This window comes from Agromyces sp. NPDC055520 (genome assembly GCF_053619715.1).
Genome location: NZ_JBSHJY010000006.1, coordinates 1 through 56,856, shown reverse-complemented (window position 1 = coordinate 56,856; position 56,856 = coordinate 1). Strand labels below are relative to the sequence as shown.

The window sequence follows — 56,856 nt, the reverse complement described above, 5'->3', positions numbered from 1 at the left end:
GGCATCCGCCGGCGGTACGACCACCGTGCCGCCCGGAACCGAGCTGGCGCCGCTGCTCTACAGCTTCGCCTCGTCGGTCGGCTACGTGTTCCCGGTGCTGCTCGGCGCGCTCGCCGTCACCGGCGAGTTCCGGCACAAGACGCTCACGCCGACGTTCCTCGCCGAGCCGCACCGCACGGTCGTGCTGAGCGCCAAGTTCGTCTCGCAGCTCGTCGTAGGCGCGGGTCTCGGCGTCATCGCCTTCGCCGTCTCGGTCGGGGCGGGGGCGGCGGCCCTCGCCGGCTTCGGTCTCGACACCGGCCTCGACTCGAGCGACACCTGGGCACTCGTCGGCCGCGGCGTGCTCGCCATGGCCCTCTGGGGCGCGATCGGCGTCGGGCTCGGCGTGCTCGTCGTCAACCAGGTGGCCGCGATCGTCATCGTCATCGCGTTCACCCAGTTCGTCGAACCGATCTTGCGGGTCGTGGCCTCGCTCAGCGACGTCACGGCCTCGATCGGCCGGTTCCTGCCGGGAGCCGCGAGCGACGCGCTCGTCGGGGCGTCGTTCTACAACCTGGCGTCGCTCGGCTCGACCGAGACGCTCGAGTGGTGGCAGGGCGGGCTCGTGCTGCTCGGCATCGCGGTCGTCGCGACCGTGATCGGCGGTGCGACGACCTGGCGACGGGACGTGTCGTAGGGGTGGACCTCGCCGACCTCCGTCGTGTGCGCCTGCACGTGCAGGGGCTGAGCGAGGCGCGTGCCACCTCGGCGGCAGACGTGGTGCGCGGATTCGTCGCCGTGCAGTCGCAGGAGTTCACGCCAGCCCAATGGGGGCTCGCCATGCGAGTGTCCGGCCCCGAGCGACCCTCGCTCGCCGAGGTCTCCGCTGCGCTCGATCGCGGTGAGATCCTGCGCACGCACGTGCTGCGCCCGACCTGGCACTTCGTCGACCCGGCCGACGCCCGGTGGCTGCTGGAGCTCTCGGCCGAGCGCGTGCACCGCGCGAACGCGACGTACTACCGCCGCACGGGCGTCGACGGGGCTGACGCGGCGCGCGCACTCGACGTCGTCGCTGCCTCGCTCGCGGTCGGCCATCGCACTCGCGCCGAGCTCGCGGCAGCCCTCGCCGCGGCGGGGCAGCCGTCGACCGGGCTCGGCTTCACCTATGTGCTCATGCTCGCCGAGCTCGAACGAGTGGCGATCAGCGGCGCGAATGTCGGCAGGCAGCGCAGCTACGCGGCCTTCGACGAGCGCGTGCCCGCGTCGACCCCGAAACCACGTGAGGCGGCGCTCGTCGAACTCGCGGCACGATTCATCCGCTCACGCGGGCCGGTGACCGACCGCGACTTCGCAGCGTGGTCGGGCTTCACCCTCGGCGACACCCGGCTGGCGTTCGCGGCCGTGGTCGCGGGCGACGAACCCGACGGCGGCGGCAGCAGCAGTGGCAGCGGCAGTGGCAGTGGCAGTGGCAGCGGCAGCGTCGAGACGCTCGAGGTCGACGGCGCGACGCACTGGCACGACCCCCAGAAGACCGGGGCGGCGCTCGACGCCCCGCGCCCGCCGACCGGCACGGTCGACCTGCTGCAGGCGTACGACGAGTACATCATGGGCTACGCCGTGCCCCGCACGTTCCTGCAGCCGCCGGGGCGCAGCGACCCCGTGCGAGCCGAGTTCCCGCTGCACGCGCTCATGATCGACGGGGTGATGGCGGGCCGCTGGGCACCCGTCACCTCGACGCGGAACGCGGTCGTCAAGCTCGTGCCCTGGCGAGCGCCGTCGCCTCGCGAGGAGCGTGCGCTCGCGGCATCCGTCGCCGACCTCGAACGCTTTCTCGGCACGCCCGTCACCGTCGACCGCGACCCGCCACCCCCCTCGTGACGTTGCTCGTTCAGGGGATTCGCGCGACACGCCGATGTTGCGACGCGCGTATCGGCGTGTCGCCCCAAATCCCCTGATCGGGCAACAGACGATCGTACGATCGCGGCATGGCCGTCATCGCAAGCGTCTTCGTCGCCCTCGCCGCGCTGCTGCACGGCTACATCTTCCTCATGGAGAGCGTCTGGTGGACGCGTCCCTCGACGTGGAAGCGCTTCGGCGTCGCCGACCAGGCCGCCGCCGACGTGACGAAGCCCATGGCCTACAACCAGGGCTTCTACAACCTGTTCCTCGGCATCGGGGCGGCGCTCGGTCTGGTGCTCTACTGGGCCGGCACGGCGCTCGTCGGCACGACACTCGTGCTCTTCACGACGGCGTGCATGGTGCTCGCCGCCGCGGTGCTGACGACCACGGGCCGCGGCTACCTGAAGCCGGCGCTCATCCAGGGCACGCTGCCGCTCATCGGTTTCGTGCTCTTCGCGCTCGCCTGAAGCGGGGCGCTCAGGGCGGTCAAGGCGCTCGGGTCGCTCAGGCGAACAGTCCGCCGAACACGGCGACGGCGATCGCGGCGAGGCCCGCGACGGCGATGAGGCACGCCGCGCCGACGGCCGCGATCGAGACGATCGCGCCGCGCCGCGAACGTCGCTCGACCGAGGGCAGCGAGGCGGCGAGGTCGCGTGTCGGGGCTGGTCCGGGGTCGAGCGCGGGCGGTTCGCTGACTCGGGATGCCGCGAGCTCGCGCACCTCGTAGCGGTCGAGCAGTCCGGGGCCGGCCCCGACCTCGGCGGAGCGCAGCACTTCGTCGGAGACGGGCGCCGGGGCGGGGCGGCGGCGATCGCGGCGCCGAGGCGTGTTCATGACTGGCGCGCTGCGGTGCGTGACCCGGGTCTCGCCCTGGCCCCTGCGCCCGCCGCGCTGCACGGCCCTCGTCGCCTCGGCGTCGGCGGCCGGCCCGCGGCCGACGACGACCGTCGCGTCGGCGTCGTCGTCTGCAGCGGCACGGTCACTGTTCTCGACGGGCACGCCCGACCCCTCGCGCACGGTCGTGCGTTCGGCGACGACGACCGTCGCGTCGTCGGCCGGAACACCATCGACCGGTACGTCGTCGACGGTGACATCTCGACTGGCGGCGGCGCTGCCGGCCGGGCGCACGACCACGACGGTCGCCTCGTCGTGCAGCTCGGCGTCGGCCTCGACGAGCCCGTTCCATCCGTCGTTCATGACCGCCCCCGCACCGGAATCGTGGTCTCTTCATCGACGTCGGGCGTCTCGGGCGCCCAGCGCGAGTCATCGGTCGAGACATCCGTCTGCTCGTCGAGACCGCCGGCGACGACGTCGATGACGACGACCGTGATGTTGTCGCGGCCGCCCGCCTCACGGGCGCGCTGCACGAGCGCCGCGGCGGCCGATTCAGGTCGCCCGCCCATCGCGAGCGTCGCACGAATCGCCTCGTCGCCGACCTCGGAGGTGAGACCGTCGCTGCAGACGAGCAGCCGCTCGCCGTTCACGACGGGCAGCAGCCAGCTGTCGGCGGTGCTGTCGGAGGCGCCGATCGCCCGGGTGATGACGTTGCGACGCTCGAACGTCGCCAGGTCTTCTGGCCGCAGCTCGCCGCGGTCGACGAGCTCTTGGCCGAGCGAGTGGTCGATCGTGAGCTGCTCGAGCACGGTGCCGTGCTGGCGGTACACGCGCGAGTCGCCGACGTTGAAGACGAGCCAGGCCGGCGCACCCTCGTCGTCGACGAGCGCGAGGCCCGCGACCGTGCTGCCCGCACCGCGGGAGGTGTCTGCGGCGACGTCGGCGACCCCCGCCCCGGCACCCGTGAGCGCCGCGCGCACGCTCGCCACGGTCGCCAGCGGCCGGCCGACGACGTGCTGCTCGAATGCGGCGACGACCGCGGCGCTCGCCCGGTCGCCGGCCTCGTAACCGCCCATGCCGTCGGCCACGAGATACACCGGCCACGACGCGAGCGCGGAGTCCTCGTTGACGCGCCGGACGAGTCCGACGTCGCTCGCCTCGGCGACCGTGAGCTGCACACGGGGTTCGGTCATGGTTGCTCCGGCGCGGTGCGCTCAAGGCCGGCCACGAGCGTGCCGAGCACGAGTCGTTCGGCCAGCGGGGTGGGAACGCCCGGGTCGATCAGGCGGTCGACGCCGAAGCCGTCGGGCACCATGACGCCGTTCGTCGAATCGAGGTCGGTCACGGTCCACTGCTCGCCGTCGAGACGCAGCACGGCGTGGGTCTTCGAGAGCGTGCGGCTCGGATCGGGCACGACGAGCCGCTGCTCGCCCGAGAGAGCGGCGCGCGGGCTGCGGCCGAGCACGACCACGGGAGCCGCGAGCGCGAGCGCGGTGCCGTCTTCGAGCACGAGCCGCCATTCGACGGGCGGGCGGCGGGACACGACGACGGTGCGGTCGAACGGGTCGTCGATGGGGTCGCCCGTCACGATCGTCGCGGCCTCGTCGGGCTCGTACCCGTCGACGGCGGCGGCCGTCACGAGCGCCGCCGGAGCGATCGGCTGAGCGGGCGCGGTCGGCGGAGCCGGCGCGACGACTGGCGGCGGCCCCGCCGGGGCGAGCGGCGCCGCGAGTGCGACGGGCGCGTATGCCGCAGTGGCGACGGGCGCGGCACCGGGCATGGGCGGCAGCGGTTCGATGCGGCCCGGGATGCGCGGAGCCGCGTCGGACTCGGTCAGCCCAGCGGCCTGCGGTGCGACAGGCGGCGGCACGACCGGTGCGGCGCCGGGAGGGGCGAAGGGCGACACCGCTGGGGCGGCCGTCGGTGCGGGCATGTGCGGGGCAGCGGGCACGGCCGCTTGCGGAGCGACGGCCGGAACGGGCGCGACAGGCGCGAGGGGCACGACGGGCGCTGCGAGCACGGGCGACGCGGTCGCCGTGACGGGCGCCACCGCGTTCGGCGCGAACGGAGCCATCGGCGCCATCGGCGCGCCCGGTGCCCCCGAGTGCTCGGGAACCGCCCACGCGAGCTCACCAACACCAGCACCGGCACCGGCACCGGCACCGGCACCGGCACCGGCCATCGTCATGCGCCCATGCTCGGGGCCGGGGCCGAGCGCGAGCACCGTGGCCCACACCGGCGGCAGCAGCACGCCGAGCACCGTGGTGCCCACGCCGCGCCCGCTCTGCACGCTGATGCGGTGGAGGGCGAACACCTTGAACACGAGCCCGACGATCTGCACGACCGGCACGTACATCATCACCGCGTACGGCGCCGGCTGCCGGCCGATCTTGAAGAGCTGCATCTCGTTGTACACCGGCACCCACGCCGCCCATCCGGGCCGGCCGAACCGCACGAGCACCTTCGCGAACATCACGGCGTACCAGACGTAGAGTCCGATGCCGATCAGCAGGCTGAGCCCGATGGTCAACAGGCTGGCGGCGACGAGCTGCTGGGGGTCGACAGGGGTCATCGTGCTGGCTCCTCGAGTGATGCGCGAACGGTGCTGACGGCGCGAGCGGAACGGGTGGGACGAACGGAACGGGCGGAACGAACGATGCGCAGGTGGCGCGCGAACGAGGCGAACGAGAGGCGCGCAACGAGGCGACGACGTGACCTCGCCTCGGCACGGAGCTCGGTGCGTTCGCCGTCGACGATCGACCACGCGGCATCCGCGTCTGCACCGCCCGGCGGGTCGCCGGCGAACACGGCCCGGTCGACCAGCGTCACGAGGCGCGCGGCCGCGGCGCGACCGCTCGCGCGGGCGGTCGCGGCGCGATCGGCGCGTTCGCCGTCGAGCACGCCGTGGTCGACGTAGAGGTCGACGAGTTCGTGCCACGCGCCGACGATGCGCACCTCGGGCGCGGGGTCGCGTCGCCGTCGCCGCGATCGTGTGCGCTTGGCGATCAGCAGCACGATGAACGGCAGCAGCAGCAACAGCACGGCGAGCGCACCGAGGCCGACGAGGCGCAGCACGGCCAGCAGGGCGGATGCCGCGACCGCCGGGTCGTCTTCGGCCGCCGCGGCGGCATCGCTCGACTCGCTCTGCGCCGAGGGCGGATCGACCGTTGCCGTGTCGGGGCGGTCGGGCGTGGTCGGGTGCTGCGGCAGTTGCTCGCCCTCTTGGATGAGGCTCGGGGCGATCTCGTACTGCGGCGTCGCGTCGATCGGCGTCCACGCGTCGCCGTCGCTCGAGACCTCGGTCCACACCGTCAGCGCGGCGCCCGTGCAGACCGCGTCGCACGACTCGACGCCGGGCAGCGGCTGGGCGCCCGCGAGCCGGAATCCGAGCACGACCCGCGATTGGTAGCCCGTCGCGCGGGCGAGCAGCGCGATCGCGGTCGCGAACTGCTCGTCGTCGCCGACGGCCGAGACGAGGGCGGCATCGGATGCCTCGGGGCCCGCGAGGCGCTGTTGGGTGACGAGTTCGCCGAAGAGCGCCTCGATGCGCGCCTTCGAGTGCCCCGAGTAGCTCGGCAGAAACGTGTAGCCGCCGCCGAGACGGCCGATCCAGCCTGCGGCGTCGGGGCCGTCGGAGATGGCGTGGCTGAGGTAGCCGCGCGCGCGCACGCGGTCGACGAGGTCGGTGAACCCGGCCGCCGAGGCCGGCTGCTGCTGCAGTTCGAGCCACGCGCCGAGCTCGGGGTACTCCTCGACGTCGAGCAGCGGGGTGGCCGCCGGCTCGCCGAGCGCGGCGGGGTCGTCGGGCGCCGAGACGACCGAGTAGCCGTCGCCCGGAACCAGCCCGCGTTCGGCCCCGAGAGGTGTCGACGCGGCATCCGGAACCTGGGCGATGTCGATGGCGGTCGCGCCGCCCTCCGAACGGTGGAAGCCGTCGTCGAGGGCGGCCCGGCGCGGTCCCTCGAAATCGGGCGCTGAGCGCAGCCCGATCGGCGCCGGCACCCAGATGCCCGTGTAGCCGTCGTCGACGGCGATCGTGAAGGCGACGTCGCCCGGCATCCGCACGGCGGCGCGCGGCAGACGGCTGAACCGCGACGCAGCCGAGTCGCGGGCCGCGGAGACGTGGAAGGTCTCGCCGTCGTAGGAGTCGAGGGTCGCGAGGCGCAGCCGGTCGACCCCGCCCGTGTCGCCCTCGACCGCGAGCCACGGTTCGTCGATGCGCTCGGCGGAGAAGGCCGCACGGTAGTTCGCGAGCGGCGTCGCGGTCTTGCGCACCACGACCTCGGGCTCGACCCGGTCGCGCAGCGCCGAGCGATCGGCGAGCTCGGCCGCCGCGGGTGTCACGGCCGCACCGACGATGAGCGCCGCGGCGACGAGCGCGGCGGCCGACCCGCGCCGCCGCACCGCGGGCCAGCCGGTGAGCCCGGCCCGCTGCACCGTGCCGGCCGTCGCCCGTCGCAGTGCGACCGAGCGGATCGAACGCGACCGCAGCAGCAGCCACACGAGCGCCGCGACGAGCCCGCCGACCGAGACCAGGAGTTCGCGGGGCGCGGGCACGACGACGCCCGCGACGACGAGCGACGCGCTCAGTGCGCTCGACCCGAAGGCGAGGCCGAACCCCGACATCGCGAAGCCGACGACGACCGCGAGCGGTGAGACCTTGCGGTCGGGGGCCACGAGCAGTGCGGCCACGAGCGTGCCGACGAGCATCACGACGAGGAGCGGCACGAGCACCGCCTGGTACTCGCCGAGCGGCAACGAGAGCGTCAGCAACTGCTTCCAGCCCACGACGACGCCGACGAAGCCGTCGCGGATGCCGCGCAGCCACGACGGCGGGTCGCCGAGCGCCGACGGGATCGCGGCCGGCACCACGACGAGAGCGAACGCGACGGCGGCGGCCGGCACGACGACGAGTGCGGCGAGCGGTCCGCGCAGCGGCAGGGCCCGGGCGAGCGCGGCGAGGCCGAGGCCGACGAGCACGCCGACCGCGGCGACGAGCAGCATCCGCGGCGACGCGTACACCGGCCACGCGGCGACCGTCGCGAGCACTCCGGCGACGACGACGTAGCCGAGGCCGAGCGCGGCGCGCGCCCGCTCGCTGCCCCTCGAGACGCCCTGGGCGGCCGTGGCGCGACGGCGCGGCGCGCTCACTGCACCGCTCCTCTTGCGAGCAGCTGCCCGAGATCGCCGAGTTCGCCGAGCGTGAGCACCGTGATCTCCTTCGAGCGGCGCGCGCCCGGTTCGGCGCCCGGTTCGCACCGCACCGCGACGACGGCGATGCCGGGCGGCAGTGCGATGGCTGCGCGCCGCAGGCGCTTCAGCGGCACCTGCGACCCGGTGACGAGGTAGGCGATCGAGAGGTCGCCGAACGACTGCGCGACGAGCGCTGCGAGCGATTCGAGACGGATGACCCGTGCCCCCGGCCCCGACGCAGCGCCGCCGTCGAGCCCCGAGACGCCGTCGAGCAGCACGCGCGGCGTGACCGTCGGCAGGGCGCGGATCGACTGCACGACACCGCGGTCGGCGGCGTCGAGTTCGGCGCTCACGCCGACGAGCACGTCGCGGCCCTCGCGCACGCCCTGCACACCGAGCGAGGCGGCGGCGCTCACGGCGGTCTCGAACTCGTCGTCGCTCGAGTAGCCGTCGAGGTCGAGGTCGAGCAGCACCGCGATGCGGGCGTGACGCGACTCCTCGTACTGGCGCACCATGAGGCGGCCGGTGCGCGCCGTCGACTTCCAGTGCACGTGGCGTTGCGAGTCGCCGACGACGTACTCGCGCACGGCGTGGAACGAGAGATCCGCGTCGACCAGGCGGTTCGACGGCGCACCCTCGAGGTCGCGGATGAGTCCGGCACTCGACGGCGGCAGCACGACCGTGACGGGGTGCACGTGCACGCGCTGCACGTCGGGCCAGCTCATCTCGCGGCGCAGCACCCGCAGGGGGTCGCCGCGCGAGACCGTCATCGGGCCGACGTCGATGATGCCGCGGCGCTGCGCGGCGATGACGAGCTCTTCGCGGTGGTGCCCGCCACCGCGAAGCATGGGGATGTGCGCCTCGACGAGACCACGGCCCACGGGGATGTCGACGACGCCCGGCAGCGCGGGGCGCGTGCCCCGGTTCACGAAATCGAGTGCGCCGCGGATCTCGGAACCGGCGATCACGCGATCGCGGTCGAGCTCGAGCCTCACCTCGTAGTCGTGCGCGCCGAGCAGGAACGGCACGCACACGAGCAGCAGCGTCGCCGCCATGGCGGCGACCACCCACGCCTCGAACCAGCCGAACGCCGCCCCTGCCGTGACACCGACGACCACGAGGCCGAACAGCAGCAGGCCCGCGGGCGAGACCGTCTCGCGCAGCCACACGGCCGCGCTCGCGAACCCGGCGCCGAGCGATCGCACGCCGCGGCGCAGCCGCACCGCACCCGAGGCGAGGGGGCCACGGCGCGTGCGAGCGAGCCGCGTGACCGTCGAACCACGCGTCGACGTGGCGGTGGTGCCATGGGTCGACGTGATCGTGTCGGTCGGCGCGGGTGCGCGGAGGAGGTCTGCCGGTCGGGTCACGCCACGCCGTTCTCCCGCGGAGCGGCGACGTCGAGCAGGATCTGGTTGATCACGGCGACCGCCGTCACGCCGTCGAACTCGGCCTCGGGCTCGAGCACGAGACGGTGCGAGAGTGCCGCGACGGCCAGTGCGCGCACGTCGTCGGGGGTCGCGTAGGTGCGACCGGCGGCCACGGCCCACGTCATCGCGAGACGCGAGAGCGCGATCGCGCCGCGCACGCTCACCCCGAGCCGCACCTCGCTCGCACGGCGCGTGGCGTCGACGATGCGCATGATGTAGTCGGAGACGAGCGGGTTGACGTACGCGCCGCGCGACAGCTCGGTCATCGCGACGATCGTGTCGGTGCCGACGATCGCCTCGAGCTTCGGCTTGGGTGCGCCGACCGCCTGCAGGATCCGCATCGTCGAGGCCTCGTCGGGGTAGCCGATCGACGTCTTGATCGAGAACCGGTCGAGCTGCGCCTCGGGCAGGCGGTAGGTGCCGCCCTGCTCGATCGGGTTCTGCGTCGCGATGACGAGGAACGGGTTGCCGACCGGGCGGGTGACGCCGTCGATCGTGACGTTGCCCTCCTCCATCACCTCGAGCAGCGCCGACTGCGTCTTCGGGCTCGCCCGGTTGATCTCGTCGGCGAGCACGATGTTGGCGAACACCGGCCCCGCGTGGAACTCGAACTGCCCCGCCTTCTGGTCGTACACCGTGATGCCCGTGATGTCGCCGGGCAGCAGGTCGGGCGTGAACTGGATGCGCGAGCTCGTGCCGTGGATCGTCTCGCCGAGGGCGCGGGCCAGCGCCGTCTTGCCGGTTCCGGGCGCGTCCTCGAGCAGCACGTGGCCGCCGCTGATCGCCGTCGCGAGCACGAGCTCGAGGATGTGGCGCTTGCCGAGCACCGCCTGTTCGACATTGTCGGCGATGAGCGAGAACGTCTCGGCGAACCAGGCGGACTGCTCTGGGGCGATCGTCACGGTGGTCTTCCTCTCGAAGGGTGGTCTGGATGTCTCGGTGTCGCAGTGCGAGCGTCAGGGCGCGGGTTTCGGCGGAGCCTTGCAGAGCGTCGCCGTGCGCGAGATCGGCGCGAGCTCGGCATAGGCGCCGGTGAACGCGAGGTCGAAGGCGACCGCGGTCGGCACCGTCGGGTCGGGCACCGTCCAGTTGCGCACCACGGCCGAGCCGCGAGCACCCTCGGAGACCGTGACGAGCACCTCGTCGTGCGTCGGCTTCGCCGTGTCGGCGGGGGCCGCGAGGCATCCGCCGGCGAAATCGACCGTGACGGTGGTCGGCGCGGTGACCGCGACCACGGCGACCTCGCCCGAGCAGCGGTTGTTGCCCCAGATCGACTTGCAGGTCTTGACCGTCACGTTGCCGGGCGACGCCGAGCTCTGCAGCGCGAAGTCGGTGCGCCAGTCGCCGTACATGAAGAATCGCGGGGTGAACCCGTCGGTCGCGTTCACGACCGGCCCCTGCTCGAGCCCGTACGCGTAGCTGCTGCCGGTGGCCTTCGGCGTGGTCGCCACCGTGTAGCTCAGGGTGCCGCTCGGCAGGTCGACGTCGTGGGCCGTGTCGACGGCCGCGGTCGCGGACTCGACCGTGCCGTACCCGTTCGACGCGCACACCTTGACGTAGTACTCCTCGTTGGGGTCGAGGCCCGTGATCGTCGACGTCGTCGAGGTGACCTCGGCACCCGAGGTCTGCAGCGCACCGTCGCGGTCGGCCCAGCAGCTCGCGTCGCCGTGGCGCCAGGCGAGGTAGACCACTTCGGAGGCGCGGGCGCTGTGGTTCGGGTCGAATCCGACGCCGGAGACGAGCACCGAGGTGTTCGACTCCGACGCCGCCGAGATCGCGTTGGGGTTCAGGATCGGCGAGCCCGCCGCGGTGACCGGCACCGACACCATGCCGCCCTCGTTGCCGCCGCGCCCCGTGGGCGGCTCGAACACGCTCATCGGCACGAGCGTCAGCATCTGCGGGCCGGGCACGAGCCCCAGCTCGACGACCGTCGGCTGACCGCCCGAGAAGCCCTGGCGCTCGATGACCTGCCCCGTCTCTTGAATGCGGAACGCCCGTGCGTCGCGGTCGGCGGTGACGCGCAACTCGACGATGCCCGTGCCGGGACCCGTCGCGCCCTCGCGGTAGACCGGCTGAGCGGCGGCCGAGGTGATCACCGGGGCCGCGTAGCTCCAGGTCGTCACGGGGCTCGTCGCCGACGACGTGCCGACGCTGTTCACGGCGCGCGCGGCGTAGTCGTGGCGTTCACCGGCGGTGAGCCCGTCGACCCGGCACCACCAGGCACCGGGTGCCCCGGTCGAGCAGGAGGCGGCGACCGGTCGGCCGCCCTCGAGGATCTCGAGTCCCGTCACGTCGGGGTGGGCGCGCAGCGCCTCGCCCATCGAGACCTCGAGGGTCACGCTCGTGGCGGTGTAGTCGGCCGTCGAGACCGAGGCCGGCGGCTGCGGCAGGCCGAGCAGGTCGACCGTCAACCGGCCCTCGCCCGGGCGGTTCTGGGCGTCGGTGACGATGTACGGGATCACGCACTCGCCGCCGAAGGCGTTCTGGCCGCTCGGCCAGGTGACCGTGATCGAGCGCTCGTCGCTCGCGCGCACGCTCGCGACCTGGCAGCTGTTCGCCCCGGCGCCGAGACCCTCGAGCTTCAGCCCCGCGCCGTCCTTGCCCGCGAAGGGGTCGTACTCGCCGGCGACGCCGACCACCTGCACGGTGCACGACGACCCCTGGCCGACCGAGCACTGCTGGGTGAACACCCCGCCGCGCGGCGCGTCGGCGGGCGCCTGCCCGACGACGAGCGTGATGGCCGAGGTGAGGCCGCCCGACGCGCTCACGCTGACGGTCGCGGTCTCACGGGTGCCGGGCACCGCGTCGACGCGCGCCTCGAACGACACGACGCCGCCGGCCTGCTCGACCCTGAACGCGCTGCCCGAGTACGACACCGCGTAGTCGAGCGTGGCGGGGTCGCCCTGACGCCCGCCCTCCCACGTCGTCATCTCCTCATAGAGCTTCACGGTCTCGGCCGCGCCCGGGGCGACCGTGCGACTCACCGCCGAGAGGATCGCCTGCGGGTCGGTCGGCAGGATCGAGATCGGCACGCCCACCCACGACCAGCTCTTCTGTCCGCCGAGACGCACGGGGATGAGGCAGCGGTCGCTCCACGGGGCATCCGTGCCGGCTGAGTACTCGGCCCGACCGCCCGAAGCCGGCGCGCACGACGCGGCCGCGCGCTGCACGGTGTAACCGCCCTCGGTGCCGATCTCGACGTCATCGCCCGGTGCGAGGTCGAGCAGCTCCGTCACGTCGAAGGCGACCTTCTGCTTCTCTTCGACCTCGATGTCGTCGACGTCGGCGCGCAACTGCACCCGGAAGTCGTCGTTCGCGGGGATCAGCAGGAACCCGAACGCCTCGGCCTCGCGGCCGGCCCGGTCGCTGCCCGACAGACGGAACGGCACGAGTGCGCCGGTCTCGGGCAACGGGCCGACGATGCTGTGCCGGGCGACGCGGTAGTCGGCGTCGGCCGCGCCCCAGATCTCGAGCTTCAGTGCGCTCAAGTCGCCCGACGCCCACACCACGTGGCCGGCGACGACGTCGAGGCCCTTCTCGGGCAGGTCGGCACGCGACCTCGCCGTGACGATCGTGTCCGAGACGATGGGGGCGTCGGGCGACTCGCCCTCGGTCACGTTGACGACGACGAGGCCCTCTGCGGTGCTCGAGCTGCGCGCCGACTGCACGGTGTAGCGGTAGGAGTTGGAGCCGACCACGTCACCCGGGTGCACCACGACGCGTCCGTCGGCGAGCGACGTCGACGGGTCGATGAGGCCCTCGAGCCTTGCGTACTCGGCGCTGCCCTCCGGTGCGTTCGGCACGAGCCCGACGAGCTCGAGCTCGCCCTGCGCGGGGTCGAGGTCGTTGCCCGCCGGCTCGACGGTGACGGGCGAGGCCGACGACCGCTGCACGCGGATGTAGTCGCTGAAGGTCACGGGCGCGGCGTCGATGACGGCGGCGGTGAGCACGCCGACCCGCACCCGGCCGGTGCCCTCGGCGCCCGAGGCGTCGCGCACCGTGTACTCGAAGACCGGCTGGGCGTCGCCCGTGCCCGTGTCGGGGGCGCTGTAGACGATCGCGTCGCCCTCGGCCGAGATCGTCGCGATGCCGAGACCGGTCTGCGGCTGGGTCAGGGAGGAGAGCACGGTGCGGTCGCCATCGGGGTCCATGCCGGTCGCCGAGACCGGGATGCGCACGCTCTGGCCGCTCAGCACGCGAGCCACGAGCGCGCGCGGCTCGGGCGCGCGGTTCGCACCCGCCGGCAGCACCGTGACCGTGACGGTCGAGTGGTCGAGTCGTTCGGGCGCCTGCTCGAGACCGACGGCGTAGCCGAGCTCGTAGGTGCCCGGCGTCTTCGGCGCCAGATAGCGCACGTCGCTGCCCGAGGCGAAGGCGAGCTCGCCGTCGGCACCAGAGGCGGTCACCTCGGGGTGCACGACGAGTCGTTCGGCACGGGGGCTCACGTCGTTGTCGGTGACGGGGATCGAGATGAGCTCGCCGACGCGCATCGTCACCGTGTCGGGCATCGCGATGGGGCTGAGCCCCGCCGACGGCGCGACGAGGAAGACACTGAGGTCGCCGACCGCGGTCGCGCCCGCACCGTCGGAGACGGTGACCGCCGCACGGCCGACCAGGCCGGGGCGCCCGTCGCGGGTCACGCCCGTGGCGCGCACCTGCGACTGCGCGACGACGCCGACGCCGAGCTCGGGCGACGACGAGACGGCGCCGGCGACGACGAGCACGCGGCCGCTCGTGTTCTGCACGGCGCCGAGCACGTCGACCATGGCGTCTTCGCCCGCGCGCACGAACGCCTTCATCGGCGCGAGGGCGAGCGGCGCACCGGGCGCGGCGACCGTGACCCTGATGTTCGCGCTCTGCTCGGCGCGCGTCACGACGTCTTGCACCGTGAAGTTGGCGAAATACGCGCCCGGGTTCGCGGCCGAGAGCTCGATCTCGCCCGTCGCGGCGTTCGGCGCGACCGAGAGGCCGTCGGTGGCCGCGGCCGCGCTCGGCACGGCGTCGAGCAGCCGCAGCGAGCCCGAGCCGCCGGTGACGTGCTTGGCGACCTCGACGATCGCGGTCTCGCCCGCCCCCGTCGTCACGGCGACCGGCGCGACCTCGAGCGCGGCGGTCGAGGTGACGCGCAGGTCGAGGGTGGCCTCGGTCTGGGCGCCGTGCACGTCGGCGACGGTGATGCGCACCTGCAGCTTCTCGGCGGCCGCGTTGGGGTCGGTGTGACGGATCGCCACCCGGCCGTCGGACATGGGCACGACCGAGATCGGCGCGGCCGGGTCGATCGGCTGTGCATCGGCGAGCATGAACGCGTCGCCCTCTGGGTCGACCCAGCCCGGCAGCACCGGCACGAGCGCCGTGCCGCCCGGCACGAGCTGCGCCTCGGGCCAGCGCTGCACGCAGTCGGCGACCCCGCACCAGACCGGTGCGCTGTTGACGTCGTCGGGCACCACGGTGAGCGTCACGGTCACGGGCGGCGAGCTCGCGGCGCCGTCGGTGACGGCGTAGCCGAACGTCGTCGACCCCTCGCCCGCACGCACGCGCACGGTCGGCGTCTGGTCGTTCGAGGTGAGCGCGAGTTCGCCGAACCCGGCGTCGGCGAAGCCGCCCGCGATCGAGGCGGGGTCGACCGTCAGCACGTCGCTTCGGTTCGGGTCGTGGTCGTTCAACAGCACGGGCAGTTCGACCTGCTGGCCGGCGCGCACGCCGAAGCTGTCGGCGACCGCCACGGGCGGCTCCTGCCGGGCAAGGTCCTCGACCTGCTGGGTGCCGACCCGGTCTTCGATGTCGTCGTCGATCTCCCACTGCTCGAGCGGCACCATGCGGCCGTCGGGCACCGTCCAGACCAGTCCCGACGAGGTCTCGTTGAGCACGGCACGGTCGCCGTTGCCGCGCAGTTCGGGCGTGATCGACTGCGGTCCCTCCGCGCTGCGGGAACCCTCCGGCAGTTCGAGCGGCACCGTGTCGCCGCCGTCGCTCGTCCAGACGGCGCCGCCGTCGGTGCCGAGCCAGGCCGCCGCGAGTTCGCCGTCCACGACGATCGGCGCGGCCGGCGTGCCGGCCTCGTCGACGATGCGCTCGGGTGCGCCGCCGTCGAGCGGCACCTCCACGAGTCCCGCGGAATCGGCGACGTGAACGGATGCCGCGGGGCCCGAGCCCTGCTGCAGGCGGGCGTCGGCCTCGACGTCGACGGTCACCGGTTCGCTGCGACCCGAGACCCAGGCGCGACCGCCAGCGGCGTCGAGCAGCACCCAGCGCGCACCCACGACCGTCAGCTCGAGCCGGGCATCGGCGGCCGGCGGCTCGGCGATCGACGTCTCGCCGCCGTCGAACTCGCCCGTCGCCGCGTCGAAGAGGCGCACGGCCTCTTCGCGCGCCGAGTACATCGCGACGAGGCCGTCGGGCGAGACGCCCACCGCGGCCGCCGCGTAGGTCTCTTCCTCTTCGCCCTCGGTGGTGCGCTCGGCATACGGATCGACCGGGAACGCCTCGGGCCCGTCGACCCGGCCCGCGAACACCGTGCCGGTGTCGGTGCGGTAGACGAGCCACCCGCCCGCGGACGCGACGTCGCGCGTGCCGACCGGCGTCGGCACCGAGCCGCCGCCGTCTTCGGCGACGAGATCGAGCGGTTCGGCCGGGTCGATCGGCCACCGCTGGCGAAGCCCCTGACTGTAGACGGATGCCGCGGCGCCCGCCTGCACCACCGTGCTCGGATCCTCGACGTCGCGCACGAGGTCGATCTCGGCGAGATCGGTGTTCACGCGGGCGTACTGCCCCGTGTCGCGCGTGACCCACACCGAGGTCTCGAGCCGAGGCACCTGCTGCGCCTCGTACCCGTTCGCGGTCACCGCGAGCGTGACGACCGTCGCGACGGCGGCGACACCCGCGACCGCGGCGACGATCGTGCCGCGCCGCCCGGTGCGCCGCCCGGTACGCCCCCCGCGTCCCGCCATCAGATGCCCCCCATGAGCACGAAGCCCACCGCGGCGAGCGCGATCACGACGACCGCGGAACCCGCACCGATGAGCACGGGTTTCACCCAGCCGCCGCGCGCCCGGGCCGAACCGAGACCGCCGGCGTCGACCACGGGCCCGTTGGGCCGGGCCGCAGCCGTGGCGGCCGCACGACCGGCTCGTCGCGAGTCGGGGTTCACGGTCGTCACGATCGGGCCGCGCTGCGAGGCATCCGTGAAATCGAGCGCTGCGGCACCCGCCCACTCGGGCGACGCGACCTCGAGGTTCGTGGGCGCGATGCCGAGCTCGTATTGCGCCCAGCGCAACGCCTCGCCGAACTCGGCCATCGAGCCGTAGCGGCGCGCAGGGTCGCGCTGCATCGCCGTCGACAGCACGAGATCGACCCGCTGCGGGATGCCGCGGGGCGCGAGCGGCGTGACCTTCGCCCCCATCGCGCGACGCGAGAGCTGGTCGACGGTGTTGCGACCGCGCTCGGGCAGCTCGAACGGGCTGTGCCCCGCGAGCAGCGTGTAGAGCGTCGCGCCGAGGCTCCACACCTCGGTCGCGACGGTGCCGGTCGTGCGTTCGCCGAGCACCTCGGGGGCGCTCCACGGAATCGACATCGCGAAGGTGTCGCCCGCGCCGCTGTCACTGATCGCGCCGGCGATGCCGAAGTCGGCGAGCACGGGGGCGCCGAGCGAGTTCACGAGCAGGTTCGACGGCTTGATGTCGCGGTGCAGCAGGCCCGATCGGTGTGCGGTCTCGAGGGCAGCCGCCATGCGCACGCCGATGTCGAGCACTTCGCCCACGGGCATCGGGCCGCGCTTGGAGCGCGCGCCGAGCGTCTCCGGGCAGTACTCCATCACGAGGTAGGGGCGGCCGTCGGCCGAGATCGACGCCTGGTGGATCGTCACGATCGAGGGGTGCGCGCTGACCCTCGCCATCGCGTCGGCCTCGGTCGTGAACGCGCGCCGGGCGTCGGGGTCGATGACGTCGACGAGCAGCACCTTCACCGCCGTGACGCGCCGCGGCAGGTCTTGCTCGTAGAGGAACACGTCGGCGAAGCCGCCGGTGCCGAGCGGGCGCACATAGCTGTAGCCGGAGAGCACCGGCGGTGCCGACGGCAGACGTTTCGCCACGCGCTCGGGCCTCCTGCCGGCAGTCGATCACCGGCGGGACCGGAATTGTTCGGGTGGAGGGCGCTTGCCGAAACCGTCGGGAGACCTGCCCGGCCCCCGCCGGCGGCACGACCGAGGTCGCAGCGCCCTGGGCCATCCTAGGGGAGCCGGTTCTCGCTGCCGAATCGTTTCGGATTGTGTCGCGGCACGCGATGCGCTCCTCGCGGCGGCGCTCCTCGCGTCGGCACTATTCGGCAGCGGCGCCGCGCGAGGCGTCTCCCGGTTCGTCGACCGGGGTGAGGCGCAGACGGTCGATGAGTTCGCCGGCGTGGTTCGTGCTCAGGATGATGCGGGTGAACTCGCCGGCGGCGAGCTCGAGCACGACCGCGGGCCGCTTGCCCTTGATGATCACGAAGTCGGTGCCGCCGTGGTACTTCCACACGCCGACGGCGACGACGAGCGGTACCTCGGTGCCGCGACGACGGATGCCTCGGATCCAGATCCACGGGTCGTCGGTGATCGTGGCCGAGCGGATGTCGGCGCGTTGCACCACGAGGTCGGCGCTGCGGAGCGCGAGCGACTTCTCGGGCGTGGTGAGGTGCACCTCGATCCGGTCGGTATGCACGCGCAGCTTCGCCATACCCCCATCCTGCCCCATCGAGACGACCCTTTTCAGGAAGGAGTGCGGGCACGGCGGGTGATTTCGACGGCATGCGGCGCGAAACGGCCCCGCGTCGCCACACCCCCTCCTGAACAGTGAACACAGATCAGGGGGCGGATGCCGCGGCTCTCGCTGCGGCGGGAAGCGCGTCGAACACCCGGGCGATCGCCGCGTCGTCGTGGGCGGCGGTGACGAACCAGGCCTCGAAGACCGACGGCGGCAGCGAGACGCCCTGCTCGAGCATCGCGTGGAAGAACGGGGCGTAGCGCCGCGACTCCTGGCGTTGCACGGTCGCGTAATCGCGCACCGGGGCCGCCGCGGCCTCGTCGCCGAACACGAAGCTGAAGAGGTTGCCGGCGTGCTGCACGCGGTGCGCGACCCCCTCGGCGTCGAGCGCAGCCGAGACCGCATCGCTGATCGCCTCGGCGGTGGCGTCGAGCTTCGCGTACACGCCGGCGTCGGCCGCATTCAGGGTCGCGATGCCCGCCGCGACCGCAACGGGGTTGCCCGAGAGCGTGCCCGCCTGGTAGACGGGACCGAGCGGCGCGAGCTGCTCCATGATCTCGGCGCGGCCGCCGAGCGCGGCGACCGGCATGCCGCCGCCGATGACCTTGCCGAACGTCATGAGGTCGGGCGTGTACCCCGTCGCCTCGCTCGCGTTCGTCGCCGCGTTCTCGAGCCCCCACCAGCCGGCGGCCGAGACACGGAAGCCCGTGAGCACCTCGTCGGAGATGACGAGTGCGCCGTGCGCGTGCGCGAGCTCGACGACGGCCCGGTTGAACCCGTCGACGGGCGGCACGACGCCCATGTTCGCCGCCGCCGCCTCGGTGATCACGGCCGCGATGCGGTCGCCGTGCTCGGTGAAGACCGCGGCGAGCGCGTCGAGGTCGTTGTAGGGCACCACGAGGGTGAGCGCCGCGATGCCGGCCGGCACGCCCGCGGAGCCCGGCAGGGCGAAGGTCGCGAGGCCCGAGCCGGCCTCGGCGAGGAGCCCGTCGGAATGGCCGTGATAGTGCCCGGCGAACTTCACGAGCAGGTCGCGGCCCGTGAATCCGCGGGCGAGACGGATGGCGCTCATCGTCGCCTCGGTGCCCGTCGAGACGAGCCGCAGCTTCTCGACCGGGCCGACGCGCTGCTCGACGATCTCGGCGAGCTCGGTCTCGGCCGGGGTCGAGGCGCCGAACGAGAGGCCTCGCGCCGCGGCATCCTGAACCGCCTCGACGACCCGCGGGTCGGCGTGCCCCAGGATCGCGGGGCCCCAGCCGGCGACGAGGTCGACGTACTCGCGGCCCTCGGCGTCGGTGACGTACGGGCCGCGGGCGCTCACGAGGAAGCGCGGCGTGCCGCCGACCGAGCGGAACGCGCGCACGGGCGAGTTGACCCCGCCCGGGATCGCGGCCTGCGCACGGGCGAAGAGCTCGTCGTTCGTCATCGGTGATCGAGTCGGCCGCGAAGCAGCCGTATCGAGATAGCTCATGCCGCGTCTCCGTTCCGGATCCACTCGGCCAGTTCGACGGCCCAGTACGTGAGCACCGCGTCGGCGCCGGCGCGGCGGATGCCGCGCACCGACTCGATGACGGCGCGCTTGCGGTCGATCCAGCCGTGGGCGGCGGCGGCCTCGATCATCGCGTACTCCCCCGACACCTGGTAGGCCCACACGGGCACGTCGCTGGCCGCCGCGACGTCGGCGAGCACGTCGAGGTAGCTGCCGGCGGGCTTGACCATGACGACGTCGGCGCCCTCGTCGATGTCGATCATCGCCTCGCGCAACCCCTCTCGCCGGTTACCCGGATCGAGCTGGTACGAACGGCGGTCGCCCTCGAGGGTCGACTCGACGGCCTCGCGGAACGGCCCGTAGTAGGCGCTCGCGTACTTCGCCGAGTAGGCGAGGATCGCCGTGTCGTGGTGCCCGGCGTCGTCGAGTGCCTCGCGCACGGCGGCGACCTGGCCGTCCATCATGCCCGAGAGGCCGAGCAGCTCGGAGCCCGCGCGCGCCTGCGCGAGCGCCATCGAGGTGTACCGCTCGAGCGTCGCGTCGTTGTCGACGCGGCCGCGCTCGTCGAGCACCCCGCAGTGCCCGTGGTCGGTGAACTCGTCGAGGCACAGGTCGGTCTGCACGACGAGACGGCGAGCGGATGCCTCGGCCGCAACCCTCGTCGCGACATTCAGGATGCCGTCGGGGTCGGTGGCACCCGAGCCGCGCGCGTCGCGCTCCTCGGGAACGCCGAACAGCATGACGCCGCCGACGCCCGCGGCCACGGCCTGCTCGACGGCGTCGGGCAGGCTCGCGAGCGAGTGCTGCACGACGCCCGGCATCGAGCTGATCGGCACCGGGGCAGTCACCCCCTCGCGCACGAAGATCGGGAGCACGAGCTCGGCGGGGTGCAACCGGGTCTCTGAGACGAGACGGCGCAGTGCCGGGGTCTCACGCAGTCGGCGCGGGCGGATCCTGGGGGTGGGGGCGGGGCTCACCCGTCAAGCCTACGTCGCCCGATCGAGGAGCCGCCGGGAGTCCGTGATGGGTTCGTCGCGCGACCCGCGCCACCGACGCCGCGGTCGCGGGAATCGCACCCGTGCGCCACTGGTCGCTCATGCGCGGCATCGTCGCGAAGGCGGGCGACACACCGCCTCGAACTGAACGTCGGGGTCAGGCCTTGGCTGTGGCCGCGTCGACGACGGCGTCGATGAGCGACTCGGCGGTGCGCTCGCGGGCGACGACATCGACCCGGAGGCCGACCTGCGCGGCGTCCTTCTTGGTCTGCGGGCCGATCGCGGCCACGAGGATCGACTCGGGGATCGGCCCGAGCTGCTGCTGCACCTGTTCGGCGACACTGCCCGAGGTCACGAGCACCGCGTTGACCCGGCCCGAGCGCACGTCGTCGGCGACCTTCGGGGCGACCGGCACGCCGATCGTGCGATACGCGACGACCGCCTCGACGTGGTGGCCCATGCGTTCGAGGCCGATCGAGAGCACCTGCTTCGCGATCGCCGAGCGCAGGGCGAGCACGTTCAGCCCGCGCGCACCGTCGGTCGCGGCCTCCCATTCTTCGAGCATGCCCCTGGCGGAGTTCTCTTCCGACGGCACGATGTCGGCCTGGTACCCCGCGGCAAGGAGGGCGGCCGCGGTGGTCTCGCCGACCGCGGCGACCTTCGTCGTCTCGGGGATGACGGCGTCGTACGTCGAGAGCACGTCGACCGTCGTGGCACTCGTGACGGTCAACCAGTCGAAGCCGCCGGCGGCGAGCTTGGCGAGCGCCGCCTCGAGGGCCGGCTGGTCGTCGGTCGGCGCGAAGTTGATCAGGGGGGCGACCACGGGCGCTGCACCGCGGGCGCGCAGCGCCGCGGCGACGCCGTCGCCCCACGGCCCGCCCCGCGGCACGAGCACGCGCCAACCGGCGAGCGGTTTGCCGACGGACGGAGGCAGGTTGATGGCTCCGGTCATCGGTTCGAATTCGCTCACTGCGACCCCTCAGGTGGTGCAAGTTCAGCGGCGCCGTTGCCGAGGAGTTCCGCGACGGCACGCTCTGCGATGTCGCGGGCCGCATCCGCCAGGTCGGCGGCCGAGCGGCTCTCGGGGGTGGCCGCGTGCGAACTCACGAGTCGCCGGGCCCCGTCGGCACTGTACACGGTCGCCGTCAGGAACAGAAGTTCGTCCTCCATGAACGCCGTCGCACCGATCGGGGCCGAGCAGCCGGCTTCGAGACCGGCGAGCACGAGACGTTCGGCGAGCACCGTGGCACGCGTCAGCTTGTGGTCGACCGCCTCGAGCGCGTGCTCGAGCGCACGGTCGCCGGCCTCACGACGCACCTCGATGGCGAGCGCGCCCTGGCCGGGTGCGGTCGGCCATTCGTCGAGCGACAGCAGGTCGGTCACCGCGTCGGAGCGGCCGAGGCGGCCGAGCCCGGCGGCGGCGAGCAGCACGGCGTCGAGGCTCGGCACGTCGCCGAAGACGTGGTCGAGCCGGGTGTCGATGTTGCCGCGCAGGTCGACGGCGACGACGTCGGGGCGGGCGGCGCCGAGCTGGGCGATGCGTCGCGGCGAGCCGGTGCCGACCCGCGCGCCCTCGGGCAGAGTCGCGAGCGTGAGCCCGTCGCGCGCGCAGAGCGCGTCGCGGGCATCGGCGCGCTTGGGCACCGCGCCGAGACGCAGCCCCTCGTGCTCGGCGGTCGGCAGGTCTTTCAGCGAGTGCACGACGACGTCGCACTCGCCGGCGAGCAGCGCCTCTCGAAGCGCCGCGGCGAACACGCCCGTGCCGCCGATCGTGGCGAGCGACGCTCGCGAGGTGTCGCCCTGCGTCGTGATCGGCACGAGCTCGATCTCGGCCCCCGCGGCGGCGGCGAGCCGCTCGGAGATCTGCCGGGTCTGCGCCATCGCGAGGGCGCTGCCCCGGGTGCCGACGCGGATGACGGGGGTCATCGTGGCGTCGCCTCCTCGGCGACCGGTTCGACGACCGACCCGCCGGCGATGCGGGCGTGGTCGGGCCACGGCCCGAGCGCGGTGAGGTGCGGCCGCTCGGCGTCGGGCACGTCGTTCACGCGCTCGAACACGAGGTCGACGAGGCCCGAGACGTATGCGGGGTGCACGCCGGGCGTCGGCACGCGACGCACCTTCAGCCCGTGCTCGCCGGCGGTCTCGACGGCCTCGTTGTCGAGGTCCCACATGACCTCCATGTGGTCGCTGACGAAGCCGAACGGCACGATGACGATCGCCTCGGTGAGGCCGCCGGCGGCGAGCTCGGCGATCGCGTCGTTGATGTCGGGCTCGAGCCACGGCGTGCGCGGGTCACCCGATCGCGACTGGTACACGAGCGACCACGGCGAGTCGGGCGCGGCCGCCTCCGAGACGACGGATGCCACGGCGAGATGCTGCGCGACGTAGGCGCCGCCCGGTCCGAACGAGGGCCCCGAGGCATCCGCTGCACTGTTCGGAATCGAGTGCGTGACGAACAGCAGGTGCGTTCGCTCGGGCGCGACCCCCTCGGCGGTGAGCGACCCCGCGGCCTCCTGCACGCCGTCGATGAAGGGCTGCACGAAGCCGGGGTGGTCGAAGTACTCGCGCACGCGGTCGATCGCGACGTCGGTGCCGGCGGTCGCCTTCTCGAAGTCCTCGCGGTACTGGCCGACGCCCGAGTAGCTCGTGTAGGCGCTCGTGACGAGGCCGAGCAGCTCGGTGTGCCCGTTGGCCGACGCTTCACGCACGACATCGCCGAAGTACGGCGCCCAGTTGCGGTTGCCCCAGTACACCGGCAGCTCGATGCCGCGCGCGGCGAGCTCGGCCTCGATGGCGGCCTTCAGCTGCCGGTTCTGCTCGTTGATCGGGCTCACGCCGCCGAAGTGGCGGTAGTGGTGGGCGACCTCTTCGAGCCGCTCGTCGGGGATGCCGCGGCCCGCGGTGACGTTGCGGAGGAAGGGGATGACGTCGTCTTGGCCCTCGGGGCCGCCGAACGACGAGAGCAGGATCGCGTCGTAGTGGGCCATTACTGCAGCACCTCCACGAGCTCGGCGGTCGAGATGCGCCGGCCCGTGTAGAACGGCACTTCTTCGCGCACATGGCGACGGGCGTCGGTGTCGCGCAGCTCGCGCATGAGGTCGACGAGCTCGGTGAGCTCGTCGGACTCGATGGGAAGCAGCCACTCGTAGTCGCCGAGCGCGAAGGCGCTGACGGTGTTGGCGATCGCCCCGCGGAAGGCGGCGCCCTTGCGACCGTGGTCGGCGAGCATGCGGCTGCGCTCTTCCGCCGGCAGGAGGTACCACTCGTAGCTGCGCACGAAGGGGTAGACCGTCAGCCACGACTTCGGCTCGAGCCCGCGCAGGAACCCGGGTACGTGCGACGTGTTGAACTCGGCGTCGCGGTGCACGCCCATGGCGTTCCACGTCGGCAGCAGGTGCTTCAGGATGCGGGCGCGGCGGAGCTCGCGCAGCGCCCACTGCAGGCCCTCGGCGGTCGGGCCGTGCAGCCACAGCATGACATCGGCGTCGGCGCGGAGGCCTGAGACGTCGTAGATGCCGCGGAGCGTGACCCCCTCGTTCTCGACGAGCGCGATGACGCCGTCGAGCTCTTCGACGACGCGGCGCACGTCGTGGCCGTCGTAGTCGTCGGGTCTCGCCGGATCCCGGCGGAACACGGCGAACACCGTGAAGCCCTCGGGAGAATCGGCGGTTTCGGAAGCGGGACGGAGCGCGTCGGCTGCCGCTTCGGCAGCGGGGGAAGACATGCCTCCAGTCTCCCCCTTTCCGCGTGATCGGCCAAAAGGGAGTCCACCGCGCCGCGGTCGTCATCACCCGTGCCGGCGCCGGCGCGGACGAATCGGGCACGTACGCTCGTCGGATGAGGATCTGGTCGCTGCACCCGCGCTACCTCGATCGCCAGGGGCTGACCGCCTGCTGGCGCGAGACGCTGCTCGCGCAGGCGGTGCTCGAGGGCGCCACGCGCGGATACACGCAGCACCCGCAGCTCGAGCGGTTCCGCGCGGCGCCCGACCCGCTCGGCGCGATCGGCGACCACCTCGCCGGCATCGCGGAGGAGGCGACCGCCCGCGGCTATCGCTTCGACGGGAGCAAGGTGCATCGACGGAGCACGCCCCCGGTGCGGCTCGACGTCACGAGCGGTCAGCTCGCCCTCGAGTGGGAGCACCTGCTCGGGAAGTTGTCGATGAGGAGCCCCGAACTGGCGCTGCGGTGGGCCCTCGTCGAGTCGCCCGACGCGCATCCGCTGTTCGTCGTCGTCGACGGGCCCGTGGCGTCGTGGGAGCGCGCGACCCGGCCCATCGCCGGAGGAGTGCCGCCTCAGTCCTGATCGAGCTCGGTCGCGCTGAGCGCGTCGAGGAACCTGATGACGACCTCCCGCTCGTCGGAGGTGAGGGCGGCCGCGGCGTCGAAGCGCCGGGCGTGCAGGCGCCCGACCGACTCGCGCGCGACGATGCGCGTGGCGTCGGTGACCGAGATGGCGAGCGCACGTCGATCGCTCGGATGCGGTGCGCGCACGATGTGGCCGCCGCGTTCGAGGCGGTCGAGGAGCTTGGTCGTCGATGCGCTCGAGATGCCGAGGTACTCGCTGATCGCGCCCGGGGTGGCGATCTCGCCCTGATTGCGGGCGGCGATGAGGAATCGCAGCGCGCGCATGTCCGTGGCGTTGAGCTTCATGTACTTGCTCGACGCCTCGCTCATCCGACGCTCGGCCTCATGCCAGCCGCGAAGGCTCTGCATCACGCGCACGATCTGATCGAGCTGCTCGTCGTCGAGGCCGGCACGGTTCACGAGTTCCTGGTCGTGGTCGGAGATGCGGGGATCGTGCATCGCGGCGGCGATGTCGTGCCGCGTCTCCCGCTCACTTGCCATGGAGTGATTCTAGCCAGTCATGTATATTTCTCGCTAAGCTAACTACTAGCCAAAGCAGTTAAGACTGGAGTCACCATGACCCTCAGCGACATCGAAGAGGTCGTACTGCTCGACGCCGACGACCGGGCCATCGGCCGCGCGCCGAAATCGAGCGTGCACGGCGCAGACACCGCGCGCCACCTCGCCTTCTCGTGCCACGTGTTCAACGAGCGCGAGGAACTCCTCGTGACCCGCCGCGCCCTCTCGAAGCAGACCTGGCCGGGCGTCTGGACCAACTCGTTCTGCGGCCATCCGGCGCCTGCGGAGACCCTGGTCCACGCGATCCGCCGCCGCGGCGAGTTCGAGCTCGGACTCCTGCTCGACGGCATCGAGCCGGTGCTCCCGTTCTTCCACTACCGGGCGACGGATGCCTCGGGGCTCGTCGAGAACGAGCTCTGCCCCGTGTACACGGCGTATGCGGCCTCCGAACTCGAGCCGCATCCCGGCGAGGTCATGGACTTCGCGTGGGTGGCGCCGCAGCGACTCGCCTCGGCGATCGAGCACGCTCCGTGGGCGTTCAGCCCCTGGTTCGTGCTGCAGGCGCGACTGCTGCCGTTCCTCGGCGGTTCCCTCGACCACTCCCTCGCCCGCCCCGTCGACGGGCGCGAGGCCATCGCATCATGATCGGCGCCACGCTCGATCGGCGGATCGACGGCGGGGTCGCCGTCGCGGAGTTCCTCGACGACTTCTTCGCCCGGCAGCTCGAACGGGCGGCGATGCACGGCGACGACTACGTGCGGCTCTGGGTCGCCGCACGCGACGGCGCCGCCGGAGGCAAGCGCATCCGACCCGAACTCGTGCTCGCCGCGCACGCCGCCTTCGCCGGTTCGAACACTGCGGAGTCGGTGCGGCTCGCCTCGGCGTTCGAGCTCCTGCACACGGCGTTCCTCGTGCACGACGACGTGATCGACCACGACCTCGTGCGCCGAGGCGCACCGAACGTCGCGGGGCGCTTCGCACTCGACGGCGTCGCCCGCGGGCTGACGACCCGCAGGGCGAACGACTACGGCGAGGCATCGGCGATCCTCGCCGGCGACCTCCTCATCGCCGGCGCGCTGCGAGCGGTCGCCGAGCTCGAGGCTCCGCGGCGGGTGCGTGCCGCCCTGCTCGAGATCGTCGACGAGTGCGTCTTCGTCGCGGCGGCGGGCGAGCACGCCGACGTGCGCCAGGCCGGCGCGGCCCCCGGCGAGCGCGACATCCTCGCCATGATCGAGAACAAGACCGCGTCGTACTCGTTCAGCGCCCCGCTCCAGGCGGGGGCGGTGCTCGGCGGGGCATCCGATGCGGTCGTCGCACGACTCGGCGAGATCGGCCGCCATCTCGGCGTCGCGTTCCAGCTGCGCGACGACCTGCTCGGCGTCTACGGCTCGCCGGAGGCCACCGGCAAGTCCGTGCTCTCCGACCTCCGCGAGGGCAAGGAGACCCTGCTCATCGCCTACGCCCGAGTGCACCCCGACTGGACCCGAGCCGCCGAGGGGTTCGGGAATCCGGAGCTCGACGACACCGGCGCGGCGCGGCTCCGCCGGGTGATCGAGTCGAGCGGAGCCCGTGCCCGCGTGGAGCGGCTCATCGATGCGCGCTGCGCGGCCGCCGTCGCCGCGATCGCTGGGGCGGATCTGCCGCACGGCCTGCACGACGCACTGACCGTCACCGCCGGCACCTGCACGGAGCGTGCACGATGACCGCGGCACCGACCGGGCTCGCGCTCTACGACCGCACCGCGCACCTCGGCTCCGCCCAGGTGATCTCGCACTACTCGACGTCGTTCGGACTCGCGAGCCGCTTGTGCTCGCGCCCGGTGCGCGACCACCTGGCCGACGTCTACGCGCTCGTGCGCATCGCCGACGAGATCGTCGACGGACCGGCCGAGGAGGCGGGGCTCGCGCCGGATGAGCGGCGTGCGATGCTCGACGCGCTCGAGGTCGAGACCGAGCAGGCGATCCTCCGCGGCTACAGCTCGAACCTCGTCGTGCACGCCTTCGCGCGCACCGCACGCACCACGGGGTTCGGACCAGAGCTGACCCGCCCGTTCTTCGCATCGATGCGGCGCGACCTCGATCCGGTGGACTTCGACGAGGCCGAGCTCCGCGAATACATCCACGGCTCGGCCGAGGTCGTGGGGCTGATGTGCCTGCGCGCCTTCAGCGAGGGGATCCCCGACGACGCCGAGCGCGACGCGCGCTGGCAGCGCGGCGCCCGCCACCTCGGCGCCGCGTTCCAGAAGGTGAACTTCCTGCGCGACCTCGCCGACGACTACGGTTCGCTCGGCCGCCGCTACTTCCCCGGCATCGACCCCGCGCGCCTGAGCGAGGCCGACAAGCTGCGGCTGCTCGACGACCTCGATCGCGACCTCGCGATCGCCGGCGAGGTGATCGCCGAGCTGCCGAGCGGATGCCGCAGGGCCGTCGCCGCCGCGCACACCCTGTTCTCCGCCCTGTCGTCGCGGCTCCGTCGCACGCCGGCGCGGGAACTGCTCATGACGAGGGTCAGGGTGCCGACGCCGCTGAAGCTCGTGCTGATCGCGAGGGCCGCAGGGGCGCCGTCGCGACGCTCGTCCGTCGTGACCGCGAACGCTCGCGTCCCGCTGCCCGGAGCGCCCGCATGAGCCGCGTCGCGATCGTCGGGGGCGGCATCGCCGGCCTCGCGACGGCGGCGCTGCTCGCTCGCGACGGGCACGAGGTCACGGTCTACGAGGCGAACGACGTCGTCGGCGGTCGCGCCGGACGGTGGGACGCCGGGGGCTTCCGATTCGACACCGGCCCGTCGTGGTACCTCATGCCCGAGGTGTTCGAGCACTTCTACCGGCTGATGGGCACGAGCGCCGACGCGGAGCTCGACCTCGTGCGGCTGGAGCCCGGCTACCGGGTGTACTTCGAGTACCGCGTGGAACCCCTCGACCTCGTGGCCGATCGGGTCGCGTCCGCCGCGGCGTTCGAGGCGATCGAGCCGGGCGCCGGGCGCCGCCTCGAGCAGTACCTCGACTCCGCCGAGGAGACGACGCGGCTCGCACTCGACCACTTCCTCTACAACGACTTCTCCTCGCCGGGCACGCTGCTCGTGTCGCCGGTGCTCCGGCGTCTCGGTCGACTCGGCCGACTGCTGCTGCAGCCCCTCGACCGCTTCATCGCCGGCCGGTTCCGCGACGAACGCCTGCGCCAGGTGCTCGGCTACCCCGCCGTGTTCCTCGGCACCTCTCCGTCGGCCGCGCCGAGCCTGTACCACCTGATGAGCCACTTCGACCTCGACGACGGGGTCTTCTACCCGCAGGGCGGATTCCGCGAGGTCATCGACAGTGTCGCGCGACTGGCGCAGCGGGCCGGGGCGCGCATCGTGACGAACGCCCGGGTGACGAGCATCACCGTCGAGTCGGGCGCCGCGCGCGGCGTCGTCGTCGACCGGCAGGGAACGACGCACGAGGTCGAGGCCGACCTCGTCGTCTCGGCGGCCGACATGCACCACACCGAGACGGCCCTGCTGCCGCCGGAGTCGCGAAGCCGATCGGATGCCGCGTGGCGCCGAGCCGATCCCGGCCCGGGCGCGGTCCTCGTGATGCTCGGCGTGCGCGGCGAGCTGCCGCAACTGCTGCACCACACGCTGCTGTTCACCGACGACTGGGCGGAGAACTTCGACCGCATCTTCGGCAGCACGCCCTCGGTTCCCGACCCGGCGTCCCTCTACGTGTGCCGGCCGAGCGCGACCGACCCGTCGGTGGCGCCGCCGGGCCACGAGAACCTCTTCGTGCTCGTGCCGGTGCCCGCGGACCCTGCGATCGGCCGCGGCGGCATCGACGGCGGCGGCGACGACTCCGTCGAGCGCATCGCCGACGCCGCGATCGCCCAGATCTCGGCCTGGACGGGCGTGCCGGACCTCGCGGATCGCGTGGTGGTGCGCCGCACCATCGGCCCCGGCGACTTCGAGTCCGACTTCAACTCGTGGCGGGGGTCTGCGCTCGGACCGGCGCACGTGCTGCGCCAGAGCGCCTTCCTGCGGGGGCGGACCGCATCGAACGCAGTGCAGGACCTGTACTTCGCCGGAGCGACCACCGTGCCCGGCATCGGCCTGCCGATGTGCCTGATCAGCGCCGAGCTCGTGGCGAAGGCGCTCCGAGGCGAGCGCGGCGCGGGCCCGATGGCCGAGCCCCGGGTTCGGAGCGTGCCGGCATGAGCCTCGTCTACCTCGGCGTGCTGCTCGCCGGCATCGCGTGCATGGCGTTGCTCGACGCCCGGTTCCACCTCGTGTTCGGCGACCCGGGTCGACGCGTGCAGGCGATCGTCGTGCTCGGAGCAGGACTCGTGTTCTTCCTGGCCTGGGATGTCGCGGGCATCGGCCTCGGCATCTTCCACCGTGGCGAGAACGCGGTGAGCACCGGCATCCTGCTCGCCCCGGAGTTGCCGCTCGAGGAGCTCGTGTTCCTCGGGTTCCTCTGCTACCTGACACTCGTGCTCTACACGGGCACGCTGCGCCTGGTCGCGATGAGGCGGGTGCGTCGGTGACCTACCTGCTGCTCTCGGCCGCGTTCCTCGCGGTGGCGGCCGTCGTCGCGGCGATCGGGTGGCGACGCGCGCCGCGCGGCCACGGTCGCGCCGTCACGATCTCGGCACTCGTGCTCGTGCTGCTCACGATCGCGTTCGACTCGATCATGATCGCGACGGGCCTGTTCGACTACGCCGATGCGCACATCTGGGGTGTCCGCCTCGGCCTCGCCCCCGTCGAGGACCTCGCGTACCCGATCGCCGGCGTCCTGCTCCTCAGCGGGCTCTGGAACCTCATGGGGGAACGACCCGATGCCGACTGAGACCAGCCGCAGCGCGATCGCCGACCTCCTCACCGCCTCGCGGCCGCTGAGTTGGGTGAACACCGCGTTCCCCTTCGCGGCCGCGTACCTGCTCACGACGCGCGAGATCGACATCGCGTTCGTCGTCGGCACGCTCTTCTTCCTGGTGCCGTACAACCTCGCGATGTACGGCGTGAACGATGTCTTCGACTACGCCTCGGATGCCGCGAACCCGCGCAAGGGCGGCGTCGAGGGGGCCCTCCTCGCGCCGGATCGGCACCGGTCGACCATCGTCGCCGCGATCGCGATCTGCGTGCCGTTCGTCATCGTGCTGCTCGCGCTCGGCGACCCCGCGTCGTGGGCGGTGCTCGCGGTGAGCCTCTTCGCGGTCGCCGCCTACTCGGTGCCCGGCCTGCGCTTCAAGGAGGTGCCGTTCCTCGACTCGCTGACCTCGAGCGTGCACTTCGTGAGCCCCGCGGTCTACGGTCTCGTGCTCGCGGGTGCCGCGTTCACCCCTCCCCTGCTCTCGCTGCTCCTCGCGTTCCTCGCCTGGGGCGTCGCCAGTCACGCCTTCGGCGCCGTGCAGGATGTCGTGCCCGACCGTTCCGCGGGCATCGCCTCGATCGCGACCGCGCTCGGGGCACGCAACACGGTTCGGTTCGCGATCGCCATGTGGGCGGCCGCGGGCGTGCTCATGCTCGCCACGTCGTGGCCGGGCCCGCTCGCGGCGGTGCTCGTGGTGCCGTACATCGCCGCGGCCGCACCGTTCGCGAGCGTCACCGACGCGTCGTCGGGCCGCGCGAACGCCGGGTGGCGGCGCTTCCTCGCCATCAACTACGTCGTCGGATTCCTCGTCACGATGCTGCTCATCTGGTACGCCGCCCTCACGGCGTGACCCTCACCCGCACGGTGCTCGGCGCCGAAGCTCTCGAGCGTGATCGGCCTGAGCTCCGAACGGATGCCGCGGCATCCGTTCAATGGAGCAGCCGCGTGAATCGGAAGAACGCGAAATCTTCGATCGGCAGCAGCTCGATGCCCGAGAACCCCGCCTCGCTGGCGTACCGCTCGAGGATCGACTGGCGCATCACGGTTCCCGTGCCGACGGACCCGGGTATGGACAGCCCATCGGGCAGGCACATGAAGATGCTGTACCCGTACATGATGCGCTCGACATCGTCGCCGTCGGGTGCGAACGCGTCGGCCACCGCCTCATCCATGATCACGACCTCGCCGTCGCGCTTCACGGCCCGCCTGATCGAGGACAGCACCTCGACCGGGAACGGCATGTCGTGCAACGCCTCGAACACGAACACCGCGTCGAAGACGGCCTCCTGAGGCATCCCCTCGCCCGCGACGTGGTGGAACCGCACCCGGTCACCGACGTGCGCCTCATCGGCGTGTCTGCGTGCCGCGACGACCGATTCGGCGTCGACGTCGAAACCCTCCACCCGCGCGGACGGGTAGGCCCGTGCCATGGCGATCGACGACCATCCGTGCCCCATTCCGATGTCCGCGATGCGCGCGCCGGGCCGCGAGAGCACGTCGTGCAGCGACGGAACGCTCGCGAGCGCGTCGCCGAGCCTGTGCAGGAACCACGGCCGGTTGATGTCGCGCTGCGCCCATCGCGCCTCGTCTCCGAGCTGCGCCCACGAGACGCCCCCACCCGACCGGTACGCCTCGAGCAGCGGCCCGAGTTGCGCGCCGACCGCGGCGATGAAGCGTCCGAGGGGAGCGACATGGTCGAGCGAGTCGGGATTCACGAGGGCATCGGCATGCGCCGGCGGCAGGGCGAATCGGCGAGCGGATGCCTCGGACCCGGCGTCGTCGACGGTGAGGATGCCGTAGACCGCCTGCTGCTCGAGCCACTCACGGGTGTAGCGAGTGCGGATGGGTCGAGCGGCCCTCCGTCGGCGAGCGCACGGTACCAGCCGAGCCGATCGCCGAGGTGGATGCTGAGCAGTTCGAACGCTCCGAGCATGTCGCCGAAGACACGCTCCGCGAAGGCCGTCGTCGCGTCGCCGTCCCGGGCACGAGCGTCGTATCGGTCTGTTCCGTCGCCGCGTCGCCGTCCCCGGGCACGAGCGTCGTATCGGGCTGTTCCGTCAAATCGACGGCTCCTTCCTTCCAGCCCGGCGCGATCGCGTCAGGCGCCGATGAGGAGTCTCGTGGAGTGTTCGAGGTGCTCCCGCACGGCCTCGCCGCCGCGGGTCGGGAGCTCGTCGAGCAGCGAGCGGTGCTCCTCGATGAGGCTCTCGAGGGTGTAGTGCGGTCGCACGTGCAGGAGGAACAGCAGCAGCTCGCTGCCGAGCGCCGAATGGGCCTCGATGATGCGAGGGCTCGCCGACGCCGCCACGATCGCCCGGTGGAAGTCGGCATGGATGCGCTCGGCCTCGAGCCAGTCGTCGTCATCATCGTCATCTTCGGTGGTGGAGGCATCTCGCGCGAGCGAGTCGAGCCTCCCGAGCGCGTCTCGCGCCGGCGCCAGCACAGGATCGGGCCACACCTCGCCGTAGCGCTCTCCCACGATGCGCACGGCCTCGACCTCGAGCGCCGCGCGCAGTTGCTGCAACGCGATCACCTGGGCGCGGTCGAAGCTCGTCACCCGCACCCCGCGGTACGCCTCGGCGACGGCGAGCCGCTCGGCGACGAGCCGCTGGAACGCCGCGCGCACGGTGTGCCGCGAGACGCCGTACTGCTCGGAGGCGGCCTCTTCACGCAGCGGAGTGTCGGGCGGCAGCACCCCGCTCAGGATGTCGGCGCGAACGACCGCGGCGACGCGGTCGACGGAGGTTCCGGTCGAAGCCGGGAGGCCCGGATCGTGTGCTGGCGTCGGCATCGTGGCATCCGCTCGCTCTGGTTCGCTTCGACTCGCGGCGCGATCAGTCGAGCTTCGAGCGCACGATGAGCCACACCCCGATGCCGACGAAGGCCACGACGCCGACGGCGGCGACGACCGCCGCCACTGGCTGCTCGTCGGCGAAGCGGCGCAGCCTGCGCTTGGCTCGCTCGGTGCGGATGCCGACCTGCTTGGGCACGTTGAGCTTGTCTTCGAGGGCGTTCAGCGTCTCGGCGAACTCGGCACGCGCCTGCTGCGACGCCTGCTTCGCCTGCAGGCGGGTGAGGTTGCGTTCGCGAGTGGCGGCGTCGCGCTTGGAGGGTCGGGGGCCGGGGGCGTCAGTAGCGGCGGTCATAGTCACCCGTTCCCTTCAGGGCGTCGAGATCGGCCTTCAGGCTCTCGACCGACTCGAGGGGCTCCGAACCGCGCTTGAAGTTGACGTAGGCGATCCACAGCAGGACCGCGATGATCAGGAGCAGCACCCCCGACACGGTGAGTGCGGCCGCCCATGCGGGCATCACGAGCGCGAGCGCGAAGATCGCGGTCGTGATGAGGGTGAAGAGCAGGAACACGCCGACGACGGCGGCGCCCGCGACGAGCCCCGAGCCGATGCCGAAGTGCTTGACCTTGTACGAGACCTCCGCCTTGATCTGGTCGATCTCGGCGCGAACGAGCGACGAGATCGTGTCGGGCAGGTCGCCGATCAGCGTGAAGAGGGAGCGGTCGTCGTTCGAGGGCGCGGTCATCGCGTGGTCACCTCCACGGTCATGAGTCGGATGCGGCGGGCTTGGCCTTGCCCGTCGTGCTGCGCTTCGTCGGAGCGCGCTTCGCAGCGTTCTTCGCGGTGCCGGTACTCTTCGCAGCGTTCTTCGCGGTGCTCTTCGCACCCGATGCACCGGCCGAAGCGGCCTCGGCCGCGTCGTCGATCACCTCGTCGAGCGCGGAGGCCGCACTGTCGACGGCCGACTTCGCCGCGGCGGCGGTCTTCGAGACGTTCCGCTTCGCGGTCTCGGCGGCACTGTCGACGTCGCTCCTCGTGGCGCCCGCACCGCGGGTCGCGTTGCCGATGAACGACTTCACGCCGTCGAGCACGGTGTCCGAGAGGTCGCCCGCCTTCTCAGCCGCGAACCCCTTCACGGCGCCGACGCCCTGCTGCACGACGGGCGTGTTCCACACGCCCTCGGCCGCCTTGCGGATCTGCTCGTAGCGCTCGCGACCGGCGCGCGTGCCCAGCACGTAGCCGACGCCGAGCCCCACGACGAAGAGGATCTTGCCCTTCATGTGCACCCCATCTCCCCCTGTGGACGACCACAGCGACGATTCCAGCGTAGACCCCGCGGCAGGCGGCGCAAGGGGGTTGCGCCGAAATATTCCGTTTCGGCTATGCGTTGCCGTCGGACTGCACCCGGCGATGCCGGATGCGTCGTGCGGCCTCGAGCGCATGCGGCACGACCGAGGCGAGGCCGGTGCCGGCGACCCACGATCCCGCCGCCTCGATGCCCGGCTCCGCGGCGAGCGCGTCCTCGAGTTCGCGCACCCGGTCGTGCTGGCCGACGGTCGCCTGCGAGAGGGCATCGCGCCACTGCGAGCGGCCAGCGGCACGAAGCATCCGCTCGTCGAGGGGCACGCCCAGCAGCGCAGAGGCGTCGACCAGCGCGAACTCGACGGCCTCGGCGTCGGATCTTCCGTCGAGCGGGTTCGCCGTGCCGGCGCGTCCGTACGAGAGACGCACGACGTGACGGCCGCCGGCCGCCTCGGCGAGCCACGACCACTTCGCGGTCGAGTGGGTGAGGGCCTTCGCCGTCACCCCGGGCGCGTCGGCGGCGACGAGCACGCCGGTTCCGCGCGGGGCGGCATCGAGCGCGGGCGCGTCGAGCACGAGGGTGACAAGCTCGACGGATGCCGCGGCGGGCCACGCCGCACTGCCGGAACCGCTCGTCTGCGCCCAGCCGTCGAGGGCGGCGTCGACCAGGGCGAGCGCTGCATGGCCCGAGGCGGCGAGCACGACGTCGGGGGCGGTCACGAGCAGCTCGCCGGCCTCGGTCGAAGCGGTGACGCGCCATCCGGATGCCTCCTCCGACGTCGCAGCCGACGACGCGGCGACGCGCTCGCGGGTCTCGGCATCGCGCTCGAGCCCGGTGACCTCGGCGCCGCGCACGATCGTCACGTCGAATCGGGCGAGCTCGCGTTCGAGGGCGTCGACGAGCCGATGCATCCCGCCCCGAAGACCGCGCACTGCGCCGCCGGCCCTGCGTTCCTCGACCAATTGACCGACGCCGCCCGAGAGCGAGCCGGTGCGCGTCATCGCCTCGTTGAGGCCGGGCGCGACGACGTCGAGGTCGAGATCGTCGGGGCTCGTCGAGTAGACGCCCGCCGAGATCGGCGTGACGAGGCGGTCGAGCACGGGCGCGCCCATGCGCTCGCGCACGAGCTCGCCGAGGCTGCGGGCGCGGCCGATGCGGAGGATGGGCTTGACGCGGTCGAGGTAGGCGCGGATCGCGCCGTTCCAGCCGATGATGCGCCGCACGTCGTCGCCGAGCGGGTTCGCCGGGATGCCGAGCATGCCCGTCTTCGGCAGCGGAGCCGCGTCGAGGCCGCGCCTGCCGGGCCAGACGAGCCAGGCGCCCGCCGGATTCGGCTGCTCGATGTCGACGTCGAGGCCGAGCGAGCCGAGCAGTTCGGCGACGGCGCCGCCCCGGGTCGCGAACGATTCGGCGCCACTGTCGAGGGTCAGGCCGTCGAGCTCGATGCGGCCGACGCATCCGCCCAACTCTTCGCCGCGTTCGAGCACGGTGACCCGCAGGCCGACCTTGGCGCACTCGAGCGCGGCGACGAGCCCGGCGACCCCGCCGCCGACCACGACGACATCCGCGTTCGCCCGCGCGCTCGCTGCTCCTGTTGCCCGTTCAGGGGATTCTTGCGACACGCCGTCGCGGGCCGGGGCGCCGACGGCGTGTCGCCCAGAATCCCCTGATCCGGCAACGGTGGAAGGGGTGCCGGTGGTGGGCGTGCCGGGGGTGCCGGGGGCGGGAGCCGGGCGGTCGCTCATGCCGAGGCCTCGTGCACGAGGTCGACGACGCGCGTGAGCACGGTCGGGTCGGTCTCGGGCGGCACGCCGTGGCCGAGGTTGAAGACGTGGGCGGGCGCCGCCTCGCCGCGGCGCAGCACCTCGCGCACGGCGGCCTCGAGCACGGGCCACGGGGCGGCGAGCAGGGCGGGGTCGAGGTTGCCCTGCAGCGGCACCCCCGCGCCGACGCGTGCGGCGGCGACGTCGAGCGGAATCCGGTAGTCGACGCCGACCGTGTCGACGCCGATGCCGTGCATCGCGCCGAGCAGCTCGCCCGTGCCGACGCCGAAGTGCACGACGGGCACGCTGCGGGTCGTCGGTGCGACCGCGCCCGCGGCGGCGGCGGCGGGCCCCGAGGCATCCGTCGTCTCATAGGCGAGGTCATGCACGTGGGCGAGCGCCTTCGCCGACGCCGGCGCGACGTGCGCCTCGTAGTCGGCGAGCGAGAGGGCACCGGCCCACGAGTCGAAGAGCTGGGCGGCGGATGCCCCGGCGAGCACCTGCGTGCGCAGGAAGCGGCCGGTGAGCTCGGCGGTCCAGTCCATGAGCGCGCGCCAGGCGCCCGGGTCGGCGTGCATGAGGGTGCGTGCCGCGAGGTGGTCTTTCGACGGGCCGCCCTCGGTGAGGTACGCCGCGAGGGTGAACGGGGCGCCCGCGAAGCCGATGAGCGGGGTCGGCGTGCCGGAGCGAACCTGCCCTGAGCCCGTCGAAGGGTCGGTCGTGTTCAGCTCGGCGACCGTGCGCGCGACCGCCTCGGTGATGGGGCCGGATGTCTCGTCGAGCAGTGCCGGGTCGATCGCCGTCAGCTCGGCGACGCCGGCGGCATCAGCGTAGGCCCGGCCGAAGACCGGGCCGCGACCCGGCTGGATCTCGACGTCGACGCCCACGAGCTTCAGCGGCACCACGATGTCGCTGAAGAAGATGCCGGCGTCGACACCGTGCCGACGCACGGGCTGCAACGTGATCTCGCTCGCCATCGCGGGGTCGAGACACGCGTCGAGCATTCGCGTGCCGACGCGCAGATCGCGGTACTCGGGCAGCGAGCGCCCCGCCTGCCGCATGAACCACACGGGTGCGACGTCTGAGCGCTCTCCTCTATATGCGCGAACGAGGCGCGAGTCGGAGGTGAGGCCGGCGGAGAGCGGGTGCTGCGGAGAGAGAATCACACAAGCCATTCTCCCGCACGGGGCTGAGTGCAATAAAAAGGTTGCACTCTCCATCCAGCAGTGCAACCATTGCATTGCACATCAATCGGGCATGGCAATCGAGGAGGACGCATGAACAGCACCACGGGATCGCTCGACCGCATCGAGCAGCAGATCGACATCGACGCCACCGCGCAGCGCGTGTGGGACCTCGTCTCCACGGCAGGCTGGTGGATCAACGACGATCGCATCGTCGAGCACCGCATCGAGCAGCAGGGCTCGCGCGTGGTCGTCCACGACGACAAGCACGGCGACTTCACGCTCGCGATCGAATCGTTGGATGCCCCGAGGTACGCCGCCTTCCGCTGGTTCAACGCGACCCCGGGGGCCGTCGAACCCGACCCCGAGCGCGACCCGCTCGTCTCGACGCTCGTCGAGTTCTGGATCGAGGAGCGCACCGACGGCGGCGTCGTGCTGCGCGTCGCCGAGAGCGGCTTCGAGGGCCTCGACCGCAGCGCCGAGGAGCGCCGCCGCATGTTCGACGGCAACACCGAGGGCTGGGCGATCGAGCTCGGATTCGCGCGCGACCACCTCGCGAACGAGTCCGCCGTCGACCTCGCGGCGGGCCGATGACGATCGGCACCGAGAGCCTCCCCGCCGCGTTCGCCGCCCTCGGCGACGACACGCGGTGGGGGCTCCTGCAGCGCCTCGGCACCGCCGCCGCCTCGGCGACCGCCCTCGCCGCCGAACTGCCCATCAGCAGGCAGGCCGTCGCGAAGCACCTCGAGGTGCTCCGGGAGGCGGGCCTCGTCGAGACCGAGGCGCACGGCCGGGAGGTGCGCTACCGCGCGATCGGATCGCGCCTCAACGCCCTCGCCCGAGACCTCGACACGCTCGCGCAGGGCTGGGAACGCCGCCTGCTGGCGATCAAGGCCGCAGCGGAGGAGTGACCGCAGCCGATTCGTTCGGAGGCCTTACATTCATCGGGGCATGAGCGCTATGGTCGAAGCGTTGTGCGCCCCCGAGCACGACGACGCACGAGTCACCCACCCGTGCGCCTCCGCACCCACGGAGAACCCAGGTACCCGATGTCGTGTTGCAGCCTGCCCGCCCGAGCCGCCCGGTGAACGCCGCCGCGCCGCATCGCGCCGGCATCACCTTCCTCGTCGCGGCCGCCGCCGCGATCGTCATCGGCGGCCTCATCGCCGGCTCCGGATTCCTCGAGCGCTACATGCTGAGCCTGCCCGAGATCCCCGGCGTCGAGCGCATCACGGTCGTCGTCTCCGCGGCCGCGATCCTCGGCGTCGTGGTCTGGATGTTCGTGCGCCTCGGCGAGCGCACCCGCGCCAACACCCGTCGCCGGGCACTCGAGGCGAGCGTTCGGGGCGAGGTGAGCTGCGGCATCCGTCGTCGTGAAATCGTGGCGAGTCTCGCTGAATTGACGGCGGATGACGCGCAGCCCACCCGACTCGCAGCGCGCTACTCGATCGTGGCCGACGAACTCGGCGTCGCGTTCTGGAACGGCGGGCGCCGGCCCCGGCGCGCGGCGCACTTCGCCTGGCGAGAGGTCCGCAGCATCCGCAGCGATTCGATCGTGGCCGGCGGTTCGGTGCTCTCGGTGCTCGAGTTGCGCGTGCGCCGCAACGGCATGAGCGTCGAGCTTCCGATCGTGCTCGCCGACCGCCGCCTCGGTCGGTACGCACTGTCCGATGCGCCGTTCTACGCGGTCGTGCGCAGCTGGAAGGCCAAGCATCGCGAGGCGCTCGCGGCCGAGGGCCTCGAGCTGCCGCCGCTGACCGCGCCGATCCAGATCATCCGGCAGGGCGCGGTACTCGCCGGCCGCTGAATTTCGAACGGAGTCCCGCCGGGCGAACGCGGATTCGACGGCGGGTAGAATCGCCCTCGTGCTCATCTGCCTGACCGCGAGTCACAAGAACGCCGGGTTCGACATGCTCGAACGGCTTTCGGCGACCGCGGACGCCGCAGGCCCCCGCATTCGCGGCGGCCACGCGGCCGTGCAGGGTGCCGTCGTCGTCGCCACATGCAACCGCTTCGAGGCCTATCTCGACCTCGACGCGGCCGAGGGTGAGTCGCCCGTGCCGGCCGTGCACGAGGCGATCCGTTCGGTGGGGGCCGTCGCGGGGCTCGAACCCGATGAATTGCGCACGACCTTCGGCTTCGTGCACGGCAACGCCGTCGCCGACCACCTCTTCGCGGTCGCCTCGGGGCTCGAATCCGTCGTCATCGGCGAGGGCGAGATCGCCGGGCAGGTGCGCCGCTCGCTCGAACGCGCCCGTGCCGAGGGCACGACGACACCAGACCTCGAGCGCCTGTTCCAGCGTGCATCGCAGATCTCGCGCAGGGTGAAGAACGAGACCGGCATCGGCAACGAGGGCCGATCGGTCGTGCGCCTCGCCCTCGAACTCGCCGAGAGCCGCGTCACCGATTGGGCCGCGACGCGCGTGCTGCTCGTCGGCACGGGCCGGTTCGCGGGCGCCTCGCTCGCGGCGCTCCGCGACCGCGGTGTCACCGACGTACGGGTCTTCTCCCCCTCGGGCCGCGCCGCGAAGTTCGCCGCGAGTCACGGCATCGAGGCCGTCGGGCGACGCGACGTCGCCGTGGCGGCAGCGGGATCCGACGTCATCGTCACGTGCACCACGGCCGAGCACCACGTCGTCGACCGGGCGCTGCTCGTGGCGGGGCGGGCGCGGGTCGCGGGAGTTGGTGGCGCGGCTGAGGGTGCGGCATCCGCCCGCCCCGCGGCATCCGCTCGGCCGCTCAGCCGTGTCGACGACGCGGCCGACGCGCCCGTCGAACGCCAGCTCGTGATCGACCTGGGGCTGCCACGCAATGTGGCGCCCGACGTCGTCGAGGTGCCCGGTGTCGAGCTGCTCGACCTCGAGACGATCCGCATCCACGCCCCGCTCGAGGAGTTCGGGGCCACCGATGCCGCGCGCGCCATCGTCGGCGGCGCCGCGCGGGCGTTCGGCGAGGCCCGCGAAGCGCAAGAACTCGCACCCGCCGTCGTCGCCCTGCGCCGCCACGTCTTCGACCTGCTCGACGGCGAGATCGAACGCGCCCGCTCACGCGGCGACGCCGACGGACGCACCGAAGAAGCCCTGCGCCACCTGGTCGGCGTGCTGCTGCACACCCCGATGGTGCGGTCGCGCGAACTCGCGCGTGACGGCGAGCAGCAAGCCTGGATCGACGGCATCGCCGCGGTCTTCGGCGTGACTTCCGAGGTGGATGCCGCGGGGCAGGTGCTGCCCGCACCAGGCCGTGTCGGGGGCGCGCGCTACGCTTCGTGACGATGCACGAGAACGCACCTGAGACCCAGACATCGAGTTCTGCCGTGGTCGGCGCTGCGGGGGCCACGGCCGGCGCGACCACGGCCGGCTCGCTCGACCGTGCCGCGGCGGCCGCTGCCGACGGTCCGCCCGCGCTTCGCTTCCCGTTCGATGCGGGCATGTTGTCGGCGACCCCGATCAGCACCGAGCGTCTCGTGCTGCGACCGCTCGAGGCATCCGACGCCCCCGATGTGTACGAGTACCAGCGCATTCCCGAGGTGCTCACCTATCTGCCGTGGCCCGAGCGCGATCAGGCCGAGGCGTACGAGCACACCGCGACGCGCGCGGCCGGTCGTGTGCTCGCGGGCGACGGCGACTTCTTCGTGCTCGCGATGACGTTGCCCGGCACGCCCTCGACGGGCGCGGGTGCGGGTCTGACAGACGGCGAGGGCGCCCGGGTGATCGGCGACATGATGGTGCGCGTCTCGAGCGTCAAGCACGCCCAGCTCGAACTCGGCTGGGTGGTGCACCCCGACTTCCAGGGCAAGGGCTATGCGCTCGAGGCCGCGGCGGCGATCCGCGACTTCGTGTTCGGCACGCTGCATCCGCATCGGGTGCAGGCGTTCCTCGATGCGCGAAACGGGTCATCCGCCGCCCTGTGCGAGCGGCTCGGCATGCGGCGTGAGGCGACGATCCTCGAAGAGCAGTACAACGACGGCGAGTGGCAGGACACCGCGGTGTACGGCGTACTGCGGCGAGAGTGGGCGGCGGCACGGGCGTAAGGGGCCCCTTCCGCCCCCGCCTCCTCCGCCCCTCCGTCCTTCCTCATTTCACCTCCCGCTCACCCTCTCTCCACAGAGTTATCCACAGGTTGTGGAACGTATGTTCGAATGTCGGCGGCTCGCGAGACAATGAAGCATGACCGAAACGCTCCCCGACTACGGCGGCATCGCTGCAGTGCTGTCGGCGAGCGCGGGCGTTCCGGGGGCATTCAGCACGCTCGACGATGCTGCGCTCCTGAAGTCGGTCGAGGCGATCACGGCGTTGCGACACGAGGCTGAGCGAGCACAAGCGCTCGCGGCCGCCGAGGTCGTTCGGCGGTCCAAGGTCGCGTTCGGCATGCACGGGCTCGCGCAGCGCGCCGGTCACGCGAACGCGGGTGGGTTGCTGCAGTCGATCACCCATGCGTCCAAACGTGAGACCACCACGCTCATCGAAGTCGGCCAGATGGTTTCCGAGACTGAGGCCGCGGTCGAACTCCGCGCCGCACGCCGCGATGATCCCGAACTCGCAGGGCTCCTGCCTGAACCGGCGACCCCGTGGTTCTCGGAGTTGGCCCGAGCCGTCGCCGACGGTCTGGTGACGGTGGCGGTCGCCGATGCGATTCGATCCGGGCTCGGTGAACCGGGCGGCGACGCCGATGAACCGTTGCTCGCCGCCGCACTTTCAAGCGTGATCGCCGAGTGTCGAAACCTTCACGCCGATGCTGCGCGACGGCTCGCCCGACAGGCCCGTGACGGCATCGATGCGGCCGGCGTAGCGGCGCGGGCGGAGCACCAACGCGACGCGCAGTTCTGGCGGGTGTGGGTGAAGGCAGACGGCATGGTTCGCGGCGAGTTCGAACTCGACGCCGAGAGCGGCATGCTCGTCAAGAGTGTGTTCGATCAGCTCACCCATCCGCGGCGCTTGCCCAGGTCGGTGCGGCGCGGCTTCGGCGACCCGGTTCGGGGTGATGCCTCGTACGCGGCGGTGCGGGCGACTCGTGAGCGCGATGCCGCCGAAGGGCTCGTGCAACTGCTTCGTGCGGGCGCGAGTGTCGACCCGTCACGGTTGCTCAACGAGAAGAAGCCGTTGGTGCAGCTCGTCGTGAACGAACACGCACTCCGCACCGGAGACGGCACGGGCATCATCGAAGGGCATCCCGACCGCATCCCCCTCGCCGATGCTCGGGCAGATCTCTGCGAGGGCTCGCACCCGTTCCTCTTCAACGAAGACGGCGTCTGCATCGACCTCGGTCGCGACCGGCGACTCTTCAGCGCAGCACAGAAGGCGGCGCTCGCGGTTCGCGACGGCGGCTGTTTGGATCCCGACTGCACCCGGCCGCCCTCATGGTGCGAAGCGCATCACATCGACCATTGGTTGCGAGACGACGGTCGCACCGATCTCGCTAGCGGCATCTTGCTCTGCCGACGCGACCATCTTCGCTATCACAACCAGGGCTGGGAGGTGCAGCGCATCGGCGCGCACTACTGGCTCATCCCGCCGGCGTCGGTCGATCCCGATCAGACGCCGAGGCTGATGCGGTCGAAGACGCCCGCCGACATCATGAATCCGGTCGATCCGGCGCGCCTGCGCCAAGCGGCCCGGCCACCCGACACGAAGTCCAGCACCGGGGTCGAGGTGCAGGCCTGGCCCGAACACGCCGTCTCAGCCGCGGGGTAGAGCTCTGCCCGTTGTACCGGGACGCTGGTAGTGTCGCACGGCTTCTGCCACGCAGTGCAAGAGAAGCAGCGCAGCGCAAGCAGTGCGGTGCAAGCAGCGCAGCGCAAGCAGTGCGGTGCAAGCAGCGCAGTGCAGTGCAAGCAGTGCGGTGCAAGCAGTGCGGTGCAAGCAGTGCGGTGCAAGCAGTGCGGTGCAGCCGAACTCTGGGCCCGCTCTGCCTGCCGTCCTTGCTGCTCGACCGACACCGCAGCGCTGGTGCACCGCGCGCAGACCAAGCTCTGGGCGCTACGCCCCGAGCAACCGCGCTGCCAAGAAACCCTCGAGCTCGGCGAGCGGCACTCGCACCTGCTCCATGCTGTCGCGCTCACGCACGGTCACGGCGTTGTCGTCGAGCGAGTCGAAGTCGACCGTGATGCAGAACGGCGTGCCGATCTCATCCTGACGACGGTAGCGGCGACCGATGGCACCGGCGTCGTCGAAGTCGACGTTCCAGTGCTTGCGCAGCGACGCCGCCACTTCGCGAGCGAGGGGCGACAACTTCTCGTTGCGGCTGAGCGGCAGCACGGCCGCCTTCACCGGCGCGAGACGCGGGTCGAGACGCAACACCGTGCGGGTGTCGACACCGCCCTTCGCGTTCGGCACCTCTTCGACGTGATACGCGTCGACCAGGAACGCCATGAGCGAGCGGGTGAGACCGGCCGCGGGCTCGATCACGTAGGGGATCCAGCGCTCGTTCTTCGACTGGTCGAAGTACGAGAGCTCTTTGCCCGAGTGCTCGGAGTGCGTCGTGAGGTCGAAATCGGTGCGGTTCGCGACGCCCTCGAGCTCGCCCCACTCGCCACCCGTGAAGCCGAAGCGGTACTCGATGTCGACGGTGCGCTTCGAGTAGTGCGAGAGCTTGTCTTTCGGGTGCTCGAAGCGGCGCAGGTTCTCAGGGTCGACACCGAGGTCGACGTACCACGCCCAGCGGTAGTCGAGCCAGTACTCGAACCATTCGTCGTCGGTGCCGGGCTCGACGAAGAACTCGAGCTCCATCTGCTCGAACTCACGCGTGCGGAAGATGAAGTTTCCGGGCGTGATCTCGTTGCGGAACGACTTGCCGATCTGGCCGATGCCGAACGGCGGCTTCATGCGCGAGGCCTGCAGCACATTGGCGAAGTTCGTGAAGATGCCCTGAGCGGTCTCGGGGCGGAGGTAGTGCAGCCCCGATTCATCCTGAACCGGGCCCAGGTAGGTCTGCAGCATCATGTTGAAGTCGCGGGGAGGCGTCCACTGGCCACGGGTGCCGCAGTTGGGGCAGGCGATGTCGGCCATGCCGTTCTCGGGGGCGCGGCCCTTCTTGTCTTCGAAGGCCTCGAGCAGGTGATCTTCACGGAAGCGCTTGTGGCAGTGCAGGCACTCGACGAGCGGGTCGGTGAAGACGCCGACGTGCCCGGAGGCGACCCACACCTGCTTCGGCAGGATGACGCTCGAGTCGAGACCGACGACATCGTCGCGACCGGTGACCATGTACCGCCACCACTGCCGCTTGATGTTCTCTTTCAGCTCGACGCCGAGGGGCCCGTAGTCCCACGCGGAGCGGGATCCGCCGTAGATCTCGCCGGCCTGGAAGACGAAGCCCCGGTGCTGGGCGAGGGCGATGACGGACTCGAGACGGCTGGGTGCGGCCACGGTGGCTCCAATGGTCCTGGGATCGGGCGAATTGTCGGAATCGGGGGTGAGGCCGGAAAACGACACGGTGTCACCATCCTACGGGCGGGCGCGTGAGAGCTCGAACGAGTGCCGGTTCGCCGCTTCGATTCACGAGTGGATGCCGCGGCTCACGCTGAGCGCAACGACGCGGGTCCGATCTCGGCGACGGAGCGATGCCCCGCGAGCCCGAGCGTGAGGTCGAACTCGGCGATGTGGTTGCGCACGACCTCGCGCACTCCCGCGGCTCCGGCGACCGCGAGCCCGTAGGCGTAGGGGCGGCCGATGCCGACGGCCGTGGCGCCGAGCGCGAGCGCGATGAACGCGTCGGCACCGCCCCGCACGCCGCTGTCGAGGATGACGGGCACGCGTCCGCCGACCCGCTCGACGACACCGGGCAGCGCATCGAGGCTCGCGACGGAGTCGTCGATCTGACGGCCGCCGTGGTTCGAGACGACGATGCCGTCGACACCGTGATCGAGGGCCTGCGCCGCGTCATCCGGATGCAGGACGCCCTTCAGCAGCACCGGCAGTTTCGTCCACTCGCGAAGTCTGGCGAGATCTGCCCACGTGAGGGCGGGGTTCGCGAACACGTCGAGGAAGGTCTCGATCGCCGCTCGCGGCAGCGGCGAACGCAGCGCCGCCCGCACTCCGCCGTCGACGAGCGGGGTACGCGCACCGGCGCGGGCGATCGAGAACGCCGTGGCGAGCAGCTTCGGCGTGACCTTCGGGCTCGATCCGCCATCCGCACCAGCGGCGACCCGCTGCCGCACGAGCTCGGCGAAGACTGGGTCGCTCGTGTACTGGGCGATGCCCTGCCCCCGCGTGAACGGCAGGTAGGCGGCGTCGAGGTCGCGCGTGCGCCAGCCGAGCAGGTGCGTATCGAGCGTCACGACGATGGCCTCGCAACCGGATGCCTCGGCGCGACGAACGAACGAGGCGTTGAGTTCGTCGGAGGCGCTCCAATAGAGCTGGAACCATCGCGATCGCGCGCCCATGGCGGCGGCGACCTCCTCCATCGGGCGGGAGGCCTGGTTCGACAGGATGTACGGCACGTCGAGCGCGGCGGCCGCACGGCCCACCGCGACGTCGGCCTCGGGATGCGCCATCTCGGCGACGCCGATGGGCGAGAGCACGAAGGGGGTCGCGCGGCGCCGTCCGAGCAGTTCGATCGAGAGGTCGCGTTCGGAGACGTCACGGAGTACTCGCGGCCAGATCTGCCATCGCGCGAAGGCCGCACGGTTCGCCGCCATGGTCGCCTCGGCGCCCGCCCCGCCGGCCAGGTACGCGAACGCCTCGGACGAAACGGCCTTGCGCGCGGCGCGCTCGAGCGCGCCGAAATCGACCGGCACGGCCGGGCGGATGCCCGAGAGCCCGGCACGGTAGACCTCGGATTGCACGGCCCGCGCGAACCCCTGCGGGGCGGGCGCGGGTGTGTGCCCGCTCGGTGTGGGAGTGCTCGGGGTCGGCGTGGGCTCGCTCGGCGCTGGTGTGCTCGGGGTGGGCGCCGGTGTGTTCGGTGTGGGCTCGCTCGGCATCGGCTCACTCCTTCGCGGTGTCGTGCGAGCCAGCGTAGCCGTGCCGCGGCACCCGCGTCTCCGTCGATCCTTCGGCGAACGGGCAGTTGTTGCCGCCTCGCCTGCGCACGGGCGGCATCGACTGCCCGTTCGCGGAAGTGGTTCCTCGGGTCGGGGGGCTGCGAGAGCCGGCGAGCAGAGGGACGACATTGGGCAGGGAAGACATCGAGCAGGGAGGACATCGGGCAGGGAAGACATAGGGTGAAGAGGATGCCTCAGCTCACCGACATCCGCGTCGCCGCCATCGCCCTCGTGCGCGATCGTCGCGTGCTCATGGTCACGGCGCGCGATCGCGACGTGTACTACATGCCGGGCGGAAAGATCGACGAGGGCGAGACGGCGGCCGACGCCGCCGCCCGCGAGGCGCTCGAAGAGGTCGCGCTCGTGCTCGACCCGGCCGAGCTCGTCGAGCTCTTCGAGGTCGTCGCGGCGGCCCACGGCGAACCCGACGGCCGACTGGTGCGCATGCGCGTCTTTCGCGCGGAGACGGATGCCGCGCCCTTCGCCTCGGCCGAGGTGGGCAGCCTGCACTGGGTGACGACCGCCGACCTCGACCGGTGCCCGCCCGCGGGTGCCGAAGTGCTCGAGCGGCTCGCGGCATCCGGGCTCATCGACTGACGCACAGGGCGGACGCCGAAACCGACGCCCGACACGGCCACCCGACACGCCCGACACGGCCACCCGACACCGCCGCGCGACACCGCCGCACGACACCGCCGCACGACACCGCCGCGCGAAACCGGCGCTCTCGTAGACTGCGGGCATGTGGTCTCCCGCGGGGCGCTCGCCGATCTCGCCGTTCGCAGCCGCCCGCTGGTGGGCGCTCGATTACCTCGACGCGGCGAAGCAGCAGTTGCGTGTGCTCACGGTGCCGACGCCGCCGAGACGCTGGGCCGTCGGCGATGCCGGGAAGCCGACGATCCTGCTGCTGCCCGGTGTCTACGAGCACTGGTCGTTCATGGAACCGCTCGGCGACGCGCTCAACACGCACGGCTATCGCGTGCAGGTCGCCCATGGGCTCGGTGCGAACCTGCTCGCGATCCCCGAGACCGCCGACCGACTCGTGCGCGCGCTCGCACGCATCACCGTACCGCCGGCCGGCCGCATCGTCGTGGCGCACTCGAAGGGCGGACTCGTCGGCAAGCGCTTGCTGCTCGGCGACGCCGATCAGCGCCTCGGCCTGCGCGGGCTCGTGGCGATCGCGACCCCGTTCCGCGGGGCTCGGCTCGCGCGGTACCTGCTCGACCCCAGCATGCGGGAGTTCGACCCCGACAGCGCCGCGATCGTCGAGCTCGCGAACTCGGCAACGGTCAACGCGCGCATCGTGTCGATCTTCGGCGTCTTCGACCCGCACCTGCCCGAAGGCAGCTCGCTCGCGGGCGCCACGAACCGGCAATTGCCGGTGGCCGGGCACTTCCGCATTCTCACGGCGCCCGAGACCGCGGCGGCGGTCGTCGCCGGCATCGAGTCGCTCTCAGGCGCCGCCGCGGCGGAATCGGTGGCGATGTAGGCGGCGCGGCCGGCGGCGCGGCCGGCGACACGGCGTGCGGCAGGCGGCACGGCGGCACGGCACCGGCATGGATGCATCGGCGGGATGCATCGGCATGGATGCATCCACGCCGACAGACGACGAACGGGGCGATGCCGCGTGGCATCGCCCCGTCGCAGCAGCCGCGGATCAGCGTTGGGCGGCGCGCACCCGACGCGTCATGAAGACGGCTCCGGCGCCGAGCACGAGGAACGCGAGGGCCGCGAACCCGATGCCGAGGTCGACACCCGTCTCGGCGAGACCCGTGCCGGCGGCTGCGGCCGGAGCGGCGGGGGCAGGTGCGGGAGCCGGCACAGGAGCGGGCGCCTCGGTGATTCGCGCGTAGACCAGCGCCTGACGCTCGCTCTCTTCGCCGAACACGCCGACCTCGAGCGAGTCGCCGACCTTGGCCCCCGCGGCCGTCGCAACGAACGACCTGGCGCCCGTCGCGTCCGCGGTGGTGAACCCGTCGACGGGAACGAACGCCCCCTCGCTGTAGAGGTCGTAGTAGTAGGAGATCGACTCGTGGGGGGCGAAGCCCGCGAAGGAGATCGTGATGCCGGCCGCAAGGCTCTCGGGCGAGACGGCGGTGGGCAGGGTGATGGAGGTGCCCGCCGTGATCGTGAGCTCGACGAAGTTCGAGTAGACGTTCTCGCCGCCGACCGACTGGGTGGCCCCGACCGCATACTTCGGGTAGCCCGTGGCCGTGGGCAGGGTGGTGACGTCGGTGGGGGCGACGGCGATGCTGATGCTGCCGGAGGCGTCGGGCACGATCGACCCCAGGGGCGAGCTGCCTCCGGACGACGGACCGCTGCTGACGCTGAGCATCAGCTCGGCCGCGACGCCGGGCGTGAAGCCCGAACCGGTGACGGTGAACCCGCCCTCCCAGTCGCCGGCGGGGAACGAGGTCTGGTCGAGCGAGATCACGGGTGCGTCCGCCGCGTGCGCAGGGGCGGCAGCCGCGAGGCCGGCGAGCATGAGCCCCGCAGCGGCGACGATGGCGCCGGTGCGAAGTCGGAGTGCTGAGATTGCCACGGAATGATCCTTCGTACGTTGCGGGAATCGGACGAGTACCCCGCAGTGGGGGACACCATGAGCGACCCTATCGAAACGGAGGACAACCTCCACATGGGGAGGGCTCCCCATGTGTCAGTGCACGTACTCGAGCAGGTCGAGGCCGACCTGCCGCATGCCGTCGAGCACCGCGAGACGCGACGAGATCATCGTGTCGGCGTAGTACATCGACACGGCGTACGAGACGCTCGCGCGTGGGCCGCGGAGCACGCCCACCTCGCTGCGCACGCCCCCGTCGGTGCCGGTCTTGTTCATGAGCAGCACGTTGTGATCGGGCGCGCGGTGCGCGAGCGGGTCGAGGCCGAACGCGCTCGCGACCATGGAGAGATCGGCGTTCAGCGAGAGCCAGCCGACGACCCGCTGCGACACCTCGGGCGAGACGATCTCACCGCGGGCGAGCGAGGCGAACAGCCACGTGAGTTCTTTCGCCGAGCCGATCGAGAGCTGCGGGGCGTCGTCGGGGCCGCGGTGGTCGCGCACGAGGTCGAGCAGCGCCGTGCGGGTCAGGCCGAGCGCCTCGGTGCGTGCGCGCACCGCCTCGAGTCCGACGTGACGGATGAGCACGTTCGTGGCGAGGTTGTCGCTCGTCGCCCCGATGAGCGCCGCGAGATCGGCGAGCGGCAGCGAGGGCGACTGCATGTGCTGCCAGATGCCCGAGTCGCCGACCGCGTCGCGCGGGGCTCGGTCGAGCACCGTGAACGACTCGCTGCTGTCGCCCGCGAGCCGCGAGGCGACCTCGACGAGCAGCAGCACCTTGCCGATCGACGCCGTCGGCATGACGACGTGGTCGTCGACCGAGAACAGCACCTTGCCGGTCGCGAGGTCGGTGGCCCGGGCCGACACCTGCACCCCGGCGAGCGCGAGCTCGCCGAGCGCGTCGAAACCGCGAGAGAAGTCTTCGCCGTGTTCGTCGGTGCGATGCTTGCCGCGCCGGATGTCACTGTGCCGCGCGCGCCGCTCCGAACCCTGCGACGACGTCACCACGGTGATTCCACGGCCTTCCTCTACGGTCGGCGCTCCCCCACCGCAACGCGGCGCGCTCGAATTGCTCGGTTGTTGTACTGCGACTACCAGATCGTCACACGCTCGGCTGGATCGAGCCAGAGGGCGTCGTCGGGAGTCACTTCGAAGCTAGCGTAGAACGCATCGATGTTCCTGACGATCTGGTTGCAGCGGAACTCGTTCGGCGAGTGCGGGTCGATCGCGAGCAGGCGGATCACCTCTTCGTCGCGGCCCTTCATCTGCCAGGCCTGAGCCCAGGAGAGGAAGAAGCGCTGCGCCGCGGACATGCCGTCGATCACGGGCGCCGTCTCGACGTCGCCGCCGAGCGAGATCACGTACGCCTTCCACGCGATCGCAAGGCCGCCGAGGTCGCCGATGTTCTCGCCGATGGTCAGCGCCCCGTTGACGTGGGCATCACCTTCGCTCGCTGAGCTCGTCGAAGCGACGTCCCCTTCGACAGGCTCAGGGAACGGATGCAGCTGCGCCGGCACGAGTGCGTTGTACTGGGCGATGAGCGCCGCGGTGCGCTCTTCGAAGGCGGCGCGGTCGGCCTCCGTCCACCAGTCGATGAGGCGGCCGTCGCCGTCGTACTTCGAGCCCTGGTCGTCGAAGCCGTGCCCGATCTCGTGCCCGATGACCGCACCGATCGCACCGTAGTTCGCGGCGGCATCGCGCTCGGCGTCGAAGAACGGGTACTGCAGGATCGCCGCCGGGAACACGATCTCGTTGAACCCCGGGTTGTAGTAGGCGTTGATCGTCTGCGGCGTCATGAACCACTCGTCGCGGTCGAGCGGCTTGCCGATCTTGCCGAGCTCGCGGTTGAACTCGAACTCGGCCGTCGCGCGCACGTTGCCGACCAGGTCGTCGCTGATCTCGAGCGCCGAGTAGTCGCGCCACTTCACCGGGAACCCGATCTTCGGCGTGAACTTCGCGAGCTTGTCGAGGGCCTTCGCCCGGGTCTGCTCGCCCATCCACTCGAGCGCGCCGATCGACTGGCGGTAGGCCTCGACGAGGTTCGCGACGAGGTCGTCCATCGCCACCTTCGCGGCGGGCGGGAAGTGCCGCTCGACGTAGATGTGCCCGACGGCCTCGCCCATGGCGCCCTCGACGAGCGAGACGCCGCGCTTCCAGCGCTCGCGCATCTGCGGGGTGCCGGTGAGCGTGCGGCCGTAGAAGTCGAAGTTCGCCTCGACGAAGTCGCTCGAGAGGTAGGCGGCGCTGCCGCGCACGACCTGCCAGGCGAGCCAGTCCTTCCAGGCCGGCAGGCGATCGTCGGTGAGCAGCGCGCCGAGGCCCTGCACGAACGACGGCTCGCGCAGCACGATCTCGTCGAACGCGCCGGCGGGCACGCCCATCGCGTCGCGCCAGACATTCAGATCGACGGCGCCGCCCTGAGCCTGTCGAAGGGATGCCTCGGCGACCGCGTCCGCCCAGCGGTACAGGTTGTACGTCTTCTCGCTGTCGCGCGTCTCGACGTTGCTCCAGTGCGCCGCGGCGATCGCGGTCTCGAGCTCGAACACCCGGGCCGCCCGCTCCCCCGGCGCTTCGAGCTGCGCGAGCCGCAGCATCCGCTCGAGGTGCGATCGGTACGCCTCGCGGACCGATTCGAAGCGCTCTTCGCGGAAGTAGCTCTCGTCGGGCAGGCCGATGCCGCCCTGCTCGACGAAGACGAGGTAGCGCTCGGGGTCGCCCGGGTCGTTGTCGACGTAGAGCTGCAGGAAGCCGGGCACGCCCTGGCGCTCGAGCCGGCCGAGGGTCTCGAGGAAGGCGTCGACCGAGTCGATCAGATCGACCTCGACGAGCTGGCCCGCAATGGGGGTGGCGCCCAGCAGGTTCGCGCGCTCTTCGTTCATGAAGCTCGCGTAGAGGTCGCCGACCTTGCGCGCCTCGGTGCCGGGCTCGGCCGCCTGCGACTCCTCGATGATCTCGCGCACGGCCTGCTCGGCCTCTTCGTGCAGCACGAGGAACGAGCCGTACCTGGCCTTGTCGGCCGGGATGTCGGTGCGCTCGATCCACTTGCCGTTGACGTGCCGGAAGAGGTCGTCTTGGGGGCGCACGCCCGCATCGAGTTCGCCTTGCTTGATTCCGGAGGGCAGCGCGACATCGGTCATCCCCCCAGCCTAGGCGGCCGCCCCGACGACGGGGAATGAGGTCGGTCGATTCGACGAGGGAATGCGACCTGCCCCCATTCCGGGACGGCCCGCCATCCGCCATGATGTGCACTGAGCCCACCTGTCGGTGCTCGGAAGCGAGGACATGTGGAGCGTGGCACCCAGGGCCCGCCGCTCGCCCGATCGCTCGGAGCGGCGCTCGGGCTGTTGATGAGCCTCGGCGCGCTCTTCGCGGGACTCGAGGCGGCGCTGCTGCTGCCGGTCGACGCGACGAACTGGGTGATCCTGCTCTTCCCACTCGTGGCGCTCGTGTGGTTCGTCGCGGGCACCGTCGCGTGGCGACGACGGCCGGGCAGTCGCACCGGACTGCTCATCTGGGTCGGCGGCATCTCGATGCTGCTCGCCGGTCTGCTCAACACCACCCTGCCCGTCGGCATCCTCGTCGGCAGCGTCGTCGCGACCGTGACGGTCGCGGTCATCGTGCACCTGCTGCTCGCCTTCCCGAGCGGGCGACTGCCCGACACGACGTCGCGACTCATCGTCGTCGCCGCCTACTTCGTCGCCGTGGTGCTGCAGGTGCCGCGCTGGGCCTTCGGCTACGGTCTGCTCGAGCCGCTCGGCGTGCCGGCGAACGCCGAGATCAGCGCCGTCGGCGACACGGTGCAGCGATTCGTCGGGCTCGCGGTGATGGTCTCGACGGCGGCCGTGCTGGCGCTGCGGCTGCGCGCCGCGTCGCCCGCCCGGCGCCGGGTGCTCGCGCCGCTCTACGGCTACGGCATGGCGTCGGTGCTCGCCATCCCGCTGGCCACGGTGCTCGCGCCCGCCGTGCCGGCGACCGCCATCGCCGGAATTCAGCTGTCCCTCATCGCGGGCGTCGCCATCGCCTTCACGGTGGGCGTCATGGTCGGCGGATTCGAGCGCACCGCAGAGGTGGAAGAGCTCGCGAGCTGGCTCGGCACCGAAGAGCCCGGTCGCGAGCCGTTGCGCGCCGCGATCGCGCGCACGCTCGGCGACCCGAGCGTCGAGGTCGTCTATTGGATGCCGGTGCGCGACGGGTTCGTCGATGAACGCGGGATCACGGTCGACCTGCCGAACGTCGACGGGCACGCGGCTCGGACCGGCCGCGCTGCCGTGGTCATCGAATCTGCCGGGCAGCCCGTCGGTGCGATCGTGTACGACGCCGACCTGCTGCCCGATCGCGGCCGAGTGAAGGCCGTGGGCCGCGTCGCGTCGATCGCGATCGCCCGCGAACGGCTGACCGCCGAGCTGCGGGCGAGCCAGGCCGCTCTGCGGCACTCGCGGGTGCGTCTCGTCGAAGCCGCCGACCGCGAGCGGCTGCGCATCGCGAAAGACCTGCACGACGGACTGCAGGTGCAACTCGTGCTGCTCGCCCTCGAGGCCGGGCATCTCGAGACCGGCCGCCTCACGGACGGCTCCGATGCCGATGCCGATGCCGCCGACGTCCGCGTCGAGGCCGGGCGACTGCGAAAGGGCATCGAGTCCGCCGCCGACGAACTGCGCCGGCTCGTGCACGACGTCATGCCCGCAGCGCTCGTCGAGCGCGGCCTCGCACTCGCCGCCGAAGACCTCGTCGACCGCATGCCCATCCCCACGAAGCTCGAGACACGCGGTCTCGACGCGCCGCTCGGAGCGACCGTCATGAATGTCGCCTACTTCGTCGTCGCAGAGGGGCTCGCGAACACGGCGAAGCACGCCCGCGCCGCCACGGCGTCGGTGCGACTCGTGCGAGAGGCCGGGCTGCTCACGATCGAGGTCGCCGACGACGGCATCGGCGGCGCCACCGACCGGCACGATCGCGGCCTCGCAGGCCTCGGCGACCGCGTCGACGCGATCGGGGGCCGGATGTCGCTGACCAGCCCTCCCGGCCGCGGCACCCTGCTCACCGCGGAGCTGCCATGCGGGTCGTGATCGCCGAAGACGAGGTGCTACTGCGACAGGGGCTTCGCCTGCTGCTCGAAGACGGCGGATTCGAGGTGGTCGCCGCGGTGGGCGACGCCGACGAACTCATGACCGCGGTGGTCGGCCACCTGCCCGAACTCGTGATCACCGACATCCGGATGCCGCCGTCGAACAACGACGAGGGTCTGCGCGCCGCGCTGCGCATCAGGCAGGAGCACCCCGGCATCGCGATCGTCGTGCTGTCGCAGCACGTGCAGCGGCGCTACGCGATGGAGCTGCTCGCCGGCCGGGCCGCCAGCGTGGGCTATCTGCTCAAGCAGCGCATCGCCGACATCCAGGCCTTCCGCGACGACCTGCAGCGCGTGGCCGCGGGCGGCACGGCCCTCGACCCCGAGATCGTCGCCGTCATGATGTCGCGGGCCGGCCGCGGCGAGGGCGTCGTGCGCGAACTCACCCCCCGGCAGCGCGAGGTGCTCGCCTTCATGGCCGAGGGGCGCAGCAACGCCTGGATCGGCCAGAAGCTCGTGCTCACCGAGAAGGCGATCGTGCAGCACACCTCGAACATCTACGACGCGCTCGGCCTGCCGGTCGCGGCCGACGACCATCGGCGGGTGCTTGCCGTCATCCGCTACCTCGACGGCGTCGCGGGCTGAGGCGAGCATCGGGACGCGACCTGGACCCATGGCGGCCCCCGATGCCCACCGCCAGAGTGGTGATGGCGCGCTCGACCCGACGCGCGAGCGAGAGGAATCCCCATGGCCGTGTCCACCGCCATCCCGATGACGAAGGCCGCGATCGGCGCCGCCCGCACCGCCGACCTGATCTCCCCCGGTCTCGCCGCACGCATCGCCGGGCCGATGTTCGGCAGCTCCCGACCCGTGCGGCGGGTGCTCGACTCCGAGCGGCCGATCCACGAGGGCGCCCGTCGCCGCCCGCTGCGCCTGCCGGACGGCGACGGCGTCGCCTACGAATGGGGATCGGGCCCGCGCACCGTGCTGCTCGTGCACGGCTGGCGCGGCCGCGCGAGCCAGTTCGCCCCGATCGTGCGCGAGCTGCGCTCGACCGGCCATCGCCTCGTCGCCTTCGACGCGCCCGCACACGGCGACGGCTACGGCCGGCGCACCGTCATCCGCTGGTGGATCGGCGCGATCGCCGAGATGCACCGCCGCTACGGCGATTTCCACGCGATCGTCGGGCACTCGCTCGGCGCCCTCGCGTCGATGAACGCCGTGCGCGAGGGGGTCTCCGCGTCACGCGTCGCGGCGATCGCGCCGGTCTCGTCGGGGCGATTCCTCTTCGACACCTTCGCCGGGTACGTCGGGCTCAGCGAGCGGGCGGCCGAGATCCAGCGCGACCGGTACGCGGCGCGGGTCTTCCCCGATTTCGAGGAGCCGTGGCGGTACTTCGACGAATTGCGCGCACCGATGCCGCGCGACATCGAACTGCTGCTCGTGCACGATCGCGACGACGCGCAGATACCGGCGAGCGAGAGCGAGCGGCTGTTCGCCGCGCACGGCGAGCACTCGCGGCTGCTGCTCACGGGCGGCACCGGCCACGGGCGCGTGCTCGCATGCTCGCAGACGCTCGACGCCGTGACCGCGTTCGTCGAGGGCGGGCTCGACGGCGTCGACCAGGCCGGGATCGCAGACGTGTTCGGGGGCGAGCAGGTCGTCGAGTCGTTCGCCTGAGCCGCGACACCCGCCGAGCCGCGGCACCCGCTGAGCCGCAGCCTGTCGCCCGGCACCCGTAGGCTCGAAACGCCCATGAACGAGCCATTGCCCGAGCCCGCGATCACGCCGGCAGCCGCACGATCCACCGTCGACCGCGACATCCTGCGCCTCGCCGTGCCCGCGCTCGGCGCGCTCATCGCCGAACCGCTCTTCCTGCTCGCCGACACCGCGATGATCGGCCACCTGGGCGCGACCCCGCTCGCAGGCCTCGGCCTCGCGAGCGCCGTGCTGCAGACGATCATCGGGCTCATGGTCTTTCTCGCCTACGCGACAACGCCGGCCGTCGCGCGCCGGGTCGGTCTCGGCGACGAGCGCGGTGCGGTCGCCTCGGGCATCGACGGACTATGGCTCGCCCTCGGCATCGGCGTCGTGCTCGCCGTCGCCGGGTGGTTCGCGGCGCCCGCGCTCGTGGGACTCTTCGGTGCGTCCGAGCAGGTGGCGGCCGAGGCATCCGTCTATCTGACGATCTCGATGGCCGGGCTGCCGGCCATGCTCATCGTGTTCGCGGCCACCGGGCTGCTGCGCGGCCTGCAGGACACGCGCACGCCGCTGTGGGTCGCGGGCATCGGCTTCGCCGTGAACATCGCCCTCAACTACCTCTTCATCTACGTCTTGGGCTGGGGCATCGCGGGGTCGGCGGTCGGCACCGTCGTCGCGCAGTGGGGCATGGTCGCGGTCTACCTCGTGGTCGTCGCCCGCCACGCCGCGCGCGTCGGCGCGAACCCGTGGCCGCACCACGCGGGTGTGCTGCGCGGTGCGGTGTCGGGCGGCTGGCTGTTCCTGCGCACGCTGAGCCTGCGGCTCGCGCTGCTGCTCGCGACGTGGGCGGCGACCTCGCTCGGCTCGAACGAGCTGGCCGCGTTCCAGGTCGCCATGACGATCTACTTCACGATCGGCTTCGCGCTCGATGCCCTCGCGATCGCGGCGCAGGCGCTCGTCGGCCGCGACCTGGGCGCCGGCGACGTCGCCGGCGTGCGCGCGGTGCTGAAGCGCTGCCTGCAGTGGGGCGTCGGCAGCGGCGGCGTGATCGGCGGCCTGCTGCTCGCGACGGCCTGGGTGCTGCCGGCCGTGTTCACGAGCTCGGCGGATGTCGCGGCGCTCCTTCCTCCGACGCTCGTCGTGCTCGCGGTCTCTGCGCCGCTCGGCGGCATCGTCTTCGTGCTCGACGGCGTGCTCATCGGCGCCGGCGACGCCCGCTACCTCGCGTGGACGGGCGTCGTCAACCTCGTCGTGTTCGTGC

At 72.1% G+C, this 56,856-nt stretch carries 51 protein-coding genes (1 of these 51 only partly in view); 23 read left to right on the top strand and 28 right to left on the bottom strand.

The genetic code is table 11. From position 1 onward, the window contains the following. The 3 genes from ACWGST_RS04940 to ACWGST_RS04930 form a co-directional block, all read left to right on the top strand. Positions 1-676 carry the 3' portion of an ABC transporter permease gene (locus tag ACWGST_RS04940; protein WP_452045536.1) on the top strand. The gene continues 155 nt to the left of window position 1, outside the view, so 676 of the gene's 831 nt are visible here — the last part of the coding sequence; its start codon lies off the left edge, out of view; its stop codon occupies positions 674-676. Between the two features lie 2 nt (positions 677-678). Beyond that, on the top strand, positions 679-1,857 hold the full coding sequence (locus tag ACWGST_RS04935) for a winged helix DNA-binding domain-containing protein (RefSeq protein WP_452045535.1): 1,179 nt from the start codon (positions 679-681) through the stop codon (positions 1,855-1,857). 107 nt (positions 1,858-1,964) lie between these two features. Beyond that, the gene (locus tag ACWGST_RS04930) at positions 1,965-2,345 is read left to right on the top strand and encodes a DUF1304 domain-containing protein (protein ID WP_452045534.1); all 381 of its coding nucleotides are present in this window, start codon (positions 1,965-1,967) and stop codon (positions 2,343-2,345) included. A 37-nt stretch (positions 2,346-2,382) separates the two neighbouring features. Here the strand turns inward: ACWGST_RS04930 and ACWGST_RS04925 are convergent, their stop codons facing one another. The 15 genes from ACWGST_RS04925 to hemQ all read right to left on the bottom strand — a co-directional run bounded on the left by ACWGST_RS04925 (position 2,383) and on the right by hemQ (position 24,272). Next, a complete protein-coding gene (locus ACWGST_RS04925; protein ID WP_452045533.1) occupies positions 2,383-3,075 on the bottom strand; it encodes a hypothetical protein in 693 nt (230 codons plus the stop codon). Then, positions 3,072-3,905 (bottom strand): PP2C family protein-serine/threonine phosphatase, encoded by an 834-nt coding sequence (locus ACWGST_RS04920; RefSeq protein WP_452045532.1) that lies wholly within the window; start codon positions 3,903-3,905, stop codon positions 3,072-3,074. The genes ACWGST_RS04925 and ACWGST_RS04920 overlap by 4 nt, the downstream gene beginning before the upstream one ends. After that, positions 3,902-5,284, bottom strand: coding sequence for a DUF5684 domain-containing protein (locus ACWGST_RS04915; protein WP_452045531.1), 1,383 nt, complete (start codon positions 5,282-5,284; stop codon positions 3,902-3,904). The genes ACWGST_RS04920 and ACWGST_RS04915 overlap by 4 nt, the downstream gene beginning before the upstream one ends. Then, positions 5,281-7,863, bottom strand: a complete 2,583-nt coding sequence (locus ACWGST_RS04910) for a transglutaminase-like domain-containing protein (protein ID WP_452045530.1) — start codon at positions 7,861-7,863, stop codon at positions 5,281-5,283. Before ACWGST_RS04910 ends, ACWGST_RS04915 begins: the two co-directional genes overlap by 4 nt. Then, positions 7,860-9,272 (bottom strand): DUF58 domain-containing protein, encoded by a 1,413-nt coding sequence (locus tag ACWGST_RS04905; protein ID WP_452045529.1) that lies wholly within the window; start codon positions 9,270-9,272, stop codon positions 7,860-7,862. The genes ACWGST_RS04910 and ACWGST_RS04905 overlap by 4 nt, the downstream gene beginning before the upstream one ends. Beyond that, on the bottom strand, positions 9,269-10,234 hold the full coding sequence (locus ACWGST_RS04900; RefSeq protein ID WP_452045528.1) for an AAA family ATPase: 966 nt from the start codon (positions 10,232-10,234) through the stop codon (positions 9,269-9,271). The genes ACWGST_RS04905 and ACWGST_RS04900 overlap by 4 nt, the downstream gene beginning before the upstream one ends. 54 nt (positions 10,235-10,288) lie before the next feature. Next, positions 10,289-16,279, bottom strand: coding sequence for an Ig-like domain-containing protein (locus ACWGST_RS04895; protein WP_452045527.1), 5,991 nt, complete (start codon positions 16,277-16,279; stop codon positions 10,289-10,291). Next, a complete protein-coding gene (locus tag ACWGST_RS04890; RefSeq protein WP_452045526.1) occupies positions 16,279-17,418 on the bottom strand; it encodes a serine/threonine-protein kinase in 1,140 nt (379 codons plus the stop codon). The genes ACWGST_RS04895 and ACWGST_RS04890 overlap by 1 nt, the downstream gene beginning before the upstream one ends. 226 nt (positions 17,419-17,644) lie before the next feature. After that, entirely contained in the window at positions 17,645-18,037 is a 393-nt protein-coding gene (locus tag ACWGST_RS04885; RefSeq protein ID WP_452045525.1) for a hypothetical protein, read from the bottom strand. Between the two features lie 127 nt (positions 18,038-18,164). Beyond that, positions 18,165-19,490 (bottom strand): glutamate-1-semialdehyde 2,1-aminomutase, encoded by a 1,326-nt coding sequence (hemL, locus tag ACWGST_RS04880; protein WP_452045524.1) that lies wholly within the window; start codon positions 19,488-19,490, stop codon positions 18,165-18,167. 41 nt (positions 19,491-19,531) lie between these two features. Beyond that, entirely contained in the window at positions 19,532-20,530 is a 999-nt protein-coding gene (gene hemB, locus ACWGST_RS04875; RefSeq protein ID WP_452045523.1) for a porphobilinogen synthase, read from the bottom strand. Between the two features lie 175 nt (positions 20,531-20,705). Further along, a complete protein-coding gene (locus ACWGST_RS04870; protein ID WP_452045601.1) occupies positions 20,706-21,500 on the bottom strand; it encodes a uroporphyrinogen-III synthase in 795 nt (264 codons plus the stop codon). A 14-nt stretch (positions 21,501-21,514) separates the two neighbouring features. Next, positions 21,515-22,474 carry a hydroxymethylbilane synthase gene (gene hemC, locus ACWGST_RS04865; protein ID WP_452045522.1) on the bottom strand — a complete coding sequence of 320 codons (960 nt, stop codon included), beginning with the start codon at positions 22,472-22,474 and terminating at the stop codon, positions 21,515-21,517. After that, the gene (locus ACWGST_RS04860) at positions 22,471-23,535 is read right to left on the bottom strand and encodes a ferrochelatase (protein WP_452045521.1); all 1,065 of its coding nucleotides are present in this window, start codon (positions 23,533-23,535) and stop codon (positions 22,471-22,473) included. The genes hemC and ACWGST_RS04860 overlap by 4 nt, the downstream gene beginning before the upstream one ends. Further along, positions 23,535-24,272 (bottom strand): hydrogen peroxide-dependent heme synthase, encoded by a 738-nt coding sequence (gene hemQ, locus ACWGST_RS04855; protein ID WP_452045520.1) that lies wholly within the window; start codon positions 24,270-24,272, stop codon positions 23,535-23,537. Before hemQ ends, ACWGST_RS04860 begins: the two co-directional genes overlap by 1 nt. 113 nt (positions 24,273-24,385) lie before the next feature. On the opposite strand from hemQ, the gene ACWGST_RS04850 reads away from it, so the two are divergent. Next, the gene (locus ACWGST_RS04850) at positions 24,386-24,853 is read left to right on the top strand and encodes a pyrimidine dimer DNA glycosylase/endonuclease V (protein WP_452045519.1); all 468 of its coding nucleotides are present in this window, start codon (positions 24,386-24,388) and stop codon (positions 24,851-24,853) included. Here the strand turns inward: ACWGST_RS04850 and ACWGST_RS04845 are convergent. Continuing rightward, positions 24,844-25,395: a MarR family winged helix-turn-helix transcriptional regulator gene (locus ACWGST_RS04845; protein WP_452045518.1), complete on the bottom strand. Its 552-nt coding sequence runs from the start codon at positions 25,393-25,395 to the stop codon at positions 24,844-24,846. The two genes, ACWGST_RS04850 and ACWGST_RS04845, sit on opposite strands and share 10 nt — an antisense overlap. Before the next feature lie 75 nt (positions 25,396-25,470). On the opposite strand from ACWGST_RS04845, the gene idi reads away from it, so the two are divergent. Genes idi through ACWGST_RS04810 form a run of 7 tightly spaced genes read left to right on the top strand, consistent with a single transcriptional unit; the run spans position 25,471 to position 31,103 of the window. Beyond that, entirely contained in the window at positions 25,471-26,058 is a 588-nt protein-coding gene (gene idi / locus ACWGST_RS04840) for an isopentenyl-diphosphate Delta-isomerase (RefSeq protein WP_452045517.1), read from the top strand. Next, positions 26,055-27,116: a polyprenyl synthetase family protein gene (locus tag ACWGST_RS04835; RefSeq protein ID WP_452045516.1), complete on the top strand. Its 1,062-nt coding sequence runs from the start codon at positions 26,055-26,057 to the stop codon at positions 27,114-27,116. The genes idi and ACWGST_RS04835 overlap by 4 nt, the downstream gene beginning before the upstream one ends. After that, positions 27,113-28,039 carry a phytoene/squalene synthase family protein gene (locus ACWGST_RS04830; RefSeq protein ID WP_452045515.1) on the top strand — a complete coding sequence of 309 codons (927 nt, stop codon included), beginning with the start codon at positions 27,113-27,115 and terminating at the stop codon, positions 28,037-28,039. The genes ACWGST_RS04835 and ACWGST_RS04830 overlap by 4 nt, the downstream gene beginning before the upstream one ends. After that, on the top strand, positions 28,036-29,598 hold the full coding sequence (gene crtI / locus ACWGST_RS04825) for a phytoene desaturase family protein (RefSeq protein ID WP_452045514.1): 1,563 nt from the start codon (positions 28,036-28,038) through the stop codon (positions 29,596-29,598). The genes ACWGST_RS04830 and crtI overlap by 4 nt, the downstream gene beginning before the upstream one ends. After that, entirely contained in the window at positions 29,595-29,927 is a 333-nt protein-coding gene (locus tag ACWGST_RS04820; protein WP_452045513.1) for a lycopene cyclase domain-containing protein, read from the top strand. The genes crtI and ACWGST_RS04820 overlap by 4 nt, the downstream gene beginning before the upstream one ends. Further along, positions 29,924-30,229 carry a lycopene cyclase domain-containing protein gene (locus tag ACWGST_RS04815; RefSeq protein WP_452045512.1) on the top strand — a complete coding sequence of 102 codons (306 nt, stop codon included), beginning with the start codon at positions 29,924-29,926 and terminating at the stop codon, positions 30,227-30,229. Before ACWGST_RS04820 ends, ACWGST_RS04815 begins: the two co-directional genes overlap by 4 nt. Beyond that, on the top strand, positions 30,219-31,103 hold the full coding sequence (locus tag ACWGST_RS04810) for a prenyltransferase (protein ID WP_452045511.1): 885 nt from the start codon (positions 30,219-30,221) through the stop codon (positions 31,101-31,103). The genes ACWGST_RS04815 and ACWGST_RS04810 overlap by 11 nt, the downstream gene beginning before the upstream one ends. 79 nt (positions 31,104-31,182) lie before the next feature. Here the strand turns inward: ACWGST_RS04810 and ACWGST_RS04805 are convergent, their stop codons facing one another. The 7 genes from ACWGST_RS04805 to hemE form a co-directional block, all read right to left on the bottom strand. Then, entirely contained in the window at positions 31,183-31,968 is a 786-nt protein-coding gene (locus tag ACWGST_RS04805) for a class I SAM-dependent methyltransferase (RefSeq protein ID WP_452045510.1), read from the bottom strand. A 383-nt stretch (positions 31,969-32,351) separates the two neighbouring features. Continuing rightward, positions 32,352-33,044 carry a GntR family transcriptional regulator gene (locus ACWGST_RS04800; protein WP_452045509.1) on the bottom strand — a complete coding sequence of 231 codons (693 nt, stop codon included), beginning with the start codon at positions 33,042-33,044 and terminating at the stop codon, positions 32,352-32,354. Positions 33,045-33,087: 43 nt separating this feature from the next. Next, on the bottom strand, positions 33,088-33,399 hold the full coding sequence (locus tag ACWGST_RS04795; RefSeq protein WP_452045508.1) for a DUF3618 domain-containing protein: 312 nt from the start codon (positions 33,397-33,399) through the stop codon (positions 33,088-33,090). Further along, positions 33,383-33,790 (bottom strand): phage holin family protein, encoded by a 408-nt coding sequence (locus tag ACWGST_RS04790; protein ID WP_452045507.1) that lies wholly within the window; start codon positions 33,788-33,790, stop codon positions 33,383-33,385. Before ACWGST_RS04790 ends, ACWGST_RS04795 begins: the two co-directional genes overlap by 17 nt. Positions 33,791-33,809: 19 nt before the next feature. Beyond that, entirely contained in the window at positions 33,810-34,325 is a 516-nt protein-coding gene (locus tag ACWGST_RS04785; RefSeq protein ID WP_452045506.1) for a hypothetical protein, read from the bottom strand. A 100-nt stretch (positions 34,326-34,425) separates the two neighbouring features. Then, complete coding sequence (locus ACWGST_RS04780; RefSeq protein ID WP_452045505.1) at positions 34,426-36,093, bottom strand: protoporphyrinogen/coproporphyrinogen oxidase; 1,668 nt, start codon at positions 36,091-36,093, stop codon at positions 34,426-34,428. After that, a complete protein-coding gene (gene hemE / locus ACWGST_RS04775) occupies positions 36,090-37,286 on the bottom strand; it encodes a uroporphyrinogen decarboxylase (protein WP_452045504.1) in 1,197 nt (398 codons plus the stop codon). The genes ACWGST_RS04780 and hemE overlap by 4 nt, the downstream gene beginning before the upstream one ends. A 102-nt stretch (positions 37,287-37,388) precedes the next feature. Between hemE and ACWGST_RS04770 the strand changes: the two genes are divergently transcribed. The 6 genes from ACWGST_RS04770 to ACWGST_RS04745 all read left to right on the top strand — a co-directional run bounded on the left by ACWGST_RS04770 (position 37,389) and on the right by ACWGST_RS04745 (position 42,985). Further along, on the top strand, positions 37,389-37,889 hold the full coding sequence (locus ACWGST_RS04770) for an ATPase (protein ID WP_452045503.1): 501 nt from the start codon (positions 37,389-37,391) through the stop codon (positions 37,887-37,889). Further along, positions 37,886-38,206 (top strand): ArsR/SmtB family transcription factor, encoded by a 321-nt coding sequence (locus tag ACWGST_RS04765; RefSeq protein ID WP_452045502.1) that lies wholly within the window; start codon positions 37,886-37,888, stop codon positions 38,204-38,206. Before ACWGST_RS04770 ends, ACWGST_RS04765 begins: the two co-directional genes overlap by 4 nt. Positions 38,207-38,349: 143 nt before the next feature. After that, on the top strand, positions 38,350-39,102 hold the full coding sequence (locus ACWGST_RS04760) for a hypothetical protein (protein WP_452045501.1): 753 nt from the start codon (positions 38,350-38,352) through the stop codon (positions 39,100-39,102). A gap of 58 nt (positions 39,103-39,160) precedes the next feature. After that, positions 39,161-40,564 carry a glutamyl-tRNA reductase gene (locus tag ACWGST_RS04755; RefSeq protein ID WP_452045500.1) on the top strand — a complete coding sequence of 468 codons (1,404 nt, stop codon included), beginning with the start codon at positions 39,161-39,163 and terminating at the stop codon, positions 40,562-40,564. A gap of 2 nt (positions 40,565-40,566) precedes the next feature. Continuing rightward, a complete protein-coding gene (locus ACWGST_RS04750) occupies positions 40,567-41,325 on the top strand; it encodes a GNAT family N-acetyltransferase (RefSeq protein ID WP_452045499.1) in 759 nt (252 codons plus the stop codon). A 136-nt stretch (positions 41,326-41,461) separates the two neighbouring features. Further along, on the top strand, positions 41,462-42,985 hold the full coding sequence (locus tag ACWGST_RS04745; protein ID WP_452045498.1) for a DUF222 domain-containing protein: 1,524 nt from the start codon (positions 41,462-41,464) through the stop codon (positions 42,983-42,985). A 285-nt stretch (positions 42,986-43,270) separates the two neighbouring features. On the opposite strand, the gene ACWGST_RS04740 is transcribed toward ACWGST_RS04745, so the two are convergent. Both ACWGST_RS04740 and ACWGST_RS04735 read right to left on the bottom strand, forming a co-directional pair. After that, positions 43,271-44,656 (bottom strand): glycine--tRNA ligase, encoded by a 1,386-nt coding sequence (locus ACWGST_RS04740; RefSeq protein ID WP_452045497.1) that lies wholly within the window; start codon positions 44,654-44,656, stop codon positions 43,271-43,273. Between the two features lie 149 nt (positions 44,657-44,805). Continuing rightward, entirely contained in the window at positions 44,806-46,074 is a 1,269-nt protein-coding gene (locus ACWGST_RS04735) for an alpha-hydroxy-acid oxidizing protein (protein WP_452045496.1), read from the bottom strand. 387 nt (positions 46,075-46,461) lie between these two features. Between ACWGST_RS04735 and ACWGST_RS04730 the strand changes: the two genes are divergently transcribed. Further along, positions 46,462-46,869 carry an NUDIX domain-containing protein gene (locus ACWGST_RS04730; RefSeq protein WP_452045495.1) on the top strand — a complete coding sequence of 136 codons (408 nt, stop codon included), beginning with the start codon at positions 46,462-46,464 and terminating at the stop codon, positions 46,867-46,869. Between the two features lie 145 nt (positions 46,870-47,014). Continuing rightward, a complete protein-coding gene (locus ACWGST_RS04725; RefSeq protein WP_452045494.1) occupies positions 47,015-47,761 on the top strand; it encodes an esterase/lipase family protein in 747 nt (248 codons plus the stop codon). A gap of 168 nt (positions 47,762-47,929) precedes the next feature. Here the strand turns inward: ACWGST_RS04725 and ACWGST_RS04720 are convergent, their stop codons facing one another. The 3 genes from ACWGST_RS04720 to ACWGST_RS04710 form a co-directional block, all read right to left on the bottom strand. Further along, on the bottom strand, positions 47,930-48,814 hold the full coding sequence (locus ACWGST_RS04720; protein ID WP_452045493.1) for a hypothetical protein: 885 nt from the start codon (positions 48,812-48,814) through the stop codon (positions 47,930-47,932). Positions 48,815-48,928: 114 nt separating this feature from the next. Beyond that, the gene (locus tag ACWGST_RS04715; RefSeq protein WP_452045492.1) at positions 48,929-49,837 is read right to left on the bottom strand and encodes a serine hydrolase; all 909 of its coding nucleotides are present in this window, start codon (positions 49,835-49,837) and stop codon (positions 48,929-48,931) included. Between the two features lie 83 nt (positions 49,838-49,920). Continuing rightward, on the bottom strand, positions 49,921-51,966 hold the full coding sequence (locus ACWGST_RS04710; RefSeq protein WP_452045491.1) for a M13 family metallopeptidase: 2,046 nt from the start codon (positions 51,964-51,966) through the stop codon (positions 49,921-49,923). A gap of 147 nt (positions 51,967-52,113) precedes the next feature. Between ACWGST_RS04710 and ACWGST_RS04705 the strand changes: the two genes are divergently transcribed. The 4 genes from ACWGST_RS04705 to ACWGST_RS04690 all read left to right on the top strand — a co-directional run. Next, on the top strand, positions 52,114-53,895 hold the full coding sequence (locus ACWGST_RS04705) for a sensor histidine kinase (protein WP_452045490.1): 1,782 nt from the start codon (positions 52,114-52,116) through the stop codon (positions 53,893-53,895). Next, the gene (locus ACWGST_RS04700; protein WP_452045489.1) at positions 53,883-54,539 is read left to right on the top strand and encodes a response regulator; all 657 of its coding nucleotides are present in this window, start codon (positions 53,883-53,885) and stop codon (positions 54,537-54,539) included. The genes ACWGST_RS04705 and ACWGST_RS04700 overlap by 13 nt, the downstream gene beginning before the upstream one ends. Positions 54,540-54,641: 102 nt before the next feature. Beyond that, complete coding sequence (locus ACWGST_RS04695; RefSeq protein WP_452045488.1) at positions 54,642-55,574, top strand: alpha/beta fold hydrolase; 933 nt, start codon at positions 54,642-54,644, stop codon at positions 55,572-55,574. A 75-nt stretch (positions 55,575-55,649) separates the two neighbouring features. Then, a partial coding sequence (locus tag ACWGST_RS04690) for an MATE family efflux transporter (RefSeq protein ID WP_452045487.1) occupies positions 55,650-56,856 on the top strand: 1,207 nt, incomplete at its 3' end.

What these genes read in the sequence shown, in the direction of transcription:
- ACWGST_RS04930 (WP_452045534.1), top strand. Translation starts at nt 1,965, where the DNA reads ATGGCCGTCATCGCAAGCGTCTTCGTCGCCCTCGCCGCGCTGCTGCAC.
- ACWGST_RS04925 (WP_452045533.1), bottom strand. Translation starts at nt 3,075, where the DNA reads ATGAACGACGGATGGAACGGGCTCGTCGAGGCCGACGCCGAGCTGCAC.
- ACWGST_RS04920 (WP_452045532.1), bottom strand. Translation starts at nt 3,905, where the DNA reads ATGACCGAACCCCGTGTGCAGCTCACGGTCGCCGAGGCGAGCGACGTC.
- ACWGST_RS04915 (WP_452045531.1), bottom strand. Translation starts at nt 5,284, where the DNA reads ATGACCCCTGTCGACCCCCAGCAGCTCGTCGCCGCCAGCCTGTTGACC.
- ACWGST_RS04895 (WP_452045527.1), bottom strand. Translation starts at nt 16,279, where the DNA reads ATGGCGGGACGCGGGGGGCGTACCGGGCGGCGCACCGGGCGGCGCGGC.
- ACWGST_RS04885 (WP_452045525.1), bottom strand. Translation starts at nt 18,037, where the DNA reads ATGGCGAAGCTGCGCGTGCATACCGACCGGATCGAGGTGCACCTCACC.
- hemL (WP_452045524.1), bottom strand. Translation starts at nt 19,490, where the DNA reads ATGACGAACGACGAGCTCTTCGCCCGTGCGCAGGCCGCGATCCCGGGC.
- ACWGST_RS04870 (WP_452045601.1), bottom strand. Translation starts at nt 21,500, where the DNA reads ATGACCGGAGCCATCAACCTGCCTCCGTCCGTCGGCAAACCGCTCGCC.
- hemC (WP_452045522.1), bottom strand. Translation starts at nt 22,474, where the DNA reads ATGACCCCCGTCATCCGCGTCGGCACCCGGGGCAGCGCCCTCGCGATG.
- ACWGST_RS04860 (WP_452045521.1), bottom strand. Translation starts at nt 23,535, where the DNA reads ATGGCCCACTACGACGCGATCCTGCTCTCGTCGTTCGGCGGCCCCGAG.
- hemQ (WP_452045520.1), bottom strand. Translation starts at nt 24,272, where the DNA reads ATGTCTTCCCCCGCTGCCGAAGCGGCAGCCGACGCGCTCCGTCCCGCT.
- ACWGST_RS04850 (WP_452045519.1), top strand. Translation starts at nt 24,386, where the DNA reads ATGAGGATCTGGTCGCTGCACCCGCGCTACCTCGATCGCCAGGGGCTG.
- ACWGST_RS04845 (WP_452045518.1), bottom strand. Translation starts at nt 25,395, where the DNA reads ATGGCAAGTGAGCGGGAGACGCGGCACGACATCGCCGCCGCGATGCAC.
- idi (WP_452045517.1), top strand. Translation starts at nt 25,471, where the DNA reads ATGACCCTCAGCGACATCGAAGAGGTCGTACTGCTCGACGCCGACGAC.
- ACWGST_RS04835 (WP_452045516.1), top strand. Translation starts at nt 26,055, where the DNA reads ATGATCGGCGCCACGCTCGATCGGCGGATCGACGGCGGGGTCGCCGTC.
- ACWGST_RS04830 (WP_452045515.1), top strand. Translation starts at nt 27,113, where the DNA reads ATGACCGCGGCACCGACCGGGCTCGCGCTCTACGACCGCACCGCGCAC.
- crtI (WP_452045514.1), top strand. Translation starts at nt 28,036, where the DNA reads ATGAGCCGCGTCGCGATCGTCGGGGGCGGCATCGCCGGCCTCGCGACG.
- ACWGST_RS04820 (WP_452045513.1), top strand. Translation starts at nt 29,595, where the DNA reads ATGAGCCTCGTCTACCTCGGCGTGCTGCTCGCCGGCATCGCGTGCATG.
- ACWGST_RS04810 (WP_452045511.1), top strand. Translation starts at nt 30,219, where the DNA reads ATGCCGACTGAGACCAGCCGCAGCGCGATCGCCGACCTCCTCACCGCC.
- ACWGST_RS04800 (WP_452045509.1), bottom strand. Translation starts at nt 33,044, where the DNA reads ATGCCGACGCCAGCACACGATCCGGGCCTCCCGGCTTCGACCGGAACC.
- ACWGST_RS04795 (WP_452045508.1), bottom strand. Translation starts at nt 33,399, where the DNA reads ATGACCGCCGCTACTGACGCCCCCGGCCCCCGACCCTCCAAGCGCGAC.
- ACWGST_RS04790 (WP_452045507.1), bottom strand. Translation starts at nt 33,790, where the DNA reads ATGACCGCGCCCTCGAACGACGACCGCTCCCTCTTCACGCTGATCGGC.
- ACWGST_RS04785 (WP_452045506.1), bottom strand. Translation starts at nt 34,325, where the DNA reads ATGAAGGGCAAGATCCTCTTCGTCGTGGGGCTCGGCGTCGGCTACGTG.
- ACWGST_RS04780 (WP_452045505.1), bottom strand. Translation starts at nt 36,093, where the DNA reads ATGAGCGACCGCCCGGCTCCCGCCCCCGGCACCCCCGGCACGCCCACC.
- hemE (WP_452045504.1), bottom strand. Translation starts at nt 37,286, where the DNA reads ATGGCTTGTGTGATTCTCTCTCCGCAGCACCCGCTCTCCGCCGGCCTC.
- ACWGST_RS04770 (WP_452045503.1), top strand. Translation starts at nt 37,389, where the DNA reads ATGAACAGCACCACGGGATCGCTCGACCGCATCGAGCAGCAGATCGAC.
- ACWGST_RS04765 (WP_452045502.1), top strand. Translation starts at nt 37,886, where the DNA reads ATGACGATCGGCACCGAGAGCCTCCCCGCCGCGTTCGCCGCCCTCGGC.
- ACWGST_RS04750 (WP_452045499.1), top strand. Translation starts at nt 40,567, where the DNA reads ATGCACGAGAACGCACCTGAGACCCAGACATCGAGTTCTGCCGTGGTC.
- ACWGST_RS04745 (WP_452045498.1), top strand. Translation starts at nt 41,462, where the DNA reads ATGACCGAAACGCTCCCCGACTACGGCGGCATCGCTGCAGTGCTGTCG.
- ACWGST_RS04730 (WP_452045495.1), top strand. Translation starts at nt 46,462, where the DNA reads ATGCCTCAGCTCACCGACATCCGCGTCGCCGCCATCGCCCTCGTGCGC.
- ACWGST_RS04725 (WP_452045494.1), top strand. Translation starts at nt 47,015, where the DNA reads ATGTGGTCTCCCGCGGGGCGCTCGCCGATCTCGCCGTTCGCAGCCGCC.
- ACWGST_RS04710 (WP_452045491.1), bottom strand. Translation starts at nt 51,966, where the DNA reads ATGACCGATGTCGCGCTGCCCTCCGGAATCAAGCAAGGCGAACTCGAT.
- ACWGST_RS04700 (WP_452045489.1), top strand. Translation starts at nt 53,883, where the DNA reads ATGCGGGTCGTGATCGCCGAAGACGAGGTGCTACTGCGACAGGGGCTT.
- ACWGST_RS04695 (WP_452045488.1), top strand. Translation starts at nt 54,642, where the DNA reads ATGGCCGTGTCCACCGCCATCCCGATGACGAAGGCCGCGATCGGCGCC.